Origin of the sequence: Pseudomonas sp. NBRC 111127 (assembly GCF_001320345.1) — a bacterium.
GTDB lineage: Bacteria > Pseudomonadota > Gammaproteobacteria > Pseudomonadales > Pseudomonadaceae > Aquipseudomonas > Aquipseudomonas juntendi.
The window spans coordinates 1-50,982 of sequence record NZ_BCBD01000019.1 but is presented as its reverse complement, the minus strand read 5'-3'; the positions used below and the strand labels follow the sequence as shown (position 1 = coordinate 50,982).

The window sequence follows — 50,982 nt, the reverse complement described above, 5'->3', positions numbered from 1 at the left end:
CACGCGCCACTGACCTTGTGCCCACCCAGGGCGTAGCTGAGCATGCCGTTGAACGTGGTGTTGTCGATGTTGCCGGCCTTGGCGGCACCGGCGTCGTCGCTGATGGCCAGGCGCAGGTCGGCACCGAGGGTGCCTGGGCCCCACGGCTGGGTGGCGACCATGCCGATGAAGTGCTGGCGGTAGATATCGTCGAGCTGGGCGAAGTGATAGCTGCCGGTGATACGGTCGGTGAACTGGTAGTCGAGCCCACCCAGGGCCAGGTGATCGGCGCTGAACGAACCACCGAAGCGGCCATTCTTGTTGTTCAGGGCCAGGTCTTCCCAATTGGTGTCGTTACGGTCCTTGGCTTTGTCCAGGCGCCCGCCAGTGAACGTCAGGCCCTTTATTTCCTTCGAGGTGAGCAGGCCGCCTTCGAAGGTTTGCGGCAGGATCCGGCCGTCGTTCGGTTGCAGGGTTGGCAGTTCGGGGATCAGCGTACCGATCTTCAGTTCGGTCTGGGACACCTTGACCTTGCCGGTCAGGCCCAGCTTGGAGTATTCGTCGGCAGCCTTGCCGTCATCGTGGGTCGGCAGCAGGCCGGTATCGGTGCGGTCCGGGCTGGAGTCGAGCTTGATACCGAGCATGCCCAGCGCGTCCACGCCGAAGCCTACGGTGCCATCGGTGTAGCCGGACTCGAAGTTGAGCATGAAGCCCTGGGCCCATTCATCGCGCTTGGATTGTTGCGCGCTGGTGCCGTCGCGGAAATCGCGATTGAAGTACATGTTGCGGGTTTCGAAGGTGGCCGTGCTGTCTTCGAAGAAGGCGGCCTGGCTCAGCGGGGCGACACCGGCGAGCGCCAGGGCGCTGGCGAGGGTGCTGGGGCGTGAGGCAAAGGAACGGGTAGGCGCAAACGCCTGCGGCTGTGCTGACAGCATCGTCGGTGACTCCGTTTATTGTTCTTATTCGTTGCACCTTGCTGGTGCTTTTTTCGGTGCGAGGCGCGACCGTAGGGCGATGCTAGGCAACGAACCTTTCGCTAACCTTTCAACCTGAAAGGTTGCCACAAGGGGCTTCACAGGCCCGGCGACAGCGGTACACTCCGCGCCATTGCCCCAGCCGAGAGGGAGAAACCGATGCGTGTGCTGCTGGTCGAAGACCACCTGCAACTGGCCGAAAGCGTGGCCTTGGCCTTGAAAAGCCTGGGCCTGACCGTGGATGTGCTGCATGACGGCGTGGCCGCCGACCTGGCCCTGGCCAGCGAAGAATACGCAGTGGCCGTGCTGGATGTCGGCTTGCCGCGCATGGATGGCTTTGAAGTGCTGGCGCGTTTGCGTGGGCGCGGCAAGACCCTGCCGGTGTTGATGCTGACCGCCCGCAGCGACGTCAAGGACCGGGTCCACGGCCTGAACCTGGGGGCCGATGACTACCTGGCCAAGCCGTTCGAGCTGACCGAGCTGGAAGCCCGGGTCAAAGCCCTGCTGCGGCGCAGCGTGCTCGGTGGGGAGCGCCAGCAGCGCTGCGGGCCGTTGGTGTACGACCTCGATACCCGGCGTTTTGCCCTTGGCGACGACAACCTGACCCTGACCTCCCGTGAGCAAAGTGTGCTGGAGGCGCTGATCGCCCGCCCGGGCCGGGTGATGAGCAAGGAGCAGCTGGCCGCCCAGGTCTTCGGCCTGGACGAGGAGGCCAGCCCCGATGCCATCGAAATCTACATCCACCGCTTGCGCAAGAAGCTCGACGGCCAACCGGTAGCCATCGTCACCTTCCGCGGCCTGGGCTACCTGCTAGAGCACCGCGATGCGTGACAATGGCAGCCTGCGCGGGCGCTTGATGGGCAATTTGGCGTTGCTGCTGGTGGTGCTGATGCTGGCCAGCGGCCTGAGCGCCTACTGGAATGGTCGCGAGGCTGCAGATACCGCCTACGACCGTACCCTGCTGGCCTCGGCACGGACCATCGCCGCGGGGCTGTCGCAGCGCGATGGCTCGCTGAGCGCCGACGTGCCTTACGTGGCGCTGGACACCTTCGCCTACGACAGCGCCGGGCGCATTTACTACACCGTGCTCGATATCCAGCAGCGGCTGATTTCCGGTTACGAGAACCTGCCGCCACCGCCGCCAGGCACGCCCCGCACCGACGATTACCCGGCGCTGGCGCGGTTCTACAACGCCACCTACCTGGGCCAGGACGTGCGCGTGGTCAGTTTGCTCAAGGCGGTGAGCGAGCCGAACATGAATGGCATGGCGGAAATCCGGGTGGCCGAGACCGAGGAGGCGCGGGTAAGCATGGCCCGCGGCTTGATGGCCGATACCTTGCTGCGCCTGGGCATGCTGGCGCTGGCGGCGCTGGTGATGGTGTGGTTCGCCGTCAGTGCGGCGCTGCGGCCGCTGGAGCGCCTGCGCACGGCGGTGGAGGAGCGCCAGCCCGACGACCTGCGGGCGCTGCCGGTGGTGCAGGTGCAGCGTGAGTTGGGCCCATTGGTGCGTGCCTTGAACCATTTCACAGAACGCCTGCGTGGCCAGTTCGAGCGCCAGGCCCAGTTCATTGCCGATGCCGCGCACGAACTGCGCACGCCGCTGGCGGCCTTGAAGGCGCGCGTCGAGTTGGGCCTGCGCTCGCCAGAGCCGCAGGCGTGGCGGGAAACGTTGGAGTCTGCCGCCCAGGGCACCGACAGGTTGACCCACCTGGCCAACCAGTTGCTGTCATTGGCACGGGTGGAGAACGGCGCGCGGGCGATTGCCGAGGGCGGTGCGCAGCGCCTGGACTTGAGCCAACTGGCCCGGGAGCTGGGCATGGCCATGGCGCCCCTGGCGCACAAGCGCGGCGTTGCGCTGGCGCTGGAGGCCGAGGCGCCGGTCTGGCTGAAGGGCGAGCCGACGTTGCTCAACGAGCTGTTGAGCAACCTGGTGGACAATGCCCTGGCGCATACACCGCAAGGCGGCAATGTGATCATCCGCGTGCTGGCCCCGGCCGTGCTGGAAGTGGAAGACGACGGGCCGGGCATTCCCGAGGCTGAGCGCGAGCGGGTCTTCGAGCGGTTCTACCGGCGCAGTGCGCAGGGCAGCGGGTTGGGGCTGGCCATCGTGGGCGAGATCTGCCGGGCGCACCTGGCGCAGGTGAGCCTGCATGATGGCGCGAAGGGCGGGTTGCGGGTACGGGTGAGTTTTATCGCGGACTGACGCGGTGCCTGTGCTGGCCCACCGCCGGCCAGCGCAGGTTTGAGCGGGTCAGCGCAACATGCTCCGCGCCTCAAGCAGCTCTTCCACCTCAAGCTCGGTACCGAACGGCAAGCCCAGGTGGCGGTACGCCGGCAGCGCCGCCAACGGCCGCTGGCGCCCACGTTGGCTGATGCAACGCGCGATCTGCACGATGTCGATGTAGTCGACCTTGTCAGTCTGGCGGTCCAGGTCCTGAACCTGCGAGGGCAGGTTGACCAATTGCTCCGGAAACTCCCACGCCTTGAGAATCTTGTCACCCAGCGCCGGCTGGATCTGCTCGATCACATAATGCAGGCACACCGGGTCGGACAGCAGTTCGTTGTGCTCTTCGGCGTAGATCAGCACGGGCAGCGCGCCAATCTGGTTGACCAGCCCACCCAGGGTCGCCTGCTCAGGTTTGAGCTGGGTGTAGCGGCGCGTGATTTCGTAACTGATGCCCGCCACTTCCAGGCTGTTGGCCCAGATTTCCCGCAATTTTTGTTCCACGGCCGACGAGCGGGCGTGGAAAATCTGCTCGATGACCAGGCCGATGGCGAGGTTGCAGCTGTAGTTGATGCCCAGCCGCGTGATGGCGGTGTGCAGGTCGGTCACTTCTACCGCCGCGCGCAGCAGTGGGCTGTTGACGACCTTGATCAGGCGCGCCGAAAGCGCCGCATCACGGCCGATCACCTTGCTCAGGGCCGCTACGCTGATCTCGCTGTCTTCTGCCGCCTCACGGATGCTCAAGGCAACTTCGGGCAGGGTCGGCAGGACCAGGTCATCCTTTTCGATGGCATCGAGCAACTGTGCTTGAACCATCTCGGCCAGCTTGTTCATGGGCGTGTCTACCGCAGTGGTGGTGCGGCCCCGCCATGCGGGCGGGGCAGGCTGGTCAGCGCTGGATTTCCCGGTCGCGGTCCAGTTCGTAAGGCAGGGTCAGCACCTGCAGGCGCGGGCCTTCCAGGCTGCCCAGGTGCAGGTTGTCGTCCTCTACCGCCTCGGCACTCAGCACGGCGAGCAATTCGCAGCCGGCACCGTTGCTGGCGGCCAGCACCACTTCACCGACCGACGAGCCGTGGGTGGGCGAGAAGATTTCCGCCCCCGGCGCCGGAACGGCGGCCTGGTCCAGCGCCAGGCGGTACTGACGGCGCTTGAGCTTGCCCAGGTACTGCATGCGCGCGACGATCTCCTGGCCGGTGTAGCAGCCCTTCTTGAAGCTGACGCCATCGACGGCTTGCAGGTTGATCATCTGGGGAATGAACAGCTCGCGGGTCGGCCCCATGACCTGACCGATGCCGGCGCGGACCTGGCCGAGCAGCCAGTCGTTGAGGCTGCCTTCGGGCAGGGCGGCGGCGAGGGCCTGGCGCACGGGCTCGGCGTTGTCCGCCGCTACCCACAGCTCTACGCGGCCGGCGGACACGGTGATCGCGATCAGCCCGGCCTGGCGCACGGTGCTGCCCGCGGCGCTGGGCAGGTCGATCCCCAGTGCTTGCAGTGCCGCTTCGCCCCCTTGCAGGCCGAAGCGTGCCCAGGCGCTGCTCTCATCGGTGAGCGTGGCCTTTGAAAACACGGCGTACTTCTTCAGGTCGGCCAATTGCGCCTCGAGCAGCTCGCTGGCCATGGCCAGCAGGTAGCCGTTGCCTTCGGGCAGGATACGGAAGCTCGACTGCATGCGCCCCTTGACCATGCAGCGGGCGCCGAGGCCGGCATGTTCCTGGCTGAGATAGTTGATGTTGCAGGTCAGCTGGCCTTGCAGGAACTTGCCTGCATCGGAGCCGCGGACGGCGAGGATGCCCTCGTGGGACAGGGGGCAGAAGAAAGCGGAATCGGCCATGGGTCATCGCGGTGGCTAAAGACTGGCGGCCATCATAGAACGCCGGTAACAAAATAGGTAGGTGAGTAGACCAACGCCCGGTGCCGCTGCGCTCGCCTGGCTGTATACTGGCGGGCCATTCGAGGAGGGCCCCATGGTCGAACAAACTGAACTCAACCGGCTGTTCTGGCACAGCCGCCGCGGCATGCTGGAACTGGACGTGCTGCTGGTGCCTTTCACCCAGGAAGTCTACCCCACCCTCAACGAGGCCGACCGCGAACTGTATGTGCGCCTGTTGAGCTGCGAGGATCAGGACATGTTCGGCTGGTTCATGGAGCGCACCGAGTCTGAAGACCCGGAGCTGCAGCGCATGGTTCGCATCATTCTGGACCGTGTCCAGCCCAAGTGAGTGTTATGAGTGCCGCTGGCAGGGCTCGCGCCGGCTGCTGGCGGTCTACCTGGCATGCCAGGGGGTAGCCTGGCTCGCCGCGTGGGCAAGTGCGCTGCCAGCCTGGCTGGCGTTTACCCTCATCATTGCCTGCCTTGCCCACGCTGCCTGGGCGCTTCCCCGCCGTATTCTGTTGACCCATGAACAGGCCGTTACCGGCTTGCGCCGTGATGTGCGCGGCTGGCAGGTGTACACCCGTGGTGGTGGCTGGCAGCCGGTGCGGCTGTGCCGGGACAGCATGGCCCTGCCTGGGTTGGTGGTGGTGCGCTTTGAGCGCGCCGGGCGCTGGTTGGGGCAAAGCCAGTGCGTACCGCCGGATGCCCTGGGCGCGGATGAGCATCGGCGGTTGCGGGTGCGGTTGAAATTCAGCCGGCGGCGCTGGGGCGCTGCAGCGCTCAGGTCGGGCTGAGCACCGTGTCCTTTGCTTCGTCCAGCATGCCCGGGTAATCCAGGGTGTAATGCAAGCCGCGGCTCTCCTTGCGCTGCATCGCCGACAGGATCATCAGCTCGGCCACCTGTGCCAGGTTGCGCAGTTCGATCAGGTCGCGGCTGACCTTGTAGTTACTGTAGAACTCGTCGATTTCATCCAGCAGCAACCGAATGCGGTGCTGCGCCCGCTGCAGGCGCTTGCTGGTGCGCACGATACCCACGTAGTCCCACATGAACCGCCGCAACTCGTCCCAGTTGTGCGCGATGATCACGTCCTCGTCCGAATCGGTCACCTGGCTGGCATCCCAACCCGGCAGAGCCCTTGGCATGCTCACCTGCTGCAGGTTGGCCTCGATGTCGGCAGCCGCGGCGCGGCCATACACAAAGCACTCCAGCAGTGAGTTGCTGGCCATGCGGTTGGCGCCATGCAGGCCCGTGAAACTGGTTTCGCCAATCGCGTACAAACCCGGCACATCGGTGTGGCCGCGGTCGTCGACCATTACCCCGCCGCAGGTGTAGTGCGCGGCAGGCACCACCGGAATCGGCTGGCGGGTGATGTCGATGCCAAACGCCAGGCACCGCTCGTACACGGTGGGGAAGTGGCCCTTGATGAACTCGGCTGGCTTGTGGGTGATGTCCAGGTACACGCAGTCCACACCCAGGCGCTTCATTTCGTGGTCGATGGCGCGGGCGACGATATCGCGGGGCGCCAGTTCCTCGCGCGGGTCGAAACGTGGCATGAAACGCTCGCCATTGGGCAGGCGCAGCAGGGCGCCCTCGCCACGCAGGGCCTCGGTGATCAGGAAGCTCTTGGCCTGCGGGTGATACAGGCAAGTCGGGTGGAACTGGTTGAACTCCAGGTTCGCCACCCGGCAACCGGCCCGCCAGGCCATGGCAATGCCGTCGCCACACGCGCCGTCGGGGTTGCTGGTGTAGAGGTAGACCTTGGCCGCGCCGCCAGTGGCCAGCACGGTGAAGCGTGCCCCGAAGGTGTCGACCTCGCCACTGTTGCGGTTGAGCACATAGGCGCCCAGGCAGCGCTCGCCGGGCAGGCCCAGGCGCCGCTCGGTGATCAGGTCGACTGCCACGCGCTGTTCCAGCAGCTCGATATTCGGGCGCGAGCGGGCCTGCTTGAGCAGCGTGGTGAAAATGGCGGCACCGGTCGCATCGGCGGCGTGGATGATTCGCCGGTGGCTATGGCCGCCCTCACGGGTAAGGTGGAACTCGAAGCCGCCATCGTCGACGCTGTTGTGCTCGTCGCGGGTAAACGGTACGCCTTGCTCGATCAGCCACTGTATGGCTTCGCGGCTGTGTTCGACAGTGAAGCGTACGGCGTCTTCATGGCACAGGCCGCCGCCGGCATTGAGGGTATCCTCCACATGCGACTGCACTGTGTCGGTATTGTCCAGCACCGCAGCGACACCGCCCTGGGCCCAGAAGGTCGAGCCATTGGCCAGGTCGCCCTTGCTCAGCACGGCGATGCGCAGGTGTCTGGGGAGGTTGAGTGCCAGGCTGAGACCGGCGGCACCGCTGCCGATCACCAGGACATCATGTTGGAATTGTTGGCTCATGTCGGGACACTAGTAATCTTTGGAGGGGGCGCGGCACAATAGCCACGCGCAGGTGGCATAGTGAAACTATTGTTCGCTCGACCGGGCTGCCTTTATAGCAGCCCCCGGTGGCCAATTTCCATGCCAGCTGCCAGCGTGGCCAACCTTTGTGGGAACTTTCCGACATGGCCGGAAATCCTATGAAGGTTGCCCGCACGCCACAAATTGCCGCGGCGACGCAGGGCGGCAGGCCTGTCCCGGCTGTCCCTGCGTACACGTAACCTGATTATCGACGAAGCCGGCGATGACCGTGCCTCGTCTTCCGTGCAAGCCGACCAAGGGCTGCAGGAAACTTGCTTGGAGGGGAGAACTTTTGCGAAAAGCCCGAGTCTATGGTTGCAAGCCTGAGCGATGGCTGTTGCAACGCTCCTTCGAGTTCACTGAGGAGTGTTCATGCTAACCCAGGAAGAGGATCAGCAACTTGTCGAGCGCGTGCAGCGCGGCGACAGGCGAGCGTTCGATCTGTTGGTGCTGAAGTATCAGCACAAGATTCTCGGGTTGATCGTGCGGTTCGTTCACGATACCCACGAGGCCCAGGATGTTGCGCAGGAAGCCTTTATCAAGGCCTACCGTGCACTTGGCAATTTCCGCGGCGACAGTGCGTTTTACACGTGGCTGTACCGCATCGCCATCAACACGGCGAAGAACTACCTGGTGTCCCGTGGAAGACGGCCGCCAGACAGCGATGTCAGCTCCGAGGATGCGGAGTTTTACGACGGCGATCATGGCCTCAAGGATCTTGAGTCTCCAGAGCGCTCGTTGTTGCGGGATGAGATCGAAGGCACCGTCCATCGCACCATCCAGCAACTGCCCGAAGACCTGCGCACGGCGCTTACCCTGCGTGAGTTCGATGGCCTGAGTTACGAAGACATTGCCAGTGTCATGCAATGTCCGGTGGGTACCGTGCGCTCTCGAATCTTCCGCGCTCGGGAGGCCATAGACAAAGCCCTGCAACCGTTGTTGCAGGAAACCTGAGACAGCGGCGACAGCCAAGAGAGGAACCGCCATGAGTCGTGAAGCTTTGCAGGAATCGCTGTCCGCGGTAATGGATAACGAAGCGGACGAACTGGAATTGCGTCGGGTGTTGAACGCCGTCGACGAAGCCGAAACCCGTGCCACCTGGTCCCGTTACCAGGTAGCCCGCGCAGCCATGCACAAGGAGTTGCTGCTGCCCAACCTGGATATCGCCTCGGCGGTGTCTGCGGCGCTGGCCGATGAAGCCGTGCCGGCCAAGGTCAACAAGGGCCCGTGGCGCAGCATCGGCCGCCTGGCTGTGGCTGCTTCGGTCACCGTGGCAGTGCTGGCGGGTGTGCGCATGTACAACCAGGACGAGATCACCGGTGCCGAGCTGGCTGCCCAGCAGCCGGTCCAGCAGGGCGTGAGCGTGCCACAAGCACAGGGCCCTGCAGTATTGGCAGGTTACACCGAGAGCAGCGAGCAACCGACCGGGCCAATGGCCAACGGTGTGCTGCAGAACCAGGCCGGCTGGGACCAGCGTCTGCCAGGTTACCTGCGCCAGCATGCTCAGGAGTCTGCGCTCAAGGGTACTGAAACTGCACTGCCGTATGCCCGCGCTGCCAGCCTGGAAAACCGTTAAGTAAGGAGGCTCATGCGCGCGCTACCTCTCCTGACGCTGCTGGTTGGCAGCTGCATGACGGTGCCAGCGTTGGCAGCCAATTCTTCGCCCGAGGCGAGTGAATGGCTGAACAAGCTGGCACAGGCCGAGCAAAAACAGAGCTACCAAGGCGCTTTCGTCTACGAACGCAACGGTAGTTTTTCTTCCCACGATATCTGGCACAGGGTAGAGGGCGGCAAGGTCAGCGAGCGGCTATTGCAGCTCGACGGCGCTGCCGAGGAAATCGTGCGCGTGGATGGCAAGGTGGCGTGTGTCAGCGGCGCCTTGGCCAGCGGGGTTACCAGCCCTCCAGATACTGCACCGCGTGTGCTCGATCCCCTGAAGCTCATGGGTTGGTACGACCTGAGCATGGCGGGCAAGTCACGCGTGGCCGGGCGTGACGCCGTGATTGTGACGCTCACGCCGCGCGACCAGCACCGCTATGCCTTCGAATTGCACCTGGACCGCAAGACCGGCCTGCCGCTGCGCTCCTTGATGCTCAACGACAAGGGGCAGTTGCTGGAACGCTTCCAGATGACCCGTCTCGATACCGATGACCTGCCCAGCGACAGCGACCTGCAACCAAGCGCCGCCTGCAAGCCTGTGCAGCATGTGGCCTCGGTCAGCAATGACAACATCGCCGCCTGGCGTTCGGACTGGTTGCCGCCGGGCTTCGAACTGGTCAACAGCACCGTGCACCGCGACCCCAAGCTTGGCAGCTCGGTCAGTAGCCTGATGTACGACGATGGCCTGGCGCGCTTCTCGGTGTTCCTCGAGCCGGTCAAGGATGACGGTGGTAACGATGTGCGCACCCAGCTTGGGCCGACGTCGGCGGTTTCGCGTCGCCTGAATACGCCCAAGGGCAAGGTCATGGTGACGGTCGTCGGTGAAATCCCCCTGGGTACGGCAGAGCGTGTTGCCCTGTCCATGCGACCTCAGGATGCCCAGGCACGCCAGTAATGGCGCCCGTTTGCGGGCCGTGCCAAAGGCAGCCGGGCACGCGCCTGAAATGAAATTAAAGCATTGTCATTTGCAATCCTGCGGCAAATTTTCTATAGGTCAGGCTTTCAGGAGCCTGGCCTTTCCTGTTTTGTGCAGGGGCCTTTCTAACTACCGCTCGTTGTGACGGGAGCCGTATGTCAATACCACGCTTGAAATCCTACCTAATGATGGTCGCCACCGTGCTGATGCTCGGCCAGGCGCTCACCGCCCAGGCCGACGAAGCCCTGCCGGACTTCACCACGCTGGTCGAGCAGGCCTCGCCCGCGGTGGTCAACATCAGCACCAAGCAGAAGCTGCCGGACCGCCGCGTCGCCCAGGGCCAGATGCCGGACCTGGAAGGCCTGCCGCCGATGTTCCGCGAATTCTTCGAGCGCAACATGCCGCAACAGCCGCGCTCGCCGCGTGGCGATCGCCAGCGTGAGGCCATGTCGCTGGGCTCTGGCTTCATCATTTCCAGCGATGGCTATGTGTTGACCAACAACCATGTGGTCGCCGATGCCGACGAGATCATCGTCCGCCTGTCGGACCGCAGTGAGCTGCAGGCCAAGCTGATCGGCACCGATCCCCGTACCGACGTGGCCTTGCTCAAGGTCGATGGCAAGAACCTGCCCACCGTGAAACTGGGTGACTCCGAGAAGCTCAAGGTGGGCGAGTGGGTATTGGCCATCGGTTCGCCGTTCGGCTTCGACCACTCGGTGACCAAGGGCATCGTCAGCGCCAAGGGCCGCACCCTGCCCAACGATACCTATGTGCCGTTCATCCAGACCGACGTGGCCATCAACCCGGGTAACTCCGGTGGTCCGCTGTTCAACATGAAGGGCGAGGTGGTGGGTATCAACTCGCAGATCTTCACCCGTTCGGGCGGCTTCATGGGCCTGTCGTTCGCCATCCCGATCGATGTGGCGCTCGACGTTTCCAACCAGTTGAAGAAAGACGGCAAAGTCAGCCGCGGCTGGCTGGGCGTGGTGATTCAGGAGGTCAACAAGGACCTGGCCGAATCCTTCGGCCTCGACAAGCCGGCCGGCGCCCTGGTAGCCCAGGTGCTGGAAAACGGCCCGGCTGCCAAGGGTGGCTTGCAGGTGGGTGACGTGATCCTGAGCATGAACGGCCAGCCGATCGTCATGTCGGCCGACCTGCCGCACCTGGTCGGCAGCCTCAAGGATGGCGAGAAAGCCAAGCTGGAAATCATCCGCAACGGCAAGCGCCAGACCCTGGACGTGGCCGTGGGCGCCATGCCGGACGACGACGCCGACATCACCGCCGGTGCCGACGGCAGCACCGAGCGCAGCAGCAACCGCCTGGGTGTCGCGGTCGCCGACCTGACCGCCGAGCAGAAAAAATCCCTCGAGCTCAAGGGCGGCGTGGTGATCAAGGAAGTCCAGGATGGTCCGGCAGCGCTCATCGGCCTGCGCCCGGGTGACGTCATCAGCCACCTGAACAACCAGGCCATCGGCTCGGCCAAGGAATTCACCGAAATCGCCAAGGAACTGCCGAAGAACCGCTCGGTGTCGATGCGCGTGCTGCGTCAGGGCCGTGCCAGCTTCATCACCTTCAAGCTCGCTGAATAAGCGGCCAGGTGGGGCGAAAAGGGCAGCTTCGGCTGCCCTTTTTCATGAATATTCACAATTGACTGGCGGGTAGTTGTGTACAGTCGGGCAGAGGAATCTCCCATCTGCGAACAGCTTAAGGTACAATGCCCGGCTATTTTTCGGCGGGCGTCCGGCTCGCAGCCTTTTCGAGTGTTGACCCGTGAGTGATTTGAGTCATATCCGCAATTTCTCCATCATCGCCCACATCGACCATGGCAAGTCGACGCTGGCCGACCGTTTCATCCAGATGTGCGGTGGCCTGACGGCTCGCGAAATGGAAGCCCAGGTACTGGACTCCATGGACCTGGAGCGCGAACGCGGTATTACCATCAAGGCCCACAGCGTCACGCTGCACTACAAGGCGCAGGACGGCAAGATCTACCAGCTGAACTTCATCGACACCCCCGGCCACGTCGACTTCACCTACGAAGTCTCGCGCTCGCTGGCAGCCTGTGAAGGCGCACTGCTGGTGGTCGACGCCGGCCAGGGTGTAGAGGCCCAGTCGGTAGCCAACTGCTACACTGCCATCGAGCAGGGCCTGGAGGTCATGCCGGTCCTCAACAAGATGGACCTGCCCCAGGCCGACCCGGACCGCGTCAAGGACGAAATCGAGAAAATCATCGGTATCGACGCCACTGACGCCGTGGCCTGCAGTGCCAAGAGCGGCATGGGTGTGGACGAGGTGCTCGAGCGCCTGGTGCACTCGATCCCGGCACCCGTGGGCGAAATCGATGCGCCGCTGCAAGCGCTGATCATCGACTCCTGGTTCGACAACTACCTGGGCGTGGTCTCGCTGGTGCGCGTGCGCCAGGGGCGCGTCAAGAAGGGCGACAAGATCCTGGTCAAGTCCACCGGCAAGGTGCACCTGGTCGACAGCGTGGGGGTGTTCACCCCGAAACACACCCAGACCGCCGACCTGAAAGCCGGTGAAGTGGGCTTCATCATCGCCAGCATCAAGGACATTCACGGTGCCCCGGTAGGCGACACCCTGACCTTGTCCTCGACCCCCGAGGTCGAAGTGCTGCCAGGCTTCAAGAAAATCCAGCCGCAGGTCTACGCAGGCCTGTTCCCGGTCAGCTCCGACGACTTCGAAGACTTCCGCGATGCCCTGCAGAAGCTCACCCTGAACGATTCGTCGCTGCAGTACATGCCGGAAAGCTCCGATGCACTGGGCTTCGGTTTCCGTTGCGGCTTCCTCGGCATGCTGCACATGGAGATCATCCAGGAGCGCCTGGAGCGCGAGTACGACCTGGACCTGATCACCACCGCACCCAGCGTGATCTACGAGCTGGAGTTGAAAACCGGCGAAACTATTGTCGTCGACAACCCGTCCAAGCTCCCGGATGTTTCAGCCGTGGCCGACTTCCGCGAGCCGATCGTGACCGCGACCATTCTGGTGCCGCAGGAGCACCTGGGTAACGTGATCACCTTGTGCATCGAGAAGCGTGGCGTGCAGCGCGACATGCAGTTCCTCGGCAGCCAGGTGCAGGTGCGCTATGACATGCCGATGAACGAAGTGGTGCTGGACTTCTTCGACCGCCTCAAATCCACCAGCCGCGGCTATGCTTCGCTGGATTACCATTTTGATCGCTACCAGTCGGCCAACCTGGTCAAGCTGGACGTGCTGATCAACGGCGACAAGGTCGATGCCCTGGCATTGATCGTGCACCGCGACAACGCGGCCTACAAAGGCCGTGCGTTGACCGAGAAGATGAAGGAACTGATCCCTCGGCAGATGTTCGACGTGGCGATCCAGGCAGCCATTGGCGGCCAGATCATTGCCCGGACAACCGTCAAGGCGCTCAGAAAGAACGTACTGGCCAAGTGCTACGGTGGTGACGTCAGCCGTAAGAAGAAACTGCTGGAGAAGCAGAAGGCCGGTAAGAAACGCATGAAACAGGTGGGCAACGTGGAAATTCCACAGGAAGCCTTCCTCGCCGTGCTCAGGTTGGATAGCTAGGTCCTATGTCGCTAAATTTCCCGCTGTTGCTGGTCATTGCCGTATTCGTCTGCGGTTTGCTGGGCTTGATCGACTTGCTGTTCCTGGCCCCGCGCCGGCGTGCGGCAATTGCCAACTATCAGGGCAGCGTAAGCCAGCCTGAAATGGCGGTGGTCGAGCGTCTGAACAAGGAACCGTTGCTGGTCGAGTACGGCAAGTCGTTCTTCCCGGTGCTGTTCATCGTACTGGTACTGCGCTCGTTCCTGGTCGAGCCGTTCCAGATCCCTTCGGGGTCGATGAAACCCACTCTGGAAGTGGGCGATTTCATCCTGGTGAACAAGTTCTCCTATGGCATTCGCCTGCCGGTGATCGACAAGAAGGTCATCGAAGTGGGTGACCCGCAGCGCGGCGACGTCATGGTGTTCCGTTACCCGAGCGACCCGAACGTCAACTACATCAAGCGTGTGGTCGGCCTGCCAGGCGACGTGGTGCGTTACACCAACGACAAGCGCCTGTTCGTCAACGGCCAGCCGGTTGCCGAACAGCTGGTAGGTAGCGAGCCGGGCACCTTGGGCAGCGCCACGCTGTACAAGGAAAAGCTGGGCGAGACCGAACACCTGATCCGCAAGGAAATGAGCCGCTATCGCATGCCGCCGGACCAGCAATGGACCGTGCCGGCAGGCCACTACTTCATGATGGGCGACAACCGCGACAACTCCAACGACAGCCGTTTCTGGGATGACCCGAACATTCCCAAGGAGCTGCACGGCATGGTTCCGGACCGGAACATCGTCGGCAAGGCCTTCGCGGTATGGATGAGCTGGCCGGAACCCAAGCTCAGCCACCTGCCCAACCTGTCGCGGGTCGGTTTGATCCATTGATACCCATCGGCGCTGTCCAGCAGACAGCGCCGAATGCATTTCTGACATAGGCTGTGTTCTCAGGGATCGGGAGATTCGCCGCACATCGCGCGGCGGGCCACAGCCAAACAGTCTTTCAGGATGTTGATTTGAACAACGCGTTAAATAACCAACGGGTGGCCGCATGAGTGCTTCCCTTGCCCGTCTGGAGCGAAAGCTCGGCTACACCTTCAAGAACCAGGACCAGATGCTCCTGGCGCTGACCCATCGCAGTTACGCCGGGCGCAACAACGAGCGCCTGGAGTTCCTGGGTGACGCCATTCTCAACTTCGTCGCCGGTGAAGCGCTGTTCGAGCGTTTTCCGCAGGCCCGCGAAGGCCAGCTGTCGCGCCTGCGGGCGCGGCTGGTCAAGGGCGAAACCCTGGCCCGCCTGGCCCGTGGCTTCGACCTTGGTGAGTACCTGCGCCTGGGGTCCGGCGAGCTCAAGAGCGGTGGTTTTCGCCGCGAGTCGATCCTTGCCGATGCGCTGGAAGCACTGATTGGCGCCATTTACCTGGACGCCGATATGGAAACCGCCCGCGAGCGCGTGCTGGCCTGGCTGGCCAATGAGTTCGAGGGCCTGACCCTGGTCGACACCAACAAGGACCCGAAAACCCGCCTGCAAGAGTTCCTGCAGTCGCGCAGCTGCGAGCTGCCGCGCTACGAAGTGGTGGATATCCAGGGCGAGCCGCACTGCCGCACCTTCTTCGTCGAATGCGAAGTGGTGCTGCTGAACAACAAGAGCCGTGGCCAAGGCGTTAGCCGGCGTATTGCCGAGCAAGTTGCCGCTGCGTCTGCACTGATCGCCCTGGGCGTGGAGAATGGCAATGACTGATAGCAACCCGACCCGCTGCGGCTATGTAGCCATTGTCGGCCGCCCGAACGTGGGCAAGTCGACCCTGCTCAACCACATCCTCGGCCAGAAGCTGGCGATTACCTCGCGCAAGCCGCAGACCACCCGCCACAACATGCTCGGCATCAAGACCGAAGGTGATGTGCAGGCGATCTACGTCGATACCCCTGGCATGCACAAGGCCAACGACAAGGCCCTGAACCGCTACATGAACCGCAATGCTTCGGCGGCCCTGAAAGACGTCGACGTGGTGATCTTTGTGGTCGACCGTACCAAGTGGACCGACGAGGACCAACTGGTGCTGGAGCGCGTGCAGTACGTGACCGGGCCGCTGATCATCGCAGTCAACAAGACCGACCGCATGGAAGAGAAGGCCGAGCTGATCCCGCACCTGCAATGGCTGCAGGAGCAATTGCCGAACGCCGAGGTGATGCCGATTTCTGCGCAGCAGGGCCATAACCTCGAGGCGCTGGAAGCGCAGATCGCCAAGCACCTGCCGGAAAATGACCACTTCTTCCCGGAAGACCAGATCACCGACCGCAGCAGCCGTTTCCTGGCGGCCGAACTGGTGCGCGAGAAGATCATGCGCCAGCTGGGGGCCGAGTTGCCTTACCAGATCACCGTGGAGATCGAGGAATTCAAGCAGCAGGGGCACGTGCTGCACATCCACGCGCTGATCCTGGTTGAGCGCGATGGCCAGAAGAAGATCATCATTGGCGACAAGGGCGAGCGCATCAAGCGCATCGGCTCCGAGGCGCGCAAAGACATGGAAGTGCTGTTCGACTCCAAGGTCATGCTCAACCTGTGGGTCAAGGTGAAAGGTGGCTGGTCCGACGATGAGCGCGCGTTGCGTTCACTGGGTTACGGCGACCTGTAAGCAATACTGTTGGGGCCGCTGTGCGGCCCATCGCCGGCAAGCCAGCTGCCACAGGTGCTGCACAAGCCCTGGGTGCGATGCGGTCGGTGTGTGGCTTGCCGGCGATGGGCTGCACAGCCGCCCCACTGTGCGGTTTTCCTGGCTACAGGGAACGAGTGATCTCCCATGGAACAACCTGTCGGCCAGCCAGCCTATGTGCTGCACAGCCGCGCCTACAAGGAAACCAGTGCGCTGGTGGACTTTTTCACCCCGCAGGGCCGCATGCGCGCGGTACTGCGCCGTGCGCGCGGCAAGGGTGGCAGCCTGGTACGGCCGTTCGTGCCGCTGGAGCTCGAACTGCGCGGGCGTGGCGAGCTGAAGAATGTCGGGCGCATGGACAGCGCCGGCATCGCCGCCTGGTTGCATGGCGATGCACTGTTCAGCGGGCTGTACCTCAACGAGTTGCTGATGCGCCTGCTGCCTGCCGAGGCGCCATTCGTGGCCCTTTTCGAGCACTACGCACTCACCCTGCAGGCCTTGGCCGAGGGGCGCCCGCTGGAGCCGCTGCTGCGATCGTTCGAATGGCGGCTGCTCGATGAGCTTGGTTACGCGTTTTCCCTGAGCCAGGACATCAACGATCACCCCATTGCCGCCGATGGCCTGTACCGCTTGCGCGTGGACGCAGGCCTGGAGCGGGTCGAACTGGTGCAACCCGGCTTGTTCCGCGGCACCGAGCTGCTGGCCCTGGCGCAAGCCGATTGGAGCGCGGACGGTGCCTTGCTCGCCGCCAAGCGCCTGATGCGCCAGGCCCTGGCCGTTCACCTGGGCGGCAAGCCACTGGTCAGCCGGGAACTGTTTCGCAAGCGCTGATCACGACGTATGCTGTGGGCCTCAATCTTCAGGAGAGCCTTTCGTGACTCACAGCAACCGCATGCTTCTTGGCGTCAACATCGACCACGTGGCAACCCTGCGCCAGGCCCGCGGCACGCGTTACCCTGACCCGGTCAAGGCTGCCCTGGATGCCGAGGAAGCAGGCGCCGACGGCATTACCGTGCACCTGCGCGAAGATCGCCGGCACATTCAGGAGCGCGACGTGGTGCTGCTCAAGGACGTGCTGCAGACGCGCATGAACTTCGAAATGGGCGTCACCGAAGAGATGATGGCCTTTGCCGAGAAAATTCGCCCGGCGCACATTTGCCTGGTGCCTGAAACCCGTCAGGAGCTGACCACCGAAGGTGGCCTGGACGTGGCCGGGCAGGAGGCACGGATCAAGGCGGCGGTCGAACGCCTGGCACGCACTGGCGCCGAAGTGTCGCTGTTCATCGATGCTGACGAGCGGCAGATCGAGGCCTCACGCCGGGTCGGCGCCCCCGCCATCGAGCTGCACACCGGGCGCTATGCCGACGCGCAAACCCCAGCCGAGGTGGCCGATGAGCTGCGGCGCATTGTCGACGGTGTGGCGTTTGGCGTGGGTCAGGGGCTGATCGTCAATGCCGGCCATGGCCTGCATTACCACAACGTCGAGGCTGTGGCGGCGATCAAGGGTATCAATGAGCTGAACATTGGCCACGCATTGGTGGCGCATGCCCTGTTCGTGGGCTTCAAGGCTGCTGTGGCCGAGATGAAAGCCCTGATCGTCGCGGCTTCGCGCTGATCTGTCAGTTGCCTGTACCGGCCTATTCGCGGGTGAACCCGCTCCTACAGGGGTTGTGGTACTGGCCTATTCGCGGGTGAACTCGCTCCTACAGGGGTTGTGGTACCTGTGTAGGAGCGGGTTTACCCGCGAAAGGGCAGGTACAGGCGGCCGATCACTCGGCAGGAAACACCAGGGTAAAGCGGGTCGGCCCCAAGGGGCTGCTGCTCACCTCAACCCGCCCGCTGTGCAGTTGCATGATCGATTTGACGATCGCCAGCCCCAAGCCGGTCCCGCCCTCCAACCGCGAGCGCCCCGAACCCACCCGGTAAAAGCGTTCGAACAGCTGTGGCTGCTCAGCCGCAGCGATGCCTGGCCCACGGTTCTGCACAGATAGCCGTATTTCGTTGCCTGTACGCTGGATATGCAAGTCGACCGGTTCACCCTCAGGGCTGTGCCGTATGGCATTACTCAACAGGTTCGACAGCGCCCGTTGAACCATCAACCGGTCGCCCAACGCCGTGCCCCAACCCTGCACCCGCAGCGCTACGCCTTTGAGCTCGGCACTGAAGGCGAACAGCTCGACTACCCGGGCAGTCTCGTCGGCCAACGCCAAGGGCTTGAGCGCCACCTGGGTTTGCGGTTGGCTGACCTGGGCGAGAAACAGCATGTCATTGATGATGCGGTTGAGCCGGGTCAGCTCCTCGATACTGTCTTCCAGCACCTCCCGGTAGTTGGCGTTCTCCCGTTCGCGCGCCAGGGTCACCTGGGCCTTGCCCATCAGGTTGCTCAAGGGGGTACGCAGTTCGTGCGCCAAGTCGTCGGAGAACTGCGCGAGCTGGCTGACACCCTGGTCAAGGCGGTCGAGCATCACGTTGATGCTGCGCGCGAGTTCAGCCAGTTCCAGTGGCAGGCCGCTGGCGGGCAGGCGATGCTGCAGGTCCTGGGCCGAAACCTGGCCAGCGATGCGCCGGAAATGGCGCAGGGGCTTGAGGCCGCGCTGCATCAGCCACCAGGCACCCGCGCCAATCAGCAGCAGCAGCAGCGGCAGCGCCAGCAGGGTTGAGTGCAGGTACGCCTGCAACAGGGCGTTATCGTCGGCGCGGTTGAGCGACATCAGCACCTTGACCGGGGTGTTGTCACGCAGGCGCATCAACCGGCTGACGGTCAGGATCTGGTTGCCGCTGCTGTCGCGCCAGGCGTGAAAGGCCAGGCGTTCGTCGGTGGGCAGCTCAGCGACGCGCGAGTCCAGTGCCGGCCCCAGGCTGAGCAGGTGCGGGTGGCGGCTTTCCTGCGCCAGTACGCTGAGGCTGAGGTTGTCGTGGCCCATCACCAGGTCGAGCAGGGGGTGGGCCCTGGTGCCCAGGTCCTCGCTGCGCAGATCGACGCGCAGGTTGTGCTCGACCTGCAGCATCTTGCGCGCCAGGTCCTTGCGTGCGCGGCTGTCCAGCTCGTGATCCAGGGCGAACACGGCCAGGCAGGCCAGCAACAACACCAGCGCAGCGCCCATCAGCGTGACGCTAAGGCCCAGGCGCAAAGAGAGGCTGGTAGTCTTCAAAAACGCGCCTCCAGCACGTAACCGACACCGCGCAGGGTGTGGATCAGTTTGGTGTCGAACGGGTCGTCGATCTTAGCGCGCAGGCGCCGGATCGAGACCTCCACCACATTGGTGTCGCAATCGAAATTCATGTCCCATACCAGTGAGATGATCTGCGTGCGCGACAGCACTTCACCGGTTTGGCGCATCAGCAGGTGGAGCAGGGCGAACTCCTTGGCGGTCAGGTCGATGCGTTGCCCGGCGCGATAGGCGCGGTGCCGGCCCGGATCCAGTTCAAGGTCGGCGACCAGCAGGGTACTGGGTTGCAGTTGCTGGTCGTTGCGGCGCAGCAGGCTGCGAATGCGCGCCAGCAGTTCAGGGAATTCAAAGGGTTTGAGCAGGTAGTCATCGGCGCCCAGGTCCAGGCCCTTTACCCGGTCGGCCAGGCGGCCATGGGCGGTCAGCATCATGATGCGCGTGGCCGATTCGGCACGCAGGCGCTGAAGCACGGTCCAGCCATCGAGCTCGGGCAGGTTGACGTCGAGGATGACCAGATCGTACGGGTGCTGGAGTGCCAGGTGCAGGCCGTCGGTGCCGGTATGGGCGCAGTCGACCACATAGCCGTTTTCGCGCAGCCCTTGCTGCAGGTAATCGGCGGTACGCAGCTCGTCCTCGATGATCAGTAGGCGCATGGGTTGGCTCGGTGTGGTGAAAAGTGGGCGATTCTCGACCCTGTAGTGACATCAGGGTCAAGGCGCAGGATGTTACGGCATGCGTTGGCGGCCGAGGCGTAGATAACGGATTTGTAATGCGGGTGTTATCTGGCTGTCCGTTGCGGCGCCGGCATGGCGATTGCGCCGGCACATTGCAGGACTGTAATCCGCGCCTCACCTTGCTGTTAGCCAGCCTCTGCGACCATGGCCTGACTGATCGGCTACCATGAGGCAACCCCGATGAACCTGACCAAATACCTACTGTTGGCCACCCTTGCCCTGGGCAGCGCCAGTGTCTACGCCGAGGGCGGTGCGGAGCGCTCCAGGCAGTTCTGGCAAGCGTTCCGCGAGGACCAGCAGCGCCTGCACGGCGACAAGCAGCAGGCCGTGGCCGAGCGCGAGCGCAAGGCGCAAGAGAAGGCCCGTGAGGTGGCCAAGGATTGAGTCGCAGCAGCGGCGCCGACACTGCTCCCCGGCGTCGCTGTCTTCAGGCGCCCGCATGGGTAATGCCTGTCAGTTGAGCGTTAATGGGGCTGCTTTGCAGCCCTTCGCGGGCACGCCCGCTCCCACAGGGCGCTGAACTCAAGAAATGCACGATCCCCTGTGGGAGCGGGCGTGCCCGCGAAGGGTCGCAAAGCGGCCCCAAATTACTTAACTGACAGGCATTACCCGCATGGGCGCTTTTTTTATTTGCGCGCCAGCAGGGTGGCCCGGCGTGGTGCGGGCAGGCCTTCGATGGTCTTGCTGTGGTCGTTCGGGTCGAGGAAGTCAGCCAAGGACTGGTAACGCATCCAGTCGGTGCTGCGCTGCTCTTCAATGCTGGTCACACTCACGTCGACGCAGCGTACGTCGCTGAAGCCGGCACGGCGCAACCAGCGCGCCAACGCCGGTACCGAAGGCAGGTACCAGACATTGCGCATCTGTGCGTAGCGGTCTTCGGGCACCAGCACCTGGTTTTCATCACCCTCGACCACCAGGGTTTCCAGTACCAGCTCCCCCCCTTTGACCAGGCAGTCCTTCAGCGCCAGCAGGTGCTCGATGGGCGAGCGGCGGTGGTAGAACACGCCCATGGAAAACACCGTATCGAACCCTTCCAGGTTGGCCGGCAGTTCTTCGAGCGCGAAAGGCAGGTGCCAGGCGGGCAGCTCCGGCAGGTATTGCTGCACCGCCTGGAACTGGCAGAAAAACAGCCAGTTGGGGTCGACGCCGATCACCATGTCGGCGCCCGCACCGAGCATGCGCCACTGGTAGTAGCCGTTGCCACAACCGACATCGAGCACACGTTTGCCCTTGAGATCCAGGTGGGGGGCCACGCGAGACCACTTCCAGTCGGAACGCCATTCGGTGTCGATGTGCACGCCGAACAGGTCGAACGGGCCTTTGCGCCAAGGTGACAGGCCCATCAAGGCCTGGCGCATCTGTGCACGGGTGGCCGCGTCGCAGTCGCAGTCCAGGCGCAGGCCGTTGACCAGGTCGACTTCACTCGCTTGCACGGCGGGCAAGGCTTCCAGCGCACCGCGCCAGCGGTCCAGGTCACCGTGGCCCTTTTCCAGCTTGGCTTGCAGTTGCGCTTGCAGGCCTTGCGACCAGGAAGCCAGGGGGGTACCCGCCAGGCGGCGGACCAGGGGAGACAAATCGATCATGGCAGGGCTATCAACGAGGCGAAGTTAAGGCATTGGAACCACGGCACCACTTTCGAGAAGCCGGCGGCAAGCAGGCGCTCCTGGTGGGTTTCGAGGGTATCGGGGCGCATCACATTTTCAATGGCGCTGCGTTTCTGGGCGATTTCGAGTTCGCTGTAACCGTTGGCCCGCTTGAAGTCCAGGTGCAGCTCATTGAGCAGGTCCTGGGCTCGCTCATCGGCGAAGCGCAGCTTTTCCGACAGGATCAACGCACCGCCGGGCAGCAGTGCCTGGCGGATGCGGGCAAGCAGTGGCAGGCGTTGGTCGGGGGCGATGAATTGCAGGGTGAAGTTCATCGCCACCACCGACGCGGGCTCGAAGGGGAGGGCGAGGATATCGGCTTCGAGCACCTGTACCGGCAACAGCTCCTGGAACATCGAGTCCTGGGCGGTGAGGTACTGGCGGCAGCGCTCGACCATGGCGGCGGAGTTGTCGACCGCGATCACCCGGCAGCCATCGCTGCGCACATGCCGGCGCAGCGACTGGGTGACCGCACCCAGCGATGCGCCCAGGTCGTAGAGGGCGGTATGCGGCTGGGCAAAGCGTGCGGCCAGCACACCGAGGTTTTCCACGATGGTTGGATACCCCGGCACCGAGCGCTTGATCATGTCTGGGAACACGCGTACCACGTCCTCGTTGAAGACGAAGTCGGGCACTTGCTCCAGGGGTTGGGCAAAAAGGCGGTCGGGTTGTTTGCTCACGGCGGATCCAGGCTGCGGGTGGTAGGCAAGGGCGGCATTCTAGCCAAACCGCGGCCTGGATGCATGATTGGCTGACCGGCGCTGCAGCTCAGTTGACCCGAAGGGCGCAATCGAAGGTTTGCACGGGCGCGACGTCGGTGGCCCAAGGCTGCTGGTAGACCAGCACCAGCTTGCCTTCACCCCGGGCGTGGGCCTGGTAGCGCCAGGTGGACAAGCCCGAGCTGCCGACCATGCCTGTGTCGTCTGGCGCGCTGTAGACCTCGGGGCCAAGGCTGTGCAGTACACCGGCTGCCGGGTCCTGCACACGCCAACGGTAGCCGGTAGAGGGGTTGCTGGGCAGGCTCAGCGTGAGGTTCTGGCCAACCTGCAGGCGGATGGGGCACTCGCTTTCGGCGTCCAGTTCGACGGGTTGAGTGGGTTGCTGGGCGCAGGCGCCCAGCAGGGCGAAGCTCAGGGGAACGAGCAGACGAGGGGCGGTCATGTTGGCTCCGGAGGCTGGCGATGGCCTGAGGATAACCGATGATCAAGGAAATTTGTGGGGCTTGTGCCTGATGCCGGTCAGTCAAGCGGTTGGGGCCGCTGTGCGGCCCATCGCCGGCAAGCCGGGCTCCCACAGGTACCGCGCAAAGCTTGAGGTCTGCACTGCCCCTGTGGGAGCCCGGCTTGCCGGCGATGGGCTGCGAAGCAGCCCAATGGCTGCCACTAAGGCTTGACTGACTGGCATTAGCCCAAGGCCTGTCAGAACAGTACTTTCGCCACGTCGGCAAAGCGTTTGGCAAAATGCACCGTCAAACCTTCGCGCAGGTAGTCCGGCAGTTCCTCGAAGTCGCCGCGGTTAGGCTCTGGCAAGATCAATTCGAAGATCTTCTGCCGCCGTGCCGCGATCACTTTCTCGCGCACCCCGCCAATCGGCAGCACCTGGCCGGTGAGGGTAAGTTCGCCGGTCATGGCCACACCTTTCTTCGGTGCCTGGTTGCGGGCCAGCGACAGCAGGGCACTGGCCATGGTGATGCCAGCGCTCGGCCCGTCCTTGGGGGTGGCCCCTTCAGGCACATGCAGGTGAATGAAGGCTTCGTTGAAGAAACCGGGGTCACCCCCGAACTGCTTGAGGTTGGAGCTGACGTAGCTGTAGGCGATCTCGGCCGATTCCTTCATCACATCGCCCAGCTTGCCAGTCAGCTTGAAGCCGCGGTTGAGGGTGTGGATGCGGGTTGCCTCGATCGGCAAGGTCGCGCCGCCCATGCTGGTCCAGGCCAGGCCAGTGATCACACCTTTGCCAGCCAGCACCTGCTCGCTGCGGAACACCGGCATGCCGAGTGCGGCCTCCAGGTCCTTGGTGCCGATTTTCAGCTTGGCGTCCGGGTTTTCCAGCAGCTTGACCACCGCCTTGCGCACCAGCTTGCCCAATTGCTTTTCCAGCTGGCGCACCCCGGCCTCTCGGGCGTAGCCCTCGATCACCGTGCGCAGCGCGCTGTCGCTGATGCTCAGGCTGGCCTTGGCCACCCCGGCCTTTTGCAACTGCGTGGGCCACAGGTGGCGCTTGGCGATGGCCAGTTTTTCTTCGGTGATATAGCCGGACAGGCGGATCACTTCCATGCGGTCCAGCAGCGGGCCGGGGATCGAGTCCAGGGTGTTGGCGGTGCACACGAAGAGCACTTTCGACAGGTCCAGGCGCAGGTCCAGGTAGTGGTCGAGGAAGTCGACGTTCTGTTCCGGGTCGAGGGTTTCCAGCAGCGCCGAGGCCGGGTCGCCCTGGTAGCTCTGGCCCATTTTGTCGATCTCGTCGAGCATGATGACCGGGTTCATCACTTCGACATCCTTCAACGCCTGCACCAGCTTGCCGGGTTGGGCGCCGATGTAGGTGCGGCGGTGGCCCTTGATCTCGGCCTCGTCACGCATGCCGCCGACGCTGAAGCGGTAGAACGGCCGGCCGAGCGACTCGGCAATCGACTTGCCGATACTGGTCTTGCCCACGCCGGGCGGGCCTACCAGCAGCACGATCGAGCCACTGATCTCGCCTTTCCAGGCGCCAACGGCGAGGAACTCGAGGATGCGTTCCTTGATGTCGTCGAGGCCTGCATGGTGCTGGTCGAGTACCTTGCGCGCGTGCTTGAGGTCGAGCTTGTCCTTGCCATGGATGCCCCATGGCAGGGCAGTGGCCCATTCCAGGTAGTTGCGGGTGACGGCGTATTCGGGCGAACCGGTTTCCAGAATGGCCAGTTTGCCCATTTCTTCATCGATGCGTTTGCGCGCCTGCTCGGGCAGGGTCTTGCCTTCCAGGCGCTGCTCGAACTGCTCCAGGTCGGCACTGCGGTCGTCCTTGGTAAGGCCCAGCTCCTGCTGAATGACCTTGAGCTGTTCCTTGAGGAAGAACTCGCGCTGATGCTCGCCAATCTGGCGGTTCACCTCGGCCGAAATCTCGTTTTGCAGGCGGGCGACTTCGACCTCCTTGCGCAACATGGGCAGCACTTTTTCCATGCGCTTGAGCATGGGCACGCAGTCCAGCACTTCCTGCAACTGGCCGCCGGTAGCCGAGGTCAGCGCGGCGGCGAAGTCGGTGAGCGGCGACGGGTCGTTAGGGCTGAAGCGGTTGAGGTAGTTCTTCAGCTCTTCGCTGTAAAGCGGGTTGAGCGGCAGCAGTTCCTTGATCGCGTTGATCAGGGCCATACCGTAGGCCTTGACCTCGTCGGTAGGCTCGGCGGGCTGGCGCGGGTATTCCACTTCGACCAGATAGGGCGGGCGGTGATGCTTGAGCCAGGTCCGGATACGTACCCGGGTCAGGCCTTGGGCCACGAACTGCAGCTTGCCGTTTTCACGGCTGGCATGGTGCACCTTGACCAGCGTGCCGTATTGCGGCAATGCCGAGGTATCGAAGTGGCGGTGGTCTTCTGCCGGCGTGTCCATGAAGAACAGGGCCAGGCAGTGGTCAGGGGACTTGGCGACCAGATCAAGGGTTTCCGCCCAGGGCTCTTCGTTGACGATCACAGGCAGTACCTGGGCCGGGAAGAACGGGCGGTTGTGGATCGGAATCACATAGACCTTGTCCGGCAGTTGTTGGCCGGGCAGGGCGAGGGCGTGGCCGGCTTGGGCCTGGGGGGTGGTGTGCTCGACTTCGCTGTGTTCGTCGGGGTGTTCCGGGAAATCCTGCTGGTCGCTCATGGGGCACCTGCGTGAATGACTATGGTGCTTAGATGGGGCGCAGGGGATTGGGTTTCAAGTTTCAAGCTGCAAGCTGCAAGCTGCAAGCTGCAAGAAAAAAGCGGGACCGCATTGGCCCCGCTTTTACTTGCGGCTTGTAGCTTGTGACTTGCAGCTTATTCAGCCAATTTGTAAGCGATGATGTAATCGCCCATCCGCGTACCCAGCGAGCCATGCCCGCCCGCGGTCACCAGCACATATTGCTTGCCGTCCTTGCCGGTGTAGGTCATCGGGGTGGCTTGGCCACCCGCTGGCAGGCGGGCTTTCCACAGTTCCTTGCCGTTGTTCACATCGTAGGCGCGCAGGTACTGGTCGAGGGTCCCGCTGAGGAAACCGACGCCGCCTGCGGTCACGATCGAGCCGCCCATGCTGGGCACGCCAACCGGCAGGCCGATCGGCACGGGTGTGCTGTCACGGGTGGTGCCGTTCTTGTGCTTCCACACGACTTTGTTGGTGAACAGGTCGATGGCGGCCACGTAGCCCCAGGCCGGGGCCTGGCACGGCACGCCCAGGGGCGACATGAACGGGTGCATGATCACGGCATACGGGGCACCGGTGTTCGGCTGCACGCCGCTGGTTTCGCTTTCGCGCTTGCTGCCCTCGGCAACCTGTTCACGCGGCACCATCTTCGACACGAATGCCATGTAGTTGGGCGAGGTGAACAGCAACTGGCGCACCGGGTCGACCGATACGCTGCCCCAGTTGAATACGCCTACGTTGCCTGGGTAGACCAGCGAGCCCTGCTCGGACGGTGGGGTGTACTGGCCCTCGTAGCGCAGTTCGCGGAACTGGATGCGGCACAGCATCTGGTCGAACGGGGTGGCGCCCCACATGGCTTGTTCGGTCAGTTCCGGGCCCAGCAGGTTGAGGTCGGAACGGGCCTGGGTCGGCGAAGTGTGGTCGCCTTTCACCGCACCTTGCGGGGTGGGGATTTCACGGATCGGCACGATTGGCGTACCGTCGCGGCGGTCGAGCACATACAGGCTACCCTGCTTGGTCGGCACGATGATCGCCGGTTTCATGCCATCGTCGGTCTTCAGGTGCACCAGGGTCGGCTGGCTGCCGACGTCCATGTCCCACAGGTCGTGGTGGGTGAACTGGTAGTTCCAGCGGGCCTTGCCGGTCGCAAGGTCCAGGGCTACCACACCTGCGCTGTACTTCTCGGCGCCTGGGGTGCGGTCAGCGCCCCACTGGTCTGGGGTCTGGTTACCCAGCGGCAGGTAGATCATGCCGAGGTCTTCGTCGACACTGGCGATCGACCACATGTTGGCCGAGTTGCGGCTGTACATCTTGCCGGGGGCCAACGGCTTGGTGTCTTCCGGGTTGTTGCTGTCCCAGTTCCACACCAGGTGGCCGTCGTGCACGTCGTAGGCGCGGATAACGCCAGACGGCTCGTTGGTGGACTCGTTGTCGGTGACATGGCCGCCGATGATCACCAGGTCGCGGGTAATGGCCGCGGGCGAGGTGGAGTAATAGCCGCCGGCGGTGAACGGGCCGATGCCGGTTGTCAGGTCGATCACACCCTGGTTGGCGAAGCCTTCGCAGACCTTGCCGTTGTCGGCGTTGATGGCGATCAGGCGCGCATCTGCGGTGGGCAGATACAGGCGGCGCGGGCAGGCCTGCGCCACGGCTTGGCCGGCGTCGCTGATTTTCGGGGCCGGGCTGCCGTCGCGGCTGACGTAGCGGTTCTCGTCATAATACGAAACCCCGCGGCAGGTCATGTGGGCAAAGCCTTTGAAGGTGCCGGTGGGGCTCTTCACCTGCGGGTCATAGCGCCAGATTTCCGCGCCGGTGTCCGGGTCGAGTGCCAGCAGACGGCTATGCGCGGTGCAGGCATACAGCATGCCGTTGACTTTCAGTGGGGTGTTCTGGTTGGTCAGCTCGACCGGGTCGTTCTCGGTCGGCAGGTCACCGGTGCGGATGCGCCAGGCTTCTTCCAGGCGGTAGGCGTTCTGCGGGGTGATCTGGCGCAGTGGCGAATAGCGGTCGCCATGCTCGGTACGGCCATAAGCCTGCCATTCGCCGTCCGGCATGCTCGGCGCGGCGCTGGCCATCTCGCTGCTGTCGCGGCCCAGTTCGCCAAACACCTCACCCGGGTGGGTGAACTGGCTGCCCAGGGCGCAGGCGCCTGCGGCCACCACGGCCACGCTGAGCACCGCCGTGTTGGCAGTGCTGGCCGGGCCGATCAGCGGGCGGCGTGCCCACGGTAGCAGCAGGACCACGCCGATGGCGAACCAGATGGCCAGGCGCGGCACCAGTTGCCACCAGTCCAGGCCGACTTCGAGCAAGGCCCATACCGTGCTGCCTAGCAGCACCAGGCCGTACAGGCCCAAGGCGATGCGCCGTTGGGCCAGCAGCAGAATGCCCGACAAGGCAAAGCCGATACCGGCAACAAGGTAGTACAGCGAGCCGCCCAGCTGGCTCAACTTGATGCCGCCGGCCAGCAGGGCCAGGCCCATCAGCAACAGCAGCGCGCCAATCAGGCGCGGTAGCCAGCGGCTTCCAGTGTTGGCACCTTCAGTGCTCATTTCAGGTTCTCCGTCACGTCAAAAAAATTCAGAAACTGCTTTGGATCTTCAGGCCACCGACCAGGGCGCCATCGACTTGCGACACGCCGCCGGGGTGGCGGATGTACTGCAGGTTCGGGCGGACCGTGAGCCAGTTGGCCACATGAATGCCGTAGTAAAGCTCGGCGCTGTATTCCGTGTCTTGCACAGGCAGGAAGCCGGGGTTGTCGTAATCGTCAAGGCCGGCTGCCTGGTTGGCCAGGCGGGCGTTCTTGCGGTAGCCAGGGTTGACGTGCACGCGGGCGAGGGCGAAGCCGATGTCGTCCTTGGCGCGGGCATCGAAAGGCCCTTTGAATACCAGTCCTGCCTGAACATAGTTGTCGATGACATTGGTTTTCTTGTCGTGCATCGTTGCGTTGGCGAACAGGCTCAGGCCACGCGAATGGTCGGAGGCCAGTGCAGTCACCTGCTGCTGGGCGCCGAGCCACACGCCATGCTTGCTCGAGCTGCTGCGGTAGGCGCCGCCGCTCAGGGCTGCCGGCTGGCCGTTGCTGTCCTTCAGAACATCGTGTGCCTTGGCATTACTGTAGTAGTAGCCGGCGCGATATTCCCCTTTCAGGCCTTTGACGCGCGGGCTCCATACCAGTTCGACTGGCATGACCGCACCTTGGGTGCCGCTGCCACTGAGCTTGAAGCCGTTACCTGACTCGAGGTTGGACGGGTTCTGTTCGAACACGCCAACCTGCGCGTACAAGGTGGGGCTGAGGTTGTAGCGCACGCGCAGGGCCCATTGGCTGACCGGCCAGTTGTACCAGATGCCACCCACCCAGTTGCCCACCTGCGAGCCGCAGAAGGCCAGGTTCTGGAAGTCACAGGGGAAACTGTTGAAGTCCTCGCCTTCGCCGAAACGGCCGAATTTCACGTCCAGTGCGCCGTCGAAGTACTTCTGCTTGATCCACATTTGAGTCAGCCGCCAGGTTTCACCGCGGCCCCACACTTCCTGGGCCGAGGTAAAGCCACCCACGCGTGGGTCATTGATGCGGTCGTTGCTGATGTTGTCGCCGTGGCGCTCGGTGATGGTCAGTTGCACTTCGGTGTCGTGCCAGCCAAGGATCTTGTCCAGGTCCAGGTGGCTGCCAAAGGTGAACTGGTCGCTGTAGCGCGCGGTACGGTCATGGTCGTAGCCACCGTGCAGGTTGCTGCCCATCTCGCCGGTGTAGCCGAGGGTGAAGTCGTAGCCTTGTTCAAGCAACCGGGTGCGGGTGCCGCCCCAGTCGCCGAGCATCCACGGGGAGTCGTTGGCGAACATTTCGCTGGCGCAGGTGGGGGTCGCCAAGGCAGCAAGGGCGACGCCTATGTAACAGGTTTTGGGCAGTTGGAGCATGAGATAGCGCTATCTTCTGATTATTGAAAAAACGGCAAGCGCATCGAAAGGCGAGGCTTTCAATGGATGTGGCAACGTGGGAGTTCAGTGAAGCGTTTCAGCTTGCGGCGGGGAGGATATAGGGGAAGGCGTCAGAAAAAAAGACAAATTGTCGCAGGTCATTATTGTTCAATTGGTAATAATGTCCGTAGGGCTCTGCTCTGCGCAGTTCCTGCGCCTACCCAGGTGTGGCGCAGTACGTGTAGGAAATGGCTTGCCGGCGATTGGGGCGCAAAGCGCCCCCACCATTTCAGAAGGTGGTACGCAGGCCCACTTCCACACTGCGCCCCGGTGCTGGCGCGATATCGCGCAGAATCGAGCTGGCATAGCGCACGGTCTGGTCGGTCAGGTTCTCACCGCGCACGAACGCCAGCCACTGGCTCTGGCCAACGTCGAAGCGGTAGCCAACACTGGCCCCCAGCGTGGTATAGCCATCGGTGCTGCTTTCGTTGGCCGGCTTGCGGTGCTGAGAGGCGGCGTGCTGCACGTCCACCCGGGCCTGCCAGCGGTCCAGCTCCCAGACCAGGCCACTGTTCAGGCGTAGCGGAGCAATACGGGGCAGCGGCTCGCCGCTGTCAAGGTTCTTGGCCCGGGTGTAGTCACCCGACAATTCCAGGGCAAAGCTGCCATAACGGTTCTCGACCAGCTGCCAGCGGTCCTGGGCCTCGATGCCGTAGAAGCGTGCCCGCACACCTTGGTACTGGTACTCCGGGAAACCGTCGTCGTGATCATGGTCAGCTTCGTCGTGGTCGTGATCATGCCCGCCTTCGCGCAGGTTGCCGGTGCCGATCAGGCCGATGTAATTGCGGAAGTGGCTGTAGAACAGCCCGACGCTGCCCTTGTGCGTACCGTTGTCGAAGCGTAACGCCAGGTCGGCGGAAATGGCCTTTTCCTTGTTCAGGCTGGCATCACCGACTTCATAGGCACCGGTGGCGACGTGGGCGCCATTGGCATACAGCTCGTAGAAGGTCGGGGCGCGTTCGGTATAGCCAAGGTTGGCCGCCAGCGACCAGACCGGGTCGAGTTGGTACACCGCGCCCGATGACAGGCTGAACGCATTGAAGCTGCTGGCGCTGTTGGCGTCGACGAAGTTCTCGTTGCCTTTGGCATCCGGGGCCACGCGGGTGTGTTCCATGCGGGCGCCCAGGCTCAGGTTCAGGCGCTCGGTCGCTTGCCACTGTTCGAGCATGAACAACGCCAGGCTGTCGGTATCGGTGTGCGGCACGAAGGCCTCTTCGCCCAGGGCAGAGAATTCGTTGCGGCTGACTTGCGCACCGATCACGCCCTCTACCGGCCCGAGCGGCTGATGGCGGGCTTCGATACGCGCTTCGTAGCCTTTGTTCTTGAACGTGGTGTGAACCTCGCCTTCCTCGATTTCGCTGTGTTCGTAGTCGGTGTAGCCAGCATCGACCTTGACCGAGCTGAACGGGCCATCGAGGTCGCGCAGTTCGGAGGCGAAGGCGTAGTGGTCCTGTTTCATGTCCAGGCGCACGCCGGATTCGGCCACCGAGCCGTAGTTGCTGTCGTAGCGGCTGTACGACAGGCCGGCGTAACCGTGGTCCCAGTGGTAGGCACCGCCGATGGCGCCGCCATCCTGGCGGCCATCGCTGTTTTCCAGGCGGTGCTTGCTGCCGGGCTCTTCGGCATCGCGCACTTTCGCGCTACGGGCGTAGCCAGGGATGCGCAGGTCATTGAACTGACGGCTGTTGGCATCCAGGTGCAGGGCGAACGTGCCATCGCCGGCTTCTAGCTTGCCGGCGCTGCTGCGGGTGGTGTCGGCGCCACCGTAACGCAGTTCACCGGCGCCGTGAATGCCCTCGATGGGGGCGTCGGGGATGCGGTTATCGAAGGTGTTGACCACGCCGCCAATGGCGTTGCCGCCGTACAGCAGTGCGGCAGGGCCGCGCACGATTTCGACACGATCGACGGTCACCGGGTCCAGCGGCACGGCATGGTCGTAGGACAGCGAGGAGGCATCCAGGGCGCCTACGCCGTTGCGCAGGATGCGAATGCGGTCGCCATCCAGGCCACGAATGACCGGGCGGCTGGCGCCAGGGCCGAACCAGGTCGAGGCGACACCGGGCTGTTTGTTCAGGGTTTCACCGAGGCTGCCGTGCTGCTGTTGCAGCAGGTTGTCGCCTTCGAGCACGGTGCTGGGTGCGGCCAGTTGGCGGTTGCCCAGCGGGTTGGCCGTGATCACCTGGGGTTCAAGTTCTACCGCGTGGCTGGGCGAAGCGGCCAGCCAGAGCGCGACGGCAAGGGGGGAGAGGCGAAGCGGTGCAGACAACATGAGAGTGGGACGTTCCTTGGCAGATGCTCATATAGTGTTACAACATAACATAACTATTTCAGCACAGAGGTTTCTTCCCTGGCCAGCATTTTTCTGCGGCCTCGCCGGATCCCACCCGCCACTACACTCGTGTAAGGTGCGCATCTTTCCCACGGAGTACAGCATGAGCACGGCCCAACACAACGCGCTGCACGGCAAGACCCTCGAACAGATCCTTACCGAGCTGGTGGCGCATTACCAATGGCAGGGCTTGGCCGAACGCATTGACGTGCGTTGCTTCAAGAGCAACCCGACGATCAAGTCGAGCCTGACCTTCTTGCGTAAAACCCCTTGGGCGCGGGAAAAGGTCGAGCAGTTGTACGTGAAGCTGCAGCGTCAGGCCTGAACGTGCTGCGGCGACCTTGGCTGACCGGCATGGCGGTGCTGGGCTGGTTCGGCCTGACCGTGCAGGTGTACCTGGTACTGCTGGCGCGTTGGCAGGAGCAGGCCAGCCTGATCGGCGGCCTGATCAACGTGTTTGGCTATTTCACGGTGTTGACCAACACCTTGGTGGCCACGGTGCTCAGTTATGCGGCGTTTGGCCGCGAAGGCCGGGCCAGGCATTTTTTTCTGTCGCCGTCGGTGAGTTCCGCGGTGGCCGCGAGCATTGTGCTGGTAGCGCTGGCCTACAGCGTGTTGCTGCGCCACTTGTGGCAGCCAGAGGGCTGGCAATGGCTGGCCGACGAGTTGCTGCACGATGTGATGCCGGCGCTGTACGCCTTGTACTGGTGGTGTGAGGTGCCCAAGGGCCATTTGCGTCTGCGGCACCTGGCGCTGTGGGCACTCTACCCGGCCGTATACTTTGGCTACGCCTTGTGGCGGGGTAGCGAGATTGGCCTGTACGCCTACCCGTTCATCGATGTGGCGAGGCTGGGGTACGGGCAAGTGCTGCTCAATGCCCTGGGCGTGCTGGCGGGGTTCTGGGGGATCGGGCTGGTGTTGCTGGGGCTGGATCGTTGGCGTGGGGCGCAAAAGTTTGCTTAGCCTGTGCCGGCCTCTTCGCGGGCAAGCCCGCTCCTACAGGAATACCACAGTCTTCAAGGCTGGTGATGTACCTGTGGGAGCGGGCTTGCCCGCGAAGAGGCCGTAACAGGCTGAAGCCGATTATTCGTCGTCCCCAGCCCCGTCGGCCCGCCAGTAAGCCGCGGCTTTCAAAGCATCCTCGGGCACGCCTTTTTCCAGCAGCAGCGCCTTGGCCTGGCGGGTCAGGGTTTTTTCCAGCGCTACCCAGGCGTACAACCGGCCTTGCGGCAAGGTCAGGTTCTGCACCAATGCCAGTAGGTCTTCCTCGTGGCGGCGTACCCAGATCACCTCGACCTGCGCCTTGCTCGGCAGCGGCTGGCGCTCCTGCTCGTCCTCGATCTGGATCACCGCCAGCACCTGGCGGCCAGCGGGCAGCTCCTCGAGCCGCCTTCCGATTGCCGGGATGGCCGTTTCATCGCCGATCAGCAAGTAGCTGTCGAACACATCCGGCACCACCAGTGAAGCGCGTGGCCCGGCGATATTCAGGGTTTGCCCAACCGCGGCCTGCGCCGCCCACGTGGAAGCAGGGCCGTCGCCATGCAGGACGAAGTCGATGTCCAACTCGTTGGCCACCAGGTCTATGCGCCGTGGCGTGTATTCACGCATGGTGGGCCGTACGCCACTGTCCTTGCCCAGCTTGCGGGCCTCGATGGCCTGTTGCTGCTCCGGGGTTTCGCCGAACAGCAGCTTGATATGGTCGTCGCTGCCCAAGCTGGTGAAGCCTTGCAGTTCAGCCCCGCCCAACGTGATACGGCGCATGCGCGGGGTAAGCTCGGTGACGCGCAGCACCTGCAGGCAGCGCTGGCGAATCTCGTGGTTGACGCGGTGAATGCTGTTAGTCATGGAGCGTCTCCGTAGCAGCGCCGGCCGGCCCGGAAGCGATGGCTTTGGCGGTGTGGTTGATCAGGTCGCGAACCCTGTCGATTTCTTCAGGTGTCCAGCGGCCGCTGTGCATGTGCAGCGCATGGCGCAGGTTGCCCACCGCTTCGTGAATTTCAGGCGGGCGATCGTGGCCGCGCAAGGCGCGCTTGCTGACTTCGATGCGCGTGCGCACGCCGTCCAGCGCCACCGCCTGGTCCGCCAGTGCACCGCGGCCGGCCTCGGTGATGGCATACAGGCGCTTGCTGCCCTGCACCTGGCCGCTGATCAGCTCGGCTTCTTCAAGAAAACTCAGCGTGGGGTAGATCACCCCGGGGCTCGGGCTGTAACTGCCTTCGAACAGGTTCTCGATCTGGCGGATCAGGTCGTAGCCATGGCCGGGCTGGCTTGCGAGCAAGTCGAGCATCAGCAACTTGAGGTCACCGGGGGCAAATACACGGGGGCCGCGTTCGCCGCGCCCGGGGCGCCGTTCGAAGGGGTCATGGGGGGTATGTTCACGCATGGGAATAGTGGCTCCTTCTTTGCGATATATCGTAAGATATTACTCAAGATATATCTAAAGACAAGCCCTCAATTGCTGATGATTCTCATCTAATTGTTCGATTCGTCCGCTTTCGTGGTCGAGTTCGCGGCCACTTCCGGGGGCTTGCACTCGTTCGGATTGCCCGGCTGCAGGTAAGGCATGAGGATCGGTGCCATGCCCTTGAGTACCTGCACCGGCAGCGCCGAGGTGAACTTGAATGCCTCTGCCGAGCGCCCTGGCACGAAGGCGGTCAAGGTGCCGAAGTGGTTCTCACCCAGGAAGAACACGAAGGTGGCGGTGCGGTTGAGCGACCGCGAGCCGATCAGCCGGCCGCCGGCGCCAAAGCTTTCGATGCGGTTGTCACCGGTACCGGTTTTGCCGCCCATTACCAGGGGCGTGCCGTCCTGCAGCTTGAAACTGCCGGAAATGCGCCGCGCGGTGCCGGCATCGACCACCTGCGACATGGCACCTTTGAGGGCGCGTGCCACCTCGACCGGCAGAATCCGCACCCCCCGGTCCGGGTCGCTGATCAGTTTGGTTTCGTAGGGGGTGTTGGCGGCAAAATGCAGGGTGTCGATGCGCAGTGTGGGCAGGCGGATGCCATCATTCTGGATGATCCCGACCAGCTCCGAGAGGGCGGCAGGGCGGTCGCCCGAGCTGCCGATGGCGGTCGCCAGCGACGGCACCAGGTGGTCGAACGGGTAGCCCACGCGCTTCCAGCGCTGGTGGATGTCGAGGAACGCTTCGATTTCCACCATGGTGCGAATGCGGCTGTCGCGAGCGCCCTGGTGGCGGCTCTTGAACAGCCAGCCGTAGACCTCCTGGCGCTCGAAGCGGCTGGCGTTGACCATCTCGCTCAAGGTCGAACTGGGGTTCTTCAGCAGGTAGCCGAGCAGCCACAGGTCCAAGGGGTGGACCTTGGCAATGTAACCCTGGTCGGGCAGGTCGTACTTGCCCGGGCCATAGGCTTCGTACATCTCGGCCAGGCGGCCATCGCTGAGTTTGCCCAGGGCGCTCTTGTCACCCTTGAGGTGAGCGCGGACAAAGGCATTGAACGTTTGCTGGCCCGCTTCGGGGAACAGGTAGCGGTGCACGGCGGCCAACCGTTGCGGGGTCACGCGCATGCTGTCGAGGAAGGTATCCAGGCGCTGTTGCGAGGTCTTGCGCTGGTATTTCTTCCAGAAGCGCATCAGGTAGTTGGTGCCTTCCTTGTCGGCAAAGCGCGCCAGGTATTCCTGGCGACGCGGGTCGGCGTCATCCTTGAGCAGCGGTACGCGGTTGTAGGGCTGCTGGTAGGTCACATAGCGCACCAGGTCGCGCATCAGGCGGATGAAGGGCAAGTTGATCGACTCGCGCAGGGCATCCTTGAGCGTGGGGTTGCGGCTGTTGTCTTCCTTGCGGAAGTTGTTGAACACATGCATGCCGCCGCCGGTGAAAAATGCCTCGCCGGTGCTGGCCGAGTACTTGCGCTCCAGGGCGGCGTCGAGCATGGCATCCAGGCTCTGGTTCTTGCTGTTCTGCGCCAGCCAATCCAGTGACCATTGGGTGATGCGGTCAAGCTCGGCGACGTCGACCTTTTTCAGCTCGGCGACAGGCTTGCCGGCGTACTTGTCGTGCAGTTCGGCAATGATCTCCAGGTAGGTCGTCAGTACCCGCAACTTCGCCGTGGAGCCCAGCTCCAGCTTGCTACCTTCGTTGATGTCGAATGGTTGGTCGGTACTGTCGGTCTGCACCCTGACCCGCGAGCCATCGGCGGTGCGTTCGAACAGGGTGAAGCTGTAGCTCACCTGGTCGGTGGTCTTGGCGGTGAGCAGGCGCTCGCCGATCAGGCCGATCTGCGCAGCGAAAGCCGGGTCGGCAAGGTTTTTCAGGTATTGGCTGACCTGCAATTGCAGGTCGGCCTGCAGGGTGCTGGTAGCCGAGACATCGAGGCGGTCGAGGTCGTACAGCGGGCGGTTGAGCATGGCCGCCAGGCGGTTGCGCGCCAGGCTGATACCCTTGTTGGTGACGATGGGCACGATGGTCGGTTGCGCCACCCAGTCGCGGTACACCGCCTTGCTGGCCAGCGCTGCGTCGGCCAGTGGCTGATCTATGACCTTGTTGGCGGCCAGCACGCGGATGTGCGAATCGGTCAGCTCGGCCAGTTCCACCCGGCCTTTGGACAAGTAATGCGAGGGCCGCCGCTGGGCAATCATCAGCGACAGCACCTGGCGCAGGGCCAGGCCGCGCGCCGCCATGCTTTGCGGGTCGGTGGCGGTGGACGTCAGCGCCTGGTTGACCTGGTCGAAGTCGGCGCCGTACCACACCCGCAGCCCCTCGGCCATGCCGTGCACCTCGCCGTGGCCAGGCACGGCCGACAGTGGCACGCTATTGAGGTAGTCACGCACGATGCGTTTGCGCGCCTCGGTGGTGTCGGGGCCGCCCTGGTACGCGCGCACGCTGGCCGAAATCATCTGGCGGATCTTCTCGGCCCCCGATACGGTCAGGCCATCTGGGGAGTGGCGATACTTTTCCAGTTGCGTGGCCAGGGTGCTGCCACCCGCCGACTGGCCAGGCAGCGCCAGGTACTTGGCCACCTGGCTGTAGGCGGCCTTGGCGAAGCGCGGCCAGTCCACGGCCGGGTTGTTGCGCGGGTCTTGGGTGTCGAGCAGGTCGCGGTTCTCGATGAACAGCAGGCTATTGACCATCACGGGCGGGATGGCGGCAAAGTCGGGGTACAGGTGCTGCGGGTAGTTGTACTGGTAGAGCGTGTCGCCACGGCAGTCGGTGATCGACAGGCCCGCCTGGATCTTCTCGATATAGGGCACGAACAGCCCATGCTCGACGTAGTTCATCAACGCCGGGGAAAACCTGACCTGTTCGCTGATCAGGTAGTCACGCTTGAGCAGGCGCGGCAGAAATTCACCCAGGGCACTGTAGCCCAGGCGTTTGTCGAACGGCCCGTCACCGGGGTAGACGATGGCGTCGCTGGGGCCGGGCTGCAGCGAGTAGGTGAGGGTGCTGGCGAGCTTGCTGAATTCCCGCGACTGCAACTCGGACGTGCGAAATTCGTCGTAGGCGGCGAAGCCGACAGCCACCAGCGCCACCAGCACGATTAGGATGATCAGCCGCCACCATAGCCGACGCTGCCGGGGGGGCTTGCGTTGTGGCGTCTCGGCCGGCGGTGTCTCGGGTGCTTCCGTTCTGCTTGGTTCCGATTGCCACAGTGCGCCCATATTCTTCAATCCGGCCAGGTATTTTCGTCTTGCTTGCCTGAAGCTTAGACGGTGAGCGGGTAGGCGGAAACATTTGTCGGCGCTGATCAAGGTACCGGGGGCTCCGGAGAACTCGCTGATTATTCATGGATATACAGCGAAAACCCCTTCAGCGGTCTTCCTATACTGCTCGCCCCTTCGCCCTGCCGGGTTGCGCTGACCCGGCACGCAGGCCGGCCCAAGAGGCCAGCTTGGCAAGCCAAGGCCATGCCTATCGGCGTGGCGGGTGCTGCACGAAGGCAAATCCAATAACAAAATGAGGTTGAATCGCTATGCCAGTCGGCAACCACCCTGCCCATGGCCAGCCCACCCAAGGCGGCCCGCTCAAGCGTGAACTGGGCGAACGGCATATCCGTCTGATGGCGCTGGGCGCCTGTATCGGTGTCGGTCTTTTCCTAGGCTCGGCCAAGGCCATCGAAATGGCCGGCCCGGCCATCATGCTGTCCTACATCATCGGTGGCCTGGCCATTCTGGTGATCATGCGCGCCCTTGGTGAAATGGCCGTGCACAACCCTGTCGCCGGCTCGTTCAGCCGCTATGCGCAGGACTACCTCGGCCCGTTGGCGGGCTTTCTCACTGGCTGGAACTATTGGTTCCTGTGGCTGGTGACCTGTGTTGCGGAAATTACCGCGGTAGCCATCTACATGGGGATCTGGTTCCCCGACGTGCCCCGCTGGATCTGGGCCCTGGCGGCGCTGGGCAGCATGGGGGCGGTCAACCTGGTAGCGGTCAAGGCCTTCGGCGAATTCGAGTTCTGGTTCGCCCTGATCAAGATCGTCACCATCATCGCCATGGTGCTGGGCGGCGTCGGCATCATTGCCTTCGGCCTGGGCAATGACGGTGTGGCAGTGGGCATCGCCAACCTGTGGAGCAACGGCGGCTTCATGCCCAATGGCGTGACCGGCGTGCTGATGTCGCTGCAGATGGTGATGTTCGCCTACCTGGGCGTGGAAATGATCGGTTTGACTGCCGGTGAAGCCCGTAACCCGCAAAGAACCATTCCGCAGGCCATCGGCTCGGTGTTCTGGCGCATCCTGCTGTTCTATGTCGGTGCGTTGTTCGTGATTCTGTCGATCTACCCGTGGAACGAAATTGGCAGCCAGGGCAGCCCGTTCGTCATGACCTTCGAGCGCCTGGGCATCAAGACCGCCGCGGGCATCATCAACTTCGTGGTCATCACCGCGGCGCTGTCCTCATGCAATGGCGGCATCTTCAGCACCGGGCGCATGCTCTATAGCCTGGCGCAGAACGGCCAGGCCCCGGCGGCCTTCGCCCGTACCTCGAACAACGGGGTACCCCGCAATGCGCTGCTGCTGTCCATCGGCGCGCTGCTGCTGGGTGTGCTGGCCAACTACCTGGTGCCGGAGAAGGTCTTCGTCTGGGTGACGTCGATTGCCACCTTTGGCGCAATCTGGACCTGGGTGATGATCCTGCTGGCGCAGTTGAAATTCCGTGCCGGCCTTACCCCTGCCGAGCGCCAGGGGCTGAAGTACCGCATGTGGTTGTGGCCGCTGAGCTCTTACCTGGCATTGGCGTTCCTGGTGCTGGTGGTGGGCCTGATGGCGTACTTCGAGGACACCCGGGTGGCGCTGTACATCGGCCCGGCATTCCTGGTACTGCTGACCGTGCTGTACCACGTGTTCCGGTTGGCACCCAAAAACGTGCAGGGTACGGCCAGTACCGCTTCCTGACCTGAGTTGGCCGGGGCCGCGCTGCGGCCCATCGCCGGCAAGCCAGCGCCCACAGGGATCGCAGCAGGGCTGCCAAGCAGCCCCCGGGGCGCGTCAGGCCGCCACCTCACTGTGCGGCTCGAAGCTGTCGGCCCTGGCCAGCTGCCACATGCGCGAATAGAACTGGCCATCCACCTCGCCGGTGAGCAGCTCGCCCGGCTTGAGGAACACATGCATCTGCGAGAACAGCTTGATCTCGGTGGCCGAGATGCGGCGCACCAAGTGCTTGGCCTCCAGCTGTGCCGGGTGCTCCAGGCCAGCCGCCGCCAGCATTTCTGCCAGCGCGCGCAAGGTGTTGTGGTGGAAGTTCAGCACCCGCTGGGCCTTGTCCGGCACTACCAGCGCACGTTGGCGCAGCGGGTCTTGCGTGGCCACGCCAGTGGGGCATTTGTTGGTGTGGCAGCTTTGCGACTGGATGCAGCCAATGGCGAACATGAAGCCGCGCGCCGAATTGGCCCAGTCGGCGCCAATGGCCAGCACGCTGGCGATGTCGAAGGCGCTGACGATCTTGCCGCTGGCGCCCAGCTTGATCTTGTCGCGCAGGTTCAGCCCGACCAAGGTGTTGTGCACGAACAGCAACCCCTCACGCAGGGGCACGCCAATGTGATCGGTGAATTCCACCGGCGCCGCGCCGGTGCCGCCTTCCTTCCCATCGACGACGATGAAATCCGGCAGGATACCGGTCTCCAGCATGGCCTTGGCGATGCCCATGAACTCCCACGGGTGGCCCAGGCAGAACTTGAAACCCACCGGCTTGCCGCCGGACAGTTCGCGTAGCTGGGCGATGAACTGCATCATCTCGATGGGGGTGGAAAAGGCGCTGTGCCGTGATGGCGAAATGCAGTCTTCGCCCATCAGCACGCCACGGGTCTCGGCAATTTCCTGGGTGACCTTGTGCTTGGGCAGGATGCCGCCATGGCCAGGCTTGGCGCCCTGGCTCATCTTCACTTCGATCATGCGCACCTGCGGGCTACGGGCTTGTGCGGCGAAGCGCTCAGGGTCGAAACGCCCGTCCGCGGTGCGGCAGCCAAAGTAGCCGCTGCCCAGTTCCCATACCAGGTCACCACCGTGTTCACGGTGGTACGGGCTGATGCTGCCTTCGCCAGTGTCATGGTGGAAGTTGCCCAGTTTGGCGCCCTGGTTGAGCGCGCGGATAGCGTTGGCGCTGAGCGAGCCGAAGCTCATGGCCGAGATGTTGAAAATCGAGGCCGAATACGGCTGGCTGCACTGCGGCCCACCAATGATGATGCGGAAGCTGGCCGGGTCGGCCAACGGCGCCGGGCGCATGGAGTGGCCAATGAACTCGAAGCCGGACTGGTACACATCGATCAAGGTGCCGAACGGTTTGTCGGAAGCTTCGTTCTTGGCCCGGGCATACACCAGCGAGCGCTGCGCACGGGAGAACGGCAGTGCGTCGCTGTCGGACTCCAGCAGGTACTGGCGGATCTCCGGGCGGATGGCCTCTACCAGGTAGCGGATGTTGCCCAGGATGGGGTAGTTGCGGCGCACGGCGTGGCGCTGCTGCAGCAGGTCGAACAGCCCGATCAGGCTGAGAACGCCGGCGGTCAGGGTGAAGGGCCACAGCCATTCATGCTGGCTGAAGGGCAGGCTCGCCAAGGTGAACAGGACACAGGCGGCGAAGAAGGCATAGCGGCTGAGAAGTGACAGGCTCATACGGGGTCCTTGCGATGGCGCGGTCAGGCTCAGGGCCTGGGGGCAAACCCCGACCATAGCCAAGTTGCCGGGCGCTGCAAATTAAAATCGGGGTAGCGAAAATCATTCTCGCCACGCCAAGCCTCAGCAGCCCTGGTCCATGCTCGGCAAGGCAGGCTGTTTACGGTGCCCCGCGCAGCAGCTTCTGTCGCCAGCTTTCCTGCTCGTGCGCGGGCGCCTCGCTCAGGTACACAGGGCGCCCGGCCACGCGCTTGGCCACTGGCACGCCGTCGCGGTACAGCAGGCGGTTGCCGCTCACCGCCGGCACCTTCACCCCCGGCAGCAACGAGCCGATCAGGTTCAGCGGGTCACTGGCACTGACCACCTGCAGTGCGCCGTCCGCCTCGCGCCGGCGTAACTGGCGCAGCAACCCAACCGCCTCCGGCAAGGCAAATTGTTCACCGGCCAACCCGGCAATGAAGCGCCCCCCGCGGATCTCGCCGCGCGCCTCCAGCCGGTGGTAGCAGCGCAGCAGTTCCCGCCACGGCGGCAGTACATCGCTCTCGCGTTCCAGCAGCCGCCAGCACACCACGCCATAGCGCCTTAGCAGGGCGTGGGCGATGTGCTCCAGGCGCTGGCTGTCATCCGCCGTGCCCTGGCGCAGCAATGCCCAGCGCCCGGCATGGGACATGCTGCTGGACAACGGTGCATGGCCGCGCCGGCGGGGGCGTGAAGCGCGTTTCGCCGCCGGGGCGATCAGGCTGCGCAGGCCAGTGAAGCTGTCGGCACCTACCAGGCCGGCACCCACCAGTTCCTGCAACGCTGTTTCCAGCTCGCTGGGCAGCAGGCGGGCATCGTGGGTCAGTTCGTCGAAGAACAACGCGCCCTGAGCCTGCAGCACCTCATGTACCCGCTGCGCCCGTGCGCCAAGGCTCTGTACGGCAGGCGCGGGCGCCAGGCTGCGCCACAGCCCCAGGTGCTCCCGAGGCAGCAACACCAGCGGGGTGCTCGACAAGGTGCTGCCTGAGCGGCTCGCGGCCAACCGGCTCCAGGCGAATTGCCCGCTGCGGCACGCATCATCGAGCCAGTGGGGGCTGTAGTCGTGGATGCGTGCGGGCAGCAGTTCGGCCTCCCAGGCTGTGGCTGCACTGGGGAAGCCCTGCAACTGCCCAAGCACTTCGGCTACAGCCTGCGGGCCACGCAGGCGCGTGTCAGGTGCCAGGTGCTGCCAGTCGAACAGAAAACGCATGAAGTCCTGCAGGCTGACCGGCTCGATTTCGCGACGCAAGCGCTTGACCGTGTAGCGGTGGATGCGCGCCAGCAAATGGCGTTCGCACCATTGCAGCTCGTTGGCGGCCGGGCTGAAATAGCCGCGCAGCACATAACCTTCGGCTTCCAGGCGGGCCAGGGCCTGTTCGACTGCCTGCGGCTGCATTCCCAACGGCGCGGCGATCTGTACCAGCGTCTGTGGGCCATGGGCGCTCAGGCGGCCACGCAGCAGTTCGCCCAGGGCATTGTCGGGCTCGATGGGCTGGTCGAAGCCAGGCAACTGTTCCAGCGCCGGTTCGAGGGGCGTCGCCGGGTAGATCGCCTGCAGCAGGTTCAGGCGCTCGCGGGCCAGCCACAACTGCTCGCGGGGCAGGCGCAAGGCGCGGCCGGCCTTGGCCAGTTGCCAGAGGAACAGGTTCCAACCAGGGTTGGCGCTGACCTGCGCCTGGCTGATGGCGCCCAGGCTCATCAAGGTTTCGTGCATTTCGTCGCTATTGCGCGGCTGCGGCCAGGCCTCGGCGGCCACGGCAGCGATGGCGTCGGCGTCCAGTGCGCCCAGGTCGTCACTGCTGTGCACCTCGTTCCAGCGCCGGTTGAGCACCGCCTGGGTACGCCGCTCTTCCAGCGGTGCGTCGTCGAGGAACGTATAAGGCCGGGCATTGAGAATGGCCGACGCCAGCGGCGATGGCGCAGGCAGATCGCGGCACAGCAGGCGTACCGCCCCGCTTTCCATGCGCCTCAACAGGGCCAGCCAGCCCGTGCAATCCAGGGCCTCGTGCAGGCAGTCGTCGAGGGTCTGTTCGACCAGCGGGTGCTCGGGTATCTGCCGCTCGCCGGCGATATTTTCCAGGCAGGCGATCTGGTCGGGAAACACCGCGGCAACCAGGTCTTCGCTTTTCATGCGCTGGATTTGCGGCGCTACTTTGCGCCCGCCCACGAAGCGCGGCAGGGCCATGGCGACACTGGCGTTCCAGCGCCAGCGCACACCGAACAGTGGCGCTTCGAGCACGGCCTGTATGAGGAGGGCTTCTGCGGTGCCGCTTTTCAGGTAACGCCAGACCTCGTCGAGGTCGAAACTGTGGCTGGTGGACAGCGACAGCACGATGGCGTCCTCGCTGGCGGCCGCCTGCAGTTCGAAATTGAAGGTGCGACAGAAGCGTTTGCGCAAGGCCAGGCCCCAGGCGCGATTGATGCGGCTGCCGTAGGGCGAATGGATGATCAGCTGGGTGCCGCCGGAGGCATCGAAGAAACGCTCCATCACCAACGTTTCCTGCGAGGGCAGGGCACCGAGCACGTCGCGGGTACGGGCCAGGTAGTCGAGCAACTGCTCGGCGCAGTCTTCGCCCAGCTCGAACGTACCCTGCAGCCATGCCGACACCGCGCGGGTATCGCCGTCGGCCAGCGTCAGCTGCTGGTCAAGCTGTGCCTGCAGCCTGGCCACGGCCGCGGACAGTTCGTCGCTGCGGCCAGGCGCCTCGCCGAGCCAGAACGGAATGGTGGGCGGCAGCCCTTGGGCATCCTCCACCCGAACCCGGCCCGACTCGACGCGCAGAATGCGGTACGAGGCATTGCCCAGCTGGAAGATGTCGCCTGCGATGCTCTCCACCGCGAAGTCTTCATTGACGCTGCCAATGTTCAGCGCCTGCGGCTCCAGCAATACGCTGTAGTCGGCATTGTCCGGAAGGGTGCCACCGCTGGTCAGCGCGGTCAGCTGGCTGCCGCGGCGGCCCCGCAATGTGCCGCTTACCGCATCGCGGTGCAGGTAGGCACTGCGTACGCCCTGGCGGCCGTTGTAGCCCTCGGCAAGCATGCGCAGCAGGGCCTGGTAGTGCTGCTGGTCGAGGTGGGCATAAGGTGTGGCCTGGCGCAGGCAGTCGAACAACGCCTGTTCGTGCCACGGCTGGTTGCAGGCTTCGGCGACGATCTGCTGGGCCAGCACGTCCAGGGGCGCCCGGGGTATGTGCAGCGCCTCCAGTTCCCCCCGGCGTACGCAGTCGAGCAGGGCCACGCACTCGATCAGGTCGTCACGCGATGTCGGGAACAAGCGCCCTTTGGGCACGCCATCGACCTGGTGGCTGGCGCGGCCAACCCGTTGCAGGAAGGCGGCAATCGAACCCGGCGAGGCCACCTGGCAGACCAGGTCGATGTCGCCAATGTCGATGCCCAGCTCCAGTGACGCCGTGGCCACCAGCACCTGCAACTGGCCGTGCTTGAGCCGTTGCTCGGCGCTCAGGCGCAGCTCCTTGGCCAGGCTGCCATGGTGCGCGGCCACGGCATCCTTGCCCAGGCGGTCGCTGAGGTGGCGGGTGATGCGCTCAGCCAGGCGCCGGGTGTTGACGAATACCAGAGTGGTGCGATGCTCGCGGGCCAGGGCTGCCAGGCGGTCGTAGACCAGGCCCCAGACATCGGTGGCCATGACCGCCCCCAACGGTACCGGCGGCAGCTCGATGGCCAGGTCGCGTGGCCGGGCATGGCCAACATCGACAACCGCGCAGGGCCGGCCGCTCCCGACCAGAAACTGCGCCACCCGCGCCACCGGGCGCTGTGTGGCAGACAGGCCGATACGGCGCAAGGGCCGGCCTGCCAGGGCCTGCAAGCGTTCCAGGGTCAGCGCCAGATGCGCCCCGCGCTTGTTGCCGGCCAAGGCGTGGATCTCGTCGACGATTACCGTATGCACGTTGCGCAGGCCTTCACGACCAGACGCCGAACCCATCAGTACATACAGGGATTCGGGGGTCGTTACCAGAATGTGCGGTGCCAGCTTGCGCATGGCGGCGCGTTCTTTTTGCGGGGTATCGCCGGTGCGCACGGCGGTAGTGATGCGGGGTGCAGCCAGGCCCTGTTCTGCCAGGGCCTGGCTGATACCCTCGAGCGGGGCTTGCAGGTTGACGCGGATGTCATTGGACAGCGCCTTGAGCGGCGAAACATGGACCACCTGGGTCTGCGCCGGCAGCTGGCCCTGCTGCGCCAGGCCCTGGCAGAACAGTTCATCGAGCACGGCCAGGAACGCGCTCAGGGTCTTGCCCGAGCCGGTGGGTGCGGCCAACAGCATCGACTGGCCGCCATGGACCAAGGGCCAGGCCTGGGCCTGGGCATCGGTAACGGTTGCGAAGTGGCGGCCGAACCAGGTGCGTACGGCGGGGTGGAACAGTTCGAGCACCGGGTGCTGTTGGGCGGGCAGGTTCATGGGTTGGTTATGGAGGGGCATGGGCGCTTTGGCAAGGGGCCGTTCGTCTGGCCGGCACACGCGACAATGGCCTTGTCAGCCCAAGCGAGCCCGTGGGATCCTCCCCGGCCATTGTTGCCAGCGAGTTCAGCCCATGCCCAATACCATTCGTATCGCCGCCGCCCTGTTGCTCGACCCGCAGGGGCGCACCTTGCTGGTGCGCAAGCGTGGCACCGAAGCCTTCATGCAGCCGGGGGGCAAGATCGATGCGGGTGAAACGGCGCTGCAGGCACTGGTGCGCGAACTGCACGAGGAATTGGGCCTGCACATCGACCCGGCCCAGGCCGTGTACTTGGGCCAGTTCAGTGCCACGGCCGCCAATGAGCCCGGCTTCGAGGTGCAAGCCGAGCTGTTTCGGGTCGACAGCGCCGCCGCCGTGATCCCGGCGGCAGAAATCGAGGAGGTGGTATGGCTGGCTGCAGATCAGGCGCCTGACCAGCCACTGGCGCCCTTGACCCGCGACCTGATCCTGCCGCTGTACCGCCAGTTGCTCAACGCACCGCGCTGACGCCGTCGAGGGTGGCGAAGGAGGTGTCCTTGGCGGTCAGCAGAAAGTCGCGCATGTACGGCGCATCGAGCATGTCGGTGCGCACAGCGGCGTAAAGCGTGGCAAACAGGCCTTTCTCGCCCAGGCGCTTGCCTTTCACATAACCCCGCGCGCTGTACTCATGCAAAGCCCAGTGCGGCATGCCGCAGACGCCCCGGCCGCTGGCGACCAGTTGCATCATCATTACCGTCAGCTCCGAGGTGCGCACAGCGGCCGGCTCGATGTCGGCCGGTTCCAGGAAGCGGGTGAAGATGTCCAGGCGGTCGCGCTCCACCGGGTAGGTGATCAGGGTCTGGTCGAGCAGGTCCTGGGGCACGATATACGGCTTGCTGGCCAGCGCATGCTGGTTGGCGACCGCCAGCATGGCTTCGTAGGTGAACAGCGGCACGTAGGTGATGCCGGCCAGGTCCACCGGGTCGGAGGTCACCACCAGGTCAAGGTCACCACGGGCCAGGGCTGGCAAGGGTGCAAAGGCGAAGCCGGAGGCCAGGTCCAGCTCGACTTCCGGCCAGGCATCGCGGAACTGGTCGATGGTCGGCATCAGCCACTGGAAACAGCTGTGGCATTCGATTGCCATGTGCAGGCGCCCGGCGGTACCGCCGGCCAGGCGTGCGATGTCGCGTTCGGCACCCCGTAGCAACGGCAGGGTGGCATCGGCCAGTTGCAGCAGGCGCAGCCCGGCGCTGGTAAAGCGTATCGGCTTGCTCTTGCGTACGAACAGCGGCAGGCCCAGGCGTTCTTCCAGCTCCTTGAACTGGTGAGACAGCGCCGACTGGGTCAGATGCAGGCGCTCGGCGGCTTCCACAAGGCTGTCGGCCTCGCGCAAGGCATGAAGGGTTTTCAGGTGGCGGATCTCCAGCACTGCTGACTCCGGGGTGTGAATGGGGTGAACGAAGCAATGAGTTGAGTTTCGCTCATGTTGGCAACGCTGTCGACTGGGCGTAGCGCCGCACCGCCTGCGGCTGGCCCCACACCCACCGGGGCCCGAATACCCGCGCCGCAGGCGCTTCACACCGTTGTTGAGGTCAACCGAGGCCGTATTTTTTGACCTTGTCGAACAGCGTGGTCTTGGCCATGCCCAGCTCCTGGCTGGCCTGGCTGAGGTTGCCGCCGGTGCGTTGCAGTGCATCGCTGAGCAGGTTGCGTTCGAACGCCTCCACCGCCTCGGCAAAGCCCAGGCCTTGGCTGGCCCCCCCGCTGGGCCCTTTCTTGAACGCCGGCAGGCCCAGGGCATAGCGTTCGGCCACGTTGCGCAGTTCCCGCACATTGCCTGGCCAGTCGTGGGCGAGGAGGCGGGACAGGGTCTGGCTGTCCAGGGTCGGTGTTTCTCGATCGAAGCGCAGGGCCGATTGCTGCAGGAAGTGCTCGAACAATTGCAGGATGTCTTCGCGGCGCTCGCGCAGCGGTGGCAGCTCCAGGGTCACCACGTTCAACCGGTAGTACAGGTCGCTGCGGAACTGACCGCTCTGGCCCAGGCTATCGAGGTCGGCCTTGGTTGCCGCAATCACCCGGCAATCCACGGCAATGCTCTGGTTCGACCCCAACCGTTCCAGGGTGCGCTCCTGCAAGACGCGCAGCAGCTTGATCTGCAGGTTGATCGGCATGCTCTCCACCTCGTCGAGGAACAGCGTGCCGCCATTGGCGTGTTCGATCTTGCCGATACGGCGCTTGCCGGCACCGGTGAAGGCGTTGGCCTCGTGGCCAAAAATCTCGGTCTCGAACAGGTTTTCCGGCAGGCCCCCACAGTTCAGCGCCACGAAGGGCTGGCCCTGGCGACGGCTGAAGTCATGCAGGCAGCGTGCGACCAGTTCCTTGCCGGTGCCGGTCTCGCCCTCGATGAGCACGTTGGCCGAGGTGTCGGCCACATTGGCAATCAGCTCGCGCAGGTGCTCCATGGCCGGCGAGCGGCCGATGATACGGCCTTCCAGGCTGCTCTGTTCGGCCAGCTGGCGGCGCAAGGCAACCACTTCGCGCGACAGCCCCCGTTGCTCCAGGGCGCGGCGCACCACGTCGACCAGGCGTTCCGGGGAGAACGGCTTTTCCATGAAGTCGTAGGCACCATTGCGCATGGCGCCAACGGCCATGTCGATGTCGCCGTGGCCGGTGATCAGTACCACCGGCAGGCTGCGGTCGCGGGCCTTGAGGCGGTTGAGCAGCTCCAGGCCGTCGATGCCGGGCAGGCGGATATCGCTGACGACGATACCAGCGAAATCGTCGCCGATGCGCTCCAGCGCCTGCTCGGCACTGCCCACACCTTCGCAGGCGATGTCCTCCAGGGCCAGTGCCTGCTGGCAGCCGAGCAGCACATGCGGGTCGTCTTCGACGATCAGGACGGTAAGAGGCGCTTGGTTCATGGGTGCTCTGCCGATTCGTTAGGGGGCGAAACCAGGGGCAGGGCCAGGACGAAGGCGCTCCCGCCGGTGACGGGGTGCTCGACGTTGAGGCTGCCCTTGGCCGCAGCCGCAAGGCTCGCCGACAGGGTCAGGCCCAGGCCCAGGCCGTGTTCGCCCGGTTTGGTGGTGAAGAAAGGTTCAAACAGATGCTTGCGCGCCTCGGCGTCGATGCCGTGGCCATTGTCACGCACCTGCAAACGGTATTTGTCGCCCTGCACTTCGCCCTCCAGCCACAGTTCGGGCTGTGGCTGCGCAGCCATGGCATCGAGGGCGTTGCCGATCAGGTTGACCAGGATTTGCTCCAGGCGGGTCTGGTCGATGGCCAGTTGCTGGTCCTCGTAGTGGTTGTGCAGCTGCAAGTGGCAGGCGCTGATGCGGTTGCCCAGTACTTGCAAGGTGGCTTCTATCGCCTTGGCCAGGGAAGCCTGGCCACTGTGGTCGCTGCGCCGGGCGAACGAGCGCAGGCTGGCAGTGATGCGGCCCATGCGGTCAATCAGGTCGTTCATGGTGCGCAGGTTGGTGCTGGCGGTTTCCAGCGCCCCGCGTTCGAGGAAGCGCACCGTGTTGCCAGACAGCGTACGCAAGGCAGCCAGCGGCTGGTTCAGCTCGTGGGCGATGCTGGTGGACATCTGCCCGATGGCTGCCAGCTTGCCGGCCTGCACCAGCTCGTCCTGGGCGTGGCGCAGCGTTTGTTCGGCGTGCCGGCGCTCGCGAATCTGGCCTTTCAGGCGTTCGTTGCTGGCACGCAGGTCGGCGGTGCGTTCGGTAATCCGTCGCTCCAGCTGGCTGTTGGCTTCCTCCAGCGCCTCGCGTGCGGCCAGGCGGGTGGCGATGACTTTGCGCCGCTCGTTCCAGGCGATGCCGAGGATGGCCAGCAGGGCCAAGGCGACCCCCACCAGAATGCCCTGGACCATGGATTCGCGGCGCAGGTCCTGCAGCGGGGTGAGCAGGGTGAAATGCCAGGGCGTGTCGACCAGCCGGCGGGTCTGGGCCAGGTAGGCCACTTCGTGGGGCTCGCCGTGGGCAGTCTCGCTGTTGGCGGGGAAGGTCAGTTTTTCCACGCCATCGGCCAGGGTCTCGCGGGCCAGGGGCTGCAACTCGTTCAACGGCCACCAGTAATACTGCAGGCTGCGCGCCAGCCGTTCCTTGGTTTGCGCGGTCAGCGGGCGTACCGACTTCAGGCGCCTGGCTGGGTCGCTGGAAAGGATGATGATGCCATTTTCGTCGCTGACGAATGCCTCCAGGCGCGCCCGCTGCCAACGTTCTTCCAGGGTATCCAGGCGTACCTTGATCACTGCCACGCCAATGATCTTGCCGTGTTCCTCAAGCCCGTGGGCCAGGTAGTAGCCAGCCTCGCCCGTGGTACTGCCGATGCCGTAGAAGCGCCCAGGTTCGCCGCGTACGGCAGTCTGGAAATAGGCGCGGAACGACAGGTCTTCGCCCAGGAACGAATCGGCATCGCGCCAGTTGCTGGTGGCCTGGACCCGGCCATTGGTATCGAGCACGAAAATTGCCCGGCTGCGGCTGCGCCGGTTCAGGCCTTCGAGGTATTCGTTGACCGCCTGGCGCGAACCGCCATCCGGGTCGGTGAGCAGGTGCGAGACGCTGTCTTCCAGCTCCAGCAGGCTCGGCAGGTAGGTGTATTTGCTGATCTCGCTTTCGACCGTGCGCGCGTGCAGCTCCAGCTGGCGTTCACCGTTTTCGCTGAGGGTGCGGATACCGTTGCTCTCGCTGATCAGGTAGCCAGCCATACCCAGGCCGACCATCAGCAAAATGATCAGTGGTGGCAACAGCAATTGGCGGAGCAGGCGGGATTTCACGGCAGGCTTGGCAGGGAGAAGAAGCGAAGGATCGCATTTCATCACAGTGGCCTTGTCACGACCAGCGCCTGCTGCCCGATTGGGCAGCGGCGCCGACCGGTTCAATGAAGCAAAATCAGTGTTGCAGGATCTTGCTGAGGAAGTGCTGGGTGCGTTCGTGGCGGGCAGTCGGGTCGCCGAAGAACGCCTCCTTCTGGCAGTCTTCGATGATGTGGCCCTTGTCCATGAAGATCACGCGGTTGGCCACTTTGCGGGCGAAGCCCATTTCGTGGGTCACGCACATCATGGTCATGCCCTCGTGGGCAAGCTCCACCATCACGTCCAGTACTTCGTTGACCATCTCCGGGTCCAGCGCCGAGGTCGGCTCGTCGAACAGCATGACGATCGGGTCCATCGACAGTGCACGGGCAATCGCCACGCGCTGTTGCTGGCCACCGGACAGCTGGCCCGGGTGCTTCTTGGCATGGGCGCCAAGGCCGACGCGGTCGAGCAGGGCCAGGCCTTTCTTGGTGGCCTCCGCCTCACTGCGGCCCAGTACCTTGCGCTGGGCGATGGTCAGGTTTTCGGTGATGCTCAGGTGGGGGAACAGTTCGAAGTGCTGGAACACCATGCCCACCCGCGAACGCAGCTTCGGCAGGTTGGTCTTGGGGTCGGCAATGGAGGTGCCATCAACCACGATATCGCCCTTCTGGAACGGCTCCAGGGCGTTGACGCA

41 protein-coding genes are annotated in these 50,982 nt (G+C 64.1%); 19 read left to right on the top strand and 22 right to left on the bottom strand.

Annotated elements, in window-relative coordinates:
* On the bottom strand, positions 1–914 hold a 914-nt coding region (locus tag APH30_RS05960; RefSeq protein WP_054911945.1), incomplete at its 3' end, for an OprD family outer membrane porin.
* Positions 915–1,112: 198 nt separating this feature from the next.
* Between APH30_RS05960 and APH30_RS05955 the strand changes: the two genes are divergently transcribed.
* Together APH30_RS05955 and APH30_RS05950 are read left to right on the top strand one after the other, a co-directional pair.
* The gene (locus APH30_RS05955; RefSeq protein ID WP_009684774.1) at positions 1,113–1,784 is read left to right on the top strand and encodes a response regulator; all 672 of its coding nucleotides are present in this window, start codon (positions 1,113–1,115) and stop codon (positions 1,782–1,784) included.
* Positions 1,777–3,156, top strand: a complete 1,380-nt coding sequence (locus APH30_RS05950; RefSeq protein ID WP_009684773.1) for a sensor histidine kinase — start codon at positions 1,777–1,779, stop codon at positions 3,154–3,156. The genes APH30_RS05955 and APH30_RS05950 overlap by 8 nt, the downstream gene beginning before the upstream one ends.
* Positions 3,157–3,204: 48 nt before the next feature.
* Here the strand turns inward: APH30_RS05950 and APH30_RS05945 are convergent, their stop codons facing one another.
* Complete coding sequence (locus tag APH30_RS05945; protein ID WP_009684772.1) at positions 3,205–4,011, bottom strand: HDOD domain-containing protein; 807 nt, start codon at positions 4,009–4,011, stop codon at positions 3,205–3,207.
* A gap of 55 nt (positions 4,012–4,066) precedes the next feature.
* Positions 4,067–5,008 carry a folate-binding protein YgfZ gene (locus tag APH30_RS05940; protein ID WP_054911944.1) on the bottom strand — a complete coding sequence of 314 codons (942 nt, stop codon included), beginning with the start codon at positions 5,006–5,008 and terminating at the stop codon, positions 4,067–4,069.
* A 133-nt stretch (positions 5,009–5,141) separates the two neighbouring features.
* On the opposite strand from APH30_RS05940, the gene APH30_RS05935 reads away from it, so the two are divergent.
* Positions 5,142–5,396: a succinate dehydrogenase assembly factor 2 gene (locus APH30_RS05935; RefSeq protein WP_009684770.1), complete on the top strand. Its 255-nt coding sequence runs from the start codon at positions 5,142–5,144 to the stop codon at positions 5,394–5,396.
* Complete coding sequence (locus APH30_RS05930) at positions 5,380–5,844, top strand: protein YgfX (protein WP_054911943.1); 465 nt, start codon at positions 5,380–5,382, stop codon at positions 5,842–5,844. Before APH30_RS05935 ends, APH30_RS05930 begins: the two co-directional genes overlap by 17 nt.
* Here the strand turns inward: APH30_RS05930 and nadB are convergent.
* On the bottom strand, positions 5,831–7,435 hold the full coding sequence (gene nadB / locus APH30_RS05925) for an L-aspartate oxidase (protein ID WP_054911942.1): 1,605 nt from the start codon (positions 7,433–7,435) through the stop codon (positions 5,831–5,833). The genes APH30_RS05930 and nadB overlap by 14 nt on opposite strands.
* Before the next feature lie 432 nt (positions 7,436–7,867).
* On the opposite strand from nadB, the gene rpoE reads away from it, so the two are divergent.
* The 10 genes from rpoE (at position 7,868) to pdxJ (ending at position 17,881) form a co-directional block, all read left to right on the top strand.
* Positions 7,868–8,449: an RNA polymerase sigma factor RpoE gene (rpoE, locus tag APH30_RS05920; protein WP_003252049.1), complete on the top strand. Its 582-nt coding sequence runs from the start codon at positions 7,868–7,870 to the stop codon at positions 8,447–8,449.
* 31 nt (positions 8,450–8,480) lie between these two features.
* Positions 8,481–9,071, top strand: coding sequence for a sigma-E factor negative regulatory protein (locus APH30_RS05915; RefSeq protein WP_029886111.1), 591 nt, complete (start codon positions 8,481–8,483; stop codon positions 9,069–9,071).
* 12 nt (positions 9,072–9,083) lie between these two features.
* Positions 9,084–10,049 carry a MucB/RseB C-terminal domain-containing protein gene (locus APH30_RS05910; RefSeq protein WP_054911941.1) on the top strand — a complete coding sequence of 322 codons (966 nt, stop codon included), beginning with the start codon at positions 9,084–9,086 and terminating at the stop codon, positions 10,047–10,049.
* Between the two features lie 176 nt (positions 10,050–10,225).
* Entirely contained in the window at positions 10,226–11,659 is a 1,434-nt protein-coding gene (locus APH30_RS05905; protein WP_029886109.1) for a DegQ family serine endoprotease, read from the top strand.
* Between the two features lie 181 nt (positions 11,660–11,840).
* Positions 11,841–13,640, top strand: coding sequence for a translation elongation factor 4 (gene lepA / locus APH30_RS05900; protein WP_029886108.1), 1,800 nt, complete (start codon positions 11,841–11,843; stop codon positions 13,638–13,640).
* 5 nt (positions 13,641–13,645) lie between these two features.
* Positions 13,646–14,500 carry a signal peptidase I gene (gene lepB, locus APH30_RS05895; RefSeq protein WP_009684762.1) on the top strand — a complete coding sequence of 285 codons (855 nt, stop codon included), beginning with the start codon at positions 13,646–13,648 and terminating at the stop codon, positions 14,498–14,500.
* Between the two features lie 163 nt (positions 14,501–14,663).
* Positions 14,664–15,353 carry a ribonuclease III gene (gene rnc, locus APH30_RS05890; RefSeq protein ID WP_009684761.1) on the top strand — a complete coding sequence of 230 codons (690 nt, stop codon included), beginning with the start codon at positions 14,664–14,666 and terminating at the stop codon, positions 15,351–15,353.
* Positions 15,346–16,248, top strand: a complete 903-nt coding sequence (gene era / locus APH30_RS05885) for a GTPase Era (RefSeq protein ID WP_003252061.1) — start codon at positions 15,346–15,348, stop codon at positions 16,246–16,248. The genes rnc and era overlap by 8 nt, the downstream gene beginning before the upstream one ends.
* A 165-nt stretch (positions 16,249–16,413) precedes the next feature.
* A complete protein-coding gene (recO, locus tag APH30_RS05880) occupies positions 16,414–17,097 on the top strand; it encodes a DNA repair protein RecO (protein ID WP_054911940.1) in 684 nt (227 codons plus the stop codon).
* 61 nt (positions 17,098–17,158) lie between these two features.
* Positions 17,159–17,881, top strand: a complete 723-nt coding sequence (gene pdxJ / locus APH30_RS05875) for a pyridoxine 5'-phosphate synthase (protein WP_220460431.1) — start codon at positions 17,159–17,161, stop codon at positions 17,879–17,881.
* A gap of 154 nt (positions 17,882–18,035) precedes the next feature.
* Here pdxJ and APH30_RS05870 read toward each other — a convergent pair whose 3' ends face one another.
* Positions 18,036–19,418, bottom strand: coding sequence for a heavy metal sensor histidine kinase (locus APH30_RS05870; protein WP_054911939.1), 1,383 nt, complete (start codon positions 19,416–19,418; stop codon positions 18,036–18,038).
* Positions 19,415–20,089 carry a heavy metal response regulator transcription factor gene (locus APH30_RS05865; protein WP_054911938.1) on the bottom strand — a complete coding sequence of 225 codons (675 nt, stop codon included), beginning with the start codon at positions 20,087–20,089 and terminating at the stop codon, positions 19,415–19,417. The genes APH30_RS05870 and APH30_RS05865 overlap by 4 nt, the downstream gene beginning before the upstream one ends.
* Positions 20,090–20,350: 261 nt before the next feature.
* On the opposite strand from APH30_RS05865, the gene APH30_RS05860 reads away from it, so the two are divergent.
* Entirely contained in the window at positions 20,351–20,554 is a 204-nt protein-coding gene (locus tag APH30_RS05860) for a hypothetical protein (protein ID WP_009684756.1), read from the top strand.
* A 242-nt stretch (positions 20,555–20,796) separates the two neighbouring features.
* Here the strand turns inward: APH30_RS05860 and cmoB are convergent, their stop codons facing one another.
* The 7 genes from cmoB to APH30_RS05820 all read right to left on the bottom strand — a co-directional run bounded on the left by cmoB (position 20,797) and on the right by APH30_RS05820 (position 31,911).
* The gene (gene cmoB, locus APH30_RS05855; RefSeq protein ID WP_054911937.1) at positions 20,797–21,753 is read right to left on the bottom strand and encodes a tRNA 5-methoxyuridine(34)/uridine 5-oxyacetic acid(34) synthase CmoB; all 957 of its coding nucleotides are present in this window, start codon (positions 21,751–21,753) and stop codon (positions 20,797–20,799) included.
* Positions 21,750–22,493 (bottom strand): carboxy-S-adenosyl-L-methionine synthase CmoA, encoded by a 744-nt coding sequence (gene cmoA / locus APH30_RS05850; RefSeq protein ID WP_054911936.1) that lies wholly within the window; start codon positions 22,491–22,493, stop codon positions 21,750–21,752. Before cmoA ends, cmoB begins: the two co-directional genes overlap by 4 nt.
* Before the next feature lie 88 nt (positions 22,494–22,581).
* On the bottom strand, positions 22,582–22,974 hold the full coding sequence (locus tag APH30_RS05845) for a protease inhibitor I42 family protein (RefSeq protein WP_009684752.1): 393 nt from the start codon (positions 22,972–22,974) through the stop codon (positions 22,582–22,584).
* 257 nt (positions 22,975–23,231) lie between these two features.
* Positions 23,232–25,652: an endopeptidase La gene (gene lon / locus APH30_RS05835; RefSeq protein WP_054911934.1), complete on the bottom strand. Its 2,421-nt coding sequence runs from the start codon at positions 25,650–25,652 to the stop codon at positions 23,232–23,234.
* A 155-nt stretch (positions 25,653–25,807) separates the two neighbouring features.
* Entirely contained in the window at positions 25,808–28,219 is a 2,412-nt protein-coding gene (locus APH30_RS05830) for a glucose/quinate/shikimate family membrane-bound PQQ-dependent dehydrogenase (protein ID WP_054911933.1), read from the bottom strand.
* A gap of 28 nt (positions 28,220–28,247) precedes the next feature.
* Positions 28,248–29,582 (bottom strand): carbohydrate porin, encoded by a 1,335-nt coding sequence (locus APH30_RS05825; RefSeq protein ID WP_009681959.1) that lies wholly within the window; start codon positions 29,580–29,582, stop codon positions 28,248–28,250.
* 289 nt (positions 29,583–29,871) lie between these two features.
* Positions 29,872–31,911, bottom strand: coding sequence for a TonB-dependent receptor (locus tag APH30_RS05820; protein ID WP_029888012.1), 2,040 nt, complete (start codon positions 31,909–31,911; stop codon positions 29,872–29,874).
* A 163-nt stretch (positions 31,912–32,074) separates the two neighbouring features.
* On the opposite strand from APH30_RS05820, the gene APH30_RS05815 reads away from it, so the two are divergent.
* A complete protein-coding gene (locus APH30_RS05815; protein WP_003252112.1) occupies positions 32,075–32,296 on the top strand; it encodes a VF530 family DNA-binding protein in 222 nt (73 codons plus the stop codon).
* A gap of 2 nt (positions 32,297–32,298) precedes the next feature.
* Positions 32,299–32,934 carry a Pr6Pr family membrane protein gene (locus tag APH30_RS05810; protein ID WP_029887722.1) on the top strand — a complete coding sequence of 212 codons (636 nt, stop codon included), beginning with the start codon at positions 32,299–32,301 and terminating at the stop codon, positions 32,932–32,934.
* Between the two features lie 120 nt (positions 32,935–33,054).
* Here APH30_RS05810 and APH30_RS05805 read toward each other — a convergent pair whose 3' ends face one another.
* The 3 genes from APH30_RS05805 to APH30_RS05795 form a co-directional block, all read right to left on the bottom strand.
* Positions 33,055–33,816 (bottom strand): siderophore-interacting protein, encoded by a 762-nt coding sequence (locus tag APH30_RS05805; protein WP_009681954.1) that lies wholly within the window; start codon positions 33,814–33,816, stop codon positions 33,055–33,057.
* The gene (locus tag APH30_RS05800; RefSeq protein WP_054911932.1) at positions 33,809–34,354 is read right to left on the bottom strand and encodes a PadR family transcriptional regulator; all 546 of its coding nucleotides are present in this window, start codon (positions 34,352–34,354) and stop codon (positions 33,809–33,811) included. Before APH30_RS05800 ends, APH30_RS05805 begins: the two co-directional genes overlap by 8 nt.
* Positions 34,355–34,443: 89 nt before the next feature.
* Positions 34,444–37,590 carry a transglycosylase domain-containing protein gene (locus tag APH30_RS05795; RefSeq protein WP_054911931.1) on the bottom strand — a complete coding sequence of 1,049 codons (3,147 nt, stop codon included), beginning with the start codon at positions 37,588–37,590 and terminating at the stop codon, positions 34,444–34,446.
* Positions 37,591–37,901: 311 nt separating this feature from the next.
* Between APH30_RS05795 and APH30_RS05790 the strand changes: the two genes are divergently transcribed.
* Positions 37,902–39,320 (top strand): amino acid permease, encoded by a 1,419-nt coding sequence (locus APH30_RS05790; RefSeq protein ID WP_054911930.1) that lies wholly within the window; start codon positions 37,902–37,904, stop codon positions 39,318–39,320.
* Positions 39,321–39,413: 93 nt separating this feature from the next.
* Here the strand turns inward: APH30_RS05790 and APH30_RS05785 are convergent, their stop codons facing one another.
* Positions 39,414–41,033 (bottom strand): FMN-binding glutamate synthase family protein, encoded by a 1,620-nt coding sequence (locus APH30_RS05785; protein ID WP_054904042.1) that lies wholly within the window; start codon positions 41,031–41,033, stop codon positions 39,414–39,416.
* A gap of 160 nt (positions 41,034–41,193) precedes the next feature.
* Positions 41,194–45,468: a DEAD/DEAH box helicase gene (locus tag APH30_RS05780; RefSeq protein ID WP_054911929.1), complete on the bottom strand. Its 4,275-nt coding sequence runs from the start codon at positions 45,466–45,468 to the stop codon at positions 41,194–41,196.
* Positions 45,469–45,601: 133 nt separating this feature from the next.
* Here APH30_RS05780 and APH30_RS05775 point away from each other — a divergent pair, with 133 nt between their 5' ends.
* Positions 45,602–46,015 (top strand): NUDIX domain-containing protein, encoded by a 414-nt coding sequence (locus tag APH30_RS05775; protein WP_054911928.1) that lies wholly within the window; start codon positions 45,602–45,604, stop codon positions 46,013–46,015.
* Here APH30_RS05775 and metR read toward each other — a convergent pair.
* The 4 genes from metR to APH30_RS05755 all read right to left on the bottom strand — a co-directional run.
* The gene (metR, locus tag APH30_RS05770) at positions 45,999–46,916 is read right to left on the bottom strand and encodes a transcriptional regulator MetR (RefSeq protein ID WP_054911927.1); all 918 of its coding nucleotides are present in this window, start codon (positions 46,914–46,916) and stop codon (positions 45,999–46,001) included. The genes APH30_RS05775 and metR overlap by 17 nt on opposite strands.
* Positions 46,917–47,079: 163 nt before the next feature.
* Positions 47,080–48,408 carry a sigma-54 dependent transcriptional regulator gene (locus APH30_RS05765; protein ID WP_009684540.1) on the bottom strand — a complete coding sequence of 443 codons (1,329 nt, stop codon included), beginning with the start codon at positions 48,406–48,408 and terminating at the stop codon, positions 47,080–47,082.
* Positions 48,405–50,309, bottom strand: a complete 1,905-nt coding sequence (locus APH30_RS05760; protein WP_054911926.1) for an ATP-binding protein — start codon at positions 50,307–50,309, stop codon at positions 48,405–48,407. The genes APH30_RS05765 and APH30_RS05760 overlap by 4 nt, the downstream gene beginning before the upstream one ends.
* Positions 50,310–50,382: 73 nt before the next feature.
* Positions 50,383–50,982 (bottom strand): amino acid ABC transporter ATP-binding protein (locus APH30_RS05755; protein ID WP_054911925.1); only part of this gene is annotated, 600 nt, incomplete at its 5' end.

Coding starts and splice junctions, on each gene's coding strand:
- APH30_RS05825 (WP_009681959.1), bottom strand. CDS start 29,582: ATGCTCCAACTGCCCAAAACCTGTTACATAGGCGTCGCCCTTGCTGCC.
- APH30_RS05800 (WP_054911932.1), bottom strand. CDS start 34,354: ATGCGTGAACATACCCCCCATGACCCCTTCGAACGGCGCCCCGGGCGC.
- APH30_RS05805 (WP_009681954.1), bottom strand. CDS start 33,816: ATGACTAACAGCATTCACCGCGTCAACCACGAGATTCGCCAGCGCTGC.
- lon (WP_054911934.1), bottom strand. CDS start 25,652: ATGAGCGACCAGCAGGATTTCCCGGAACACCCCGACGAACACAGCGAA.
- APH30_RS05945 (WP_009684772.1), bottom strand. CDS start 4,011: ATGAACAAGCTGGCCGAGATGGTTCAAGCACAGTTGCTCGATGCCATC.
- rpoE (WP_003252049.1), top strand. CDS start 7,868: ATGCTAACCCAGGAAGAGGATCAGCAACTTGTCGAGCGCGTGCAGCGC.
- APH30_RS05820 (WP_029888012.1), bottom strand. CDS start 31,911: ATGTTGTCTGCACCGCTTCGCCTCTCCCCCCTTGCCGTCGCGCTCTGG.
- APH30_RS05775 (WP_054911928.1), top strand. CDS start 45,602: ATGCCCAATACCATTCGTATCGCCGCCGCCCTGTTGCTCGACCCGCAG.
- APH30_RS05935 (WP_009684770.1), top strand. CDS start 5,142: ATGGTCGAACAAACTGAACTCAACCGGCTGTTCTGGCACAGCCGCCGC.
- APH30_RS05780 (WP_054911929.1), bottom strand. CDS start 45,468: ATGAACCTGCCCGCCCAACAGCACCCGGTGCTCGAACTGTTCCACCCC.
- APH30_RS05905 (WP_029886109.1), top strand. CDS start 10,226: ATGTCAATACCACGCTTGAAATCCTACCTAATGATGGTCGCCACCGTG.
- APH30_RS05815 (WP_003252112.1), top strand. CDS start 32,075: ATGAGCACGGCCCAACACAACGCGCTGCACGGCAAGACCCTCGAACAG.
- APH30_RS05955 (WP_009684774.1), top strand. CDS start 1,113: ATGCGTGTGCTGCTGGTCGAAGACCACCTGCAACTGGCCGAAAGCGTG.
- nadB (WP_054911942.1), bottom strand. CDS start 7,435: ATGAGCCAACAATTCCAACATGATGTCCTGGTGATCGGCAGCGGTGCC.
- APH30_RS05760 (WP_054911926.1), bottom strand. CDS start 50,309: ATGAAATGCGATCCTTCGCTTCTTCTCCCTGCCAAGCCTGCCGTGAAA.
- APH30_RS05950 (WP_009684773.1), top strand. CDS start 1,777: ATGCGTGACAATGGCAGCCTGCGCGGGCGCTTGATGGGCAATTTGGCG.
- APH30_RS05785 (WP_054904042.1), bottom strand. CDS start 41,033: ATGAGCCTGTCACTTCTCAGCCGCTATGCCTTCTTCGCCGCCTGTGTC.
- APH30_RS05910 (WP_054911941.1), top strand. CDS start 9,084: ATGCGCGCGCTACCTCTCCTGACGCTGCTGGTTGGCAGCTGCATGACG.
- APH30_RS05860 (WP_009684756.1), top strand. CDS start 20,351: ATGAACCTGACCAAATACCTACTGTTGGCCACCCTTGCCCTGGGCAGC.
- APH30_RS05795 (WP_054911931.1), bottom strand. CDS start 37,590: ATGGGCGCACTGTGGCAATCGGAACCAAGCAGAACGGAAGCACCCGAG.
- cmoB (WP_054911937.1), bottom strand. CDS start 21,753: ATGATCGATTTGTCTCCCCTGGTCCGCCGCCTGGCGGGTACCCCCCTG.
- era (WP_003252061.1), top strand. CDS start 15,346: ATGACTGATAGCAACCCGACCCGCTGCGGCTATGTAGCCATTGTCGGC.
- pdxJ (WP_220460431.1), top strand. CDS start 17,159: ATGCTTCTTGGCGTCAACATCGACCACGTGGCAACCCTGCGCCAGGCC.
- recO (WP_054911940.1), top strand. CDS start 16,414: ATGGAACAACCTGTCGGCCAGCCAGCCTATGTGCTGCACAGCCGCGCC.
- lepB (WP_009684762.1), top strand. CDS start 13,646: ATGTCGCTAAATTTCCCGCTGTTGCTGGTCATTGCCGTATTCGTCTGC.
- APH30_RS05845 (WP_009684752.1), bottom strand. CDS start 22,974: ATGACCGCCCCTCGTCTGCTCGTTCCCCTGAGCTTCGCCCTGCTGGGC.
- APH30_RS05940 (WP_054911944.1), bottom strand. CDS start 5,008: ATGGCCGATTCCGCTTTCTTCTGCCCCCTGTCCCACGAGGGCATCCTC.
- APH30_RS05915 (WP_029886111.1), top strand. CDS start 8,481: ATGAGTCGTGAAGCTTTGCAGGAATCGCTGTCCGCGGTAATGGATAAC.
- APH30_RS05865 (WP_054911938.1), bottom strand. CDS start 20,089: ATGCGCCTACTGATCATCGAGGACGAGCTGCGTACCGCCGATTACCTG.
- rnc (WP_009684761.1), top strand. CDS start 14,664: ATGAGTGCTTCCCTTGCCCGTCTGGAGCGAAAGCTCGGCTACACCTTC.
- APH30_RS05765 (WP_009684540.1), bottom strand. CDS start 48,408: ATGAACCAAGCGCCTCTTACCGTCCTGATCGTCGAAGACGACCCGCAT.
- APH30_RS05830 (WP_054911933.1), bottom strand. CDS start 28,219: ATGAGCACTGAAGGTGCCAACACTGGAAGCCGCTGGCTACCGCGCCTG.
- APH30_RS05790 (WP_054911930.1), top strand. CDS start 37,902: ATGCCAGTCGGCAACCACCCTGCCCATGGCCAGCCCACCCAAGGCGGC.